Annotated in this window: 55 protein-coding genes, 3 pseudogenes and 1 riboswitch (1 of these 59 running past the window's edge); of the genes and pseudogenes, 40 read left to right on the plus strand and 18 right to left on the minus strand. The window is 37.9% G+C overall.

Translation table 11 applies throughout. The features are described from left to right. Window positions 1-775 precede the first annotated feature (775 nt). Window positions 776-1,267 (plus strand): small multi-drug export protein, encoded by a 492-nt coding sequence (locus ABU914_RS06245; protein ID WP_379668875.1) that lies wholly within the window; start codon window positions 776-778, stop codon window positions 1,265-1,267. A 92-nt stretch (window positions 1,268-1,359) separates the two neighbouring features. On the opposite strand, the gene ABU914_RS06250 is transcribed toward ABU914_RS06245, so the two are convergent. From ABU914_RS06250 to ABU914_RS06280, 7 genes are all read right to left on the minus strand, one after another. Beyond that, window positions 1,360-1,734, minus strand: a complete 375-nt coding sequence (locus tag ABU914_RS06250; protein WP_379668876.1) for a Na+/H+ antiporter subunit G — start codon at window positions 1,732-1,734, stop codon at window positions 1,360-1,362. Continuing rightward, window positions 1,712-1,996 carry a Na(+)/H(+) antiporter subunit F1 gene (locus tag ABU914_RS06255; protein ID WP_379668877.1) on the minus strand — a complete coding sequence of 95 codons (285 nt, stop codon included), beginning with the start codon at window positions 1,994-1,996 and terminating at the stop codon, window positions 1,712-1,714. Before ABU914_RS06255 ends, ABU914_RS06250 begins: the two co-directional genes overlap by 23 nt. Then, a complete protein-coding gene (locus ABU914_RS06260) occupies window positions 1,996-2,478 on the minus strand; it encodes a Na+/H+ antiporter subunit E (RefSeq protein ID WP_379668878.1) in 483 nt (160 codons plus the stop codon). Before ABU914_RS06260 ends, ABU914_RS06255 begins: the two co-directional genes overlap by 1 nt. Window positions 2,479-2,757: 279 nt before the next feature. Further along, window positions 2,758-4,239: a Na+/H+ antiporter subunit D gene (locus ABU914_RS06265; RefSeq protein WP_379668879.1), complete on the minus strand. Its 1,482-nt coding sequence runs from the start codon at window positions 4,237-4,239 to the stop codon at window positions 2,758-2,760. Then, window positions 4,232-4,570 (minus strand): Na(+)/H(+) antiporter subunit C, encoded by a 339-nt coding sequence (locus tag ABU914_RS06270; RefSeq protein WP_379668880.1) that lies wholly within the window; start codon window positions 4,568-4,570, stop codon window positions 4,232-4,234. The genes ABU914_RS06265 and ABU914_RS06270 overlap by 8 nt, the downstream gene beginning before the upstream one ends. Window positions 4,571-4,574: 4 nt before the next feature. After that, on the minus strand, window positions 4,575-4,997 hold the full coding sequence (locus ABU914_RS06275; protein ID WP_379668881.1) for a Na(+)/H(+) antiporter subunit B: 423 nt from the start codon (window positions 4,995-4,997) through the stop codon (window positions 4,575-4,577). Beyond that, window positions 4,987-7,389 carry a Na+/H+ antiporter subunit A gene (locus ABU914_RS06280; RefSeq protein ID WP_379668882.1) on the minus strand — a complete coding sequence of 801 codons (2,403 nt, stop codon included), beginning with the start codon at window positions 7,387-7,389 and terminating at the stop codon, window positions 4,987-4,989. Before ABU914_RS06280 ends, ABU914_RS06275 begins: the two co-directional genes overlap by 11 nt. Before the next feature lie 203 nt (window positions 7,390-7,592). Between ABU914_RS06280 and ABU914_RS06285 the strand changes: the two genes are divergently transcribed. Beyond that, window positions 7,593-8,264, plus strand: coding sequence for an adenine nucleotide alpha hydrolase family protein (locus ABU914_RS06285; protein WP_379668883.1), 672 nt, complete (start codon window positions 7,593-7,595; stop codon window positions 8,262-8,264). A gap of 31 nt (window positions 8,265-8,295) precedes the next feature. After that, window positions 8,296-11,064 (plus strand): UPF0182 family membrane protein, encoded by a 2,769-nt coding sequence (locus ABU914_RS06290; RefSeq protein ID WP_379668884.1) that lies wholly within the window; start codon window positions 8,296-8,298, stop codon window positions 11,062-11,064. 40 nt (window positions 11,065-11,104) lie between these two features. On the opposite strand, the gene ABU914_RS06295 is transcribed toward ABU914_RS06290, so the two are convergent. Next, window positions 11,105-11,371, minus strand: coding sequence for a GlsB/YeaQ/YmgE family stress response membrane protein (locus tag ABU914_RS06295; RefSeq protein WP_379668885.1), 267 nt, complete (start codon window positions 11,369-11,371; stop codon window positions 11,105-11,107). A gap of 245 nt (window positions 11,372-11,616) precedes the next feature. Between ABU914_RS06295 and ABU914_RS06300 the strand changes: the two genes are divergently transcribed. Continuing rightward, window positions 11,617-11,949 carry a CHY zinc finger protein gene (locus tag ABU914_RS06300; RefSeq protein ID WP_379668886.1) on the plus strand — a complete coding sequence of 111 codons (333 nt, stop codon included), beginning with the start codon at window positions 11,617-11,619 and terminating at the stop codon, window positions 11,947-11,949. A gap of 36 nt (window positions 11,950-11,985) precedes the next feature. Continuing rightward, window positions 11,986-12,186: pseudogene (locus tag ABU914_RS06305) on the plus strand (IS4 family transposase); the annotation flags it as partial. Between the two features lie 790 nt (window positions 12,187-12,976). Here the strand turns inward: ABU914_RS06305 and ABU914_RS06310 are convergent. After that, window positions 12,977-15,982, minus strand: coding sequence for an efflux RND transporter permease subunit (locus ABU914_RS06310; RefSeq protein WP_379668887.1), 3,006 nt, complete (start codon window positions 15,980-15,982; stop codon window positions 12,977-12,979). A gap of 65 nt (window positions 15,983-16,047) precedes the next feature. Further along, on the minus strand, window positions 16,048-16,488 hold the full coding sequence (locus tag ABU914_RS06315; protein ID WP_379668888.1) for a hypothetical protein: 441 nt from the start codon (window positions 16,486-16,488) through the stop codon (window positions 16,048-16,050). A 245-nt stretch (window positions 16,489-16,733) separates the two neighbouring features. Here ABU914_RS06315 and ABU914_RS06320 point away from each other — a divergent pair, with 245 nt between their 5' ends. From ABU914_RS06320 to ABU914_RS06345, 6 genes and pseudogenes are all read left to right on the plus strand, one after another. Next, window positions 16,734-17,276 (plus strand): helix-turn-helix domain-containing protein, encoded by a 543-nt coding sequence (locus ABU914_RS06320; protein WP_379668889.1) that lies wholly within the window; start codon window positions 16,734-16,736, stop codon window positions 17,274-17,276. Window positions 17,277-17,287: 11 nt separating this feature from the next. After that, window positions 17,288-17,560, plus strand: a pseudogene (locus ABU914_RS06325) (ATP-binding cassette domain-containing protein); the annotation flags it as partial. Next, window positions 17,539-18,216, plus strand: a pseudogene (locus ABU914_RS06330) (ABC transporter substrate-binding protein); the annotation flags it as partial. The pseudogenes ABU914_RS06325 and ABU914_RS06330, both read left to right, overlap by 22 nt. A 68-nt stretch (window positions 18,217-18,284) precedes the next feature. After that, window positions 18,285-19,025, plus strand: coding sequence for an arylamine N-acetyltransferase family protein (locus ABU914_RS06335; protein ID WP_379668964.1), 741 nt, complete (start codon window positions 18,285-18,287; stop codon window positions 19,023-19,025). A 66-nt stretch (window positions 19,026-19,091) separates the two neighbouring features. After that, window positions 19,092-19,883, plus strand: coding sequence for an enoyl-CoA hydratase/isomerase family protein (locus ABU914_RS06340; protein ID WP_379668890.1), 792 nt, complete (start codon window positions 19,092-19,094; stop codon window positions 19,881-19,883). 112 nt (window positions 19,884-19,995) lie between these two features. After that, window positions 19,996-20,844 carry a VOC family protein gene (locus tag ABU914_RS06345; RefSeq protein ID WP_379668891.1) on the plus strand — a complete coding sequence of 283 codons (849 nt, stop codon included), beginning with the start codon at window positions 19,996-19,998 and terminating at the stop codon, window positions 20,842-20,844. A 439-nt stretch (window positions 20,845-21,283) separates the two neighbouring features. Here ABU914_RS06345 and ABU914_RS06350 read toward each other — a convergent pair whose 3' ends face one another. Then, on the minus strand, window positions 21,284-21,760 hold the full coding sequence (locus ABU914_RS06350; RefSeq protein WP_379668892.1) for a DUF1648 domain-containing protein: 477 nt from the start codon (window positions 21,758-21,760) through the stop codon (window positions 21,284-21,286). A 23-nt stretch (window positions 21,761-21,783) separates the two neighbouring features. After that, window positions 21,784-22,410, minus strand: coding sequence for a LysE family translocator (locus tag ABU914_RS06355; RefSeq protein ID WP_379668893.1), 627 nt, complete (start codon window positions 22,408-22,410; stop codon window positions 21,784-21,786). A gap of 60 nt (window positions 22,411-22,470) precedes the next feature. Here ABU914_RS06355 and ABU914_RS06360 point away from each other — a divergent pair, with 60 nt between their 5' ends. The 9 genes from ABU914_RS06360 to ABU914_RS15495 all read left to right on the plus strand — a co-directional run bounded on the left by ABU914_RS06360 (window position 22,471) and on the right by ABU914_RS15495 (window position 32,909). Next, window positions 22,471-23,145: a response regulator transcription factor gene (locus ABU914_RS06360; RefSeq protein ID WP_379668894.1), complete on the plus strand. Its 675-nt coding sequence runs from the start codon at window positions 22,471-22,473 to the stop codon at window positions 23,143-23,145. Then, complete coding sequence (locus ABU914_RS06365; RefSeq protein ID WP_379668895.1) at window positions 23,142-24,524, plus strand: sensor histidine kinase; 1,383 nt, start codon at window positions 23,142-23,144, stop codon at window positions 24,522-24,524. Before ABU914_RS06360 ends, ABU914_RS06365 begins: the two co-directional genes overlap by 4 nt. A gap of 142 nt (window positions 24,525-24,666) precedes the next feature. Further along, complete coding sequence (locus ABU914_RS06370; protein WP_379668896.1) at window positions 24,667-25,062, plus strand: hypothetical protein; 396 nt, start codon at window positions 24,667-24,669, stop codon at window positions 25,060-25,062. Between the two features lie 673 nt (window positions 25,063-25,735). Beyond that, window positions 25,736-26,344, plus strand: a complete 609-nt coding sequence (locus ABU914_RS06375; RefSeq protein WP_379668897.1) for a DUF1648 domain-containing protein — start codon at window positions 25,736-25,738, stop codon at window positions 26,342-26,344. Between the two features lie 140 nt (window positions 26,345-26,484). Next, window positions 26,485-28,575, plus strand: a complete 2,091-nt coding sequence (locus ABU914_RS06380) for an EAL domain-containing protein (RefSeq protein ID WP_379668898.1) — start codon at window positions 26,485-26,487, stop codon at window positions 28,573-28,575. Beyond that, on the plus strand, window positions 28,572-30,290 hold the full coding sequence (locus tag ABU914_RS06385; RefSeq protein ID WP_379668899.1) for a methyl-accepting chemotaxis protein: 1,719 nt from the start codon (window positions 28,572-28,574) through the stop codon (window positions 30,288-30,290). The genes ABU914_RS06380 and ABU914_RS06385 overlap by 4 nt, the downstream gene beginning before the upstream one ends. A gap of 395 nt (window positions 30,291-30,685) precedes the next feature. Continuing rightward, on the plus strand, window positions 30,686-32,434 hold the full coding sequence (locus ABU914_RS06390; RefSeq protein WP_379668900.1) for an ABC transporter ATP-binding protein: 1,749 nt from the start codon (window positions 30,686-30,688) through the stop codon (window positions 32,432-32,434). A gap of 21 nt (window positions 32,435-32,455) precedes the next feature. Beyond that, window positions 32,456-32,857, plus strand: coding sequence for a phosphatase PAP2 family protein (locus ABU914_RS15490; RefSeq protein WP_483880146.1), 402 nt, complete (start codon window positions 32,456-32,458; stop codon window positions 32,855-32,857). After that, window positions 32,829-32,909, plus strand: a complete 81-nt coding sequence (locus ABU914_RS15495; RefSeq protein WP_483880145.1) for a hypothetical protein — start codon at window positions 32,829-32,831, stop codon at window positions 32,907-32,909. The genes ABU914_RS15490 and ABU914_RS15495 overlap by 29 nt, the downstream gene beginning before the upstream one ends. Window positions 32,910-33,030: 121 nt before the next feature. Here the strand turns inward: ABU914_RS15495 and ABU914_RS06400 are convergent, their stop codons facing one another. Then, window positions 33,031-33,585 carry a nitroreductase family protein gene (locus tag ABU914_RS06400; RefSeq protein WP_379668902.1) on the minus strand — a complete coding sequence of 185 codons (555 nt, stop codon included), beginning with the start codon at window positions 33,583-33,585 and terminating at the stop codon, window positions 33,031-33,033. A 228-nt stretch (window positions 33,586-33,813) separates the two neighbouring features. On the opposite strand from ABU914_RS06400, the gene ABU914_RS06405 reads away from it, so the two are divergent. The 9 genes from ABU914_RS06405 (at window position 33,814) to ABU914_RS06445 (ending at window position 44,375) form a co-directional block, all read left to right on the plus strand. Further along, the gene (locus ABU914_RS06405) at window positions 33,814-34,767 is read left to right on the plus strand and encodes an ABC transporter permease (RefSeq protein WP_379668903.1); all 954 of its coding nucleotides are present in this window, start codon (window positions 33,814-33,816) and stop codon (window positions 34,765-34,767) included. Then, window positions 34,757-35,707 carry an iron chelate uptake ABC transporter family permease subunit gene (locus ABU914_RS06410; RefSeq protein WP_379668904.1) on the plus strand — a complete coding sequence of 317 codons (951 nt, stop codon included), beginning with the start codon at window positions 34,757-34,759 and terminating at the stop codon, window positions 35,705-35,707. Before ABU914_RS06405 ends, ABU914_RS06410 begins: the two co-directional genes overlap by 11 nt. Then, a complete protein-coding gene (locus tag ABU914_RS06415) occupies window positions 35,701-36,462 on the plus strand; it encodes an iron ABC transporter ATP-binding protein (protein WP_379668905.1) in 762 nt (253 codons plus the stop codon). The genes ABU914_RS06410 and ABU914_RS06415 overlap by 7 nt, the downstream gene beginning before the upstream one ends. A gap of 172 nt (window positions 36,463-36,634) precedes the next feature. Further along, complete coding sequence (locus ABU914_RS06420) at window positions 36,635-37,576, plus strand: siderophore ABC transporter substrate-binding protein (protein ID WP_379668906.1); 942 nt, start codon at window positions 36,635-36,637, stop codon at window positions 37,574-37,576. Window positions 37,577-38,018: 442 nt separating this feature from the next. Next, the gene (locus ABU914_RS06425) at window positions 38,019-39,770 is read left to right on the plus strand and encodes a DUF2339 domain-containing protein (RefSeq protein WP_379668907.1); all 1,752 of its coding nucleotides are present in this window, start codon (window positions 38,019-38,021) and stop codon (window positions 39,768-39,770) included. Between the two features lie 804 nt (window positions 39,771-40,574). Next, a complete protein-coding gene (locus ABU914_RS06430) occupies window positions 40,575-41,795 on the plus strand; it encodes an MFS transporter (RefSeq protein ID WP_379668908.1) in 1,221 nt (406 codons plus the stop codon). Between the two features lie 111 nt (window positions 41,796-41,906). Next, window positions 41,907-42,431 carry a sigma-70 family RNA polymerase sigma factor gene (locus ABU914_RS06435; protein ID WP_379668909.1) on the plus strand — a complete coding sequence of 175 codons (525 nt, stop codon included), beginning with the start codon at window positions 41,907-41,909 and terminating at the stop codon, window positions 42,429-42,431. Beyond that, on the plus strand, window positions 42,424-43,347 hold the full coding sequence (locus ABU914_RS06440) for an LCP family protein (protein ID WP_379668910.1): 924 nt from the start codon (window positions 42,424-42,426) through the stop codon (window positions 43,345-43,347). The genes ABU914_RS06435 and ABU914_RS06440 overlap by 8 nt, the downstream gene beginning before the upstream one ends. A gap of 377 nt (window positions 43,348-43,724) precedes the next feature. After that, window positions 43,725-44,375, plus strand: a complete 651-nt coding sequence (locus tag ABU914_RS06445; RefSeq protein ID WP_379668911.1) for a hypothetical protein — start codon at window positions 43,725-43,727, stop codon at window positions 44,373-44,375. Between the two features lie 29 nt (window positions 44,376-44,404). On the opposite strand, the gene ABU914_RS06450 is transcribed toward ABU914_RS06445, so the two are convergent. Continuing rightward, a complete protein-coding gene (locus ABU914_RS06450) occupies window positions 44,405-45,133 on the minus strand; it encodes an esterase/lipase family protein (RefSeq protein WP_379668912.1) in 729 nt (242 codons plus the stop codon). 808 nt (window positions 45,134-45,941) lie between these two features. Here ABU914_RS06450 and ABU914_RS06455 point away from each other — a divergent pair. Together ABU914_RS06455 and ABU914_RS06460 are read left to right on the plus strand one after the other, a co-directional pair. Continuing rightward, window positions 45,942-46,088 (plus strand): hypothetical protein, encoded by a 147-nt coding sequence (locus tag ABU914_RS06455; RefSeq protein WP_379668913.1) that lies wholly within the window; start codon window positions 45,942-45,944, stop codon window positions 46,086-46,088. Window positions 46,089-46,285: 197 nt separating this feature from the next. Further along, on the plus strand, window positions 46,286-46,534 hold the full coding sequence (locus tag ABU914_RS06460; RefSeq protein ID WP_379668914.1) for a hypothetical protein: 249 nt from the start codon (window positions 46,286-46,288) through the stop codon (window positions 46,532-46,534). 495 nt (window positions 46,535-47,029) lie between these two features. Here the strand turns inward: ABU914_RS06460 and msrA are convergent, their stop codons facing one another. Next, window positions 47,030-47,557, minus strand: a complete 528-nt coding sequence (gene msrA / locus ABU914_RS06465; RefSeq protein ID WP_379668915.1) for a peptide-methionine (S)-S-oxide reductase MsrA — start codon at window positions 47,555-47,557, stop codon at window positions 47,030-47,032. 2 nt (window positions 47,558-47,559) lie between these two features. Then, a complete protein-coding gene (nagB, locus tag ABU914_RS06470) occupies window positions 47,560-48,285 on the minus strand; it encodes a glucosamine-6-phosphate deaminase (protein ID WP_379668916.1) in 726 nt (241 codons plus the stop codon). A 484-nt stretch (window positions 48,286-48,769) separates the two neighbouring features. Here nagB and ABU914_RS06475 point away from each other — a divergent pair, with 484 nt between their 5' ends. The 3 genes from ABU914_RS06475 to ctaG all read left to right on the plus strand — a co-directional run bounded on the left by ABU914_RS06475 (window position 48,770) and on the right by ctaG (window position 50,900). After that, the gene (locus tag ABU914_RS06475; RefSeq protein ID WP_379668917.1) at window positions 48,770-49,390 is read left to right on the plus strand and encodes an SCO family protein; all 621 of its coding nucleotides are present in this window, start codon (window positions 48,770-48,772) and stop codon (window positions 49,388-49,390) included. A gap of 12 nt (window positions 49,391-49,402) precedes the next feature. Continuing rightward, window positions 49,403-49,858 (plus strand): FixH family protein, encoded by a 456-nt coding sequence (locus tag ABU914_RS06480; protein WP_379668918.1) that lies wholly within the window; start codon window positions 49,403-49,405, stop codon window positions 49,856-49,858. Between the two features lie 124 nt (window positions 49,859-49,982). Continuing rightward, window positions 49,983-50,900: a cytochrome c oxidase assembly factor CtaG gene (ctaG, locus tag ABU914_RS06485; RefSeq protein ID WP_379668919.1), complete on the plus strand. Its 918-nt coding sequence runs from the start codon at window positions 49,983-49,985 to the stop codon at window positions 50,898-50,900. A 984-nt stretch (window positions 50,901-51,884) separates the two neighbouring features. Here ctaG and ABU914_RS06490 read toward each other — a convergent pair. Continuing rightward, a complete protein-coding gene (locus ABU914_RS06490) occupies window positions 51,885-52,436 on the minus strand; it encodes a hypothetical protein (RefSeq protein ID WP_379668920.1) in 552 nt (183 codons plus the stop codon). Between the two features lie 128 nt (window positions 52,437-52,564). Between ABU914_RS06490 and ABU914_RS06495 the strand changes: the two genes are divergently transcribed. From ABU914_RS06495 to ABU914_RS06515, 5 genes are all read left to right on the plus strand, one after another. Continuing rightward, a complete protein-coding gene (locus ABU914_RS06495; protein ID WP_379668921.1) occupies window positions 52,565-53,356 on the plus strand; it encodes a hypothetical protein in 792 nt (263 codons plus the stop codon). Window positions 53,357-53,359: 3 nt separating this feature from the next. After that, window positions 53,360-53,746, plus strand: a complete 387-nt coding sequence (locus ABU914_RS06500; protein ID WP_379668922.1) for a GntR family transcriptional regulator — start codon at window positions 53,360-53,362, stop codon at window positions 53,744-53,746. Continuing rightward, window positions 53,743-54,441: an ABC transporter ATP-binding protein gene (locus ABU914_RS06505; protein WP_379668923.1), complete on the plus strand. Its 699-nt coding sequence runs from the start codon at window positions 53,743-53,745 to the stop codon at window positions 54,439-54,441. The genes ABU914_RS06500 and ABU914_RS06505 overlap by 4 nt, the downstream gene beginning before the upstream one ends. 105 nt (window positions 54,442-54,546) lie before the next feature. Then, a riboswitch (cyclic di-GMP riboswitch) is annotated at window positions 54,547-54,633 on the plus strand. Between the two features lie 121 nt (window positions 54,634-54,754). Further along, window positions 54,755-55,483, plus strand: a complete 729-nt coding sequence (locus tag ABU914_RS06510; RefSeq protein WP_379668924.1) for an EAL domain-containing protein — start codon at window positions 54,755-54,757, stop codon at window positions 55,481-55,483. A gap of 31 nt (window positions 55,484-55,514) precedes the next feature. Next, window positions 55,515-56,111, plus strand: a complete 597-nt coding sequence (locus ABU914_RS06515) for a helix-turn-helix domain-containing protein (RefSeq protein WP_379668925.1) — start codon at window positions 55,515-55,517, stop codon at window positions 56,109-56,111. Between the two features lie 48 nt (window positions 56,112-56,159). Here ABU914_RS06515 and ABU914_RS06520 read toward each other — a convergent pair whose 3' ends face one another. After that, window positions 56,160-57,197 carry a YeiH family protein gene (locus ABU914_RS06520; RefSeq protein ID WP_379668926.1) on the minus strand — a complete coding sequence of 346 codons (1,038 nt, stop codon included), beginning with the start codon at window positions 57,195-57,197 and terminating at the stop codon, window positions 56,160-56,162. 116 nt (window positions 57,198-57,313) lie between these two features. On the opposite strand from ABU914_RS06520, the gene ABU914_RS06525 reads away from it, so the two are divergent. After that, on the plus strand, window positions 57,314-57,671 hold the 5' end (the start) of the coding sequence (locus ABU914_RS06525) for a LysR substrate-binding domain-containing protein (RefSeq protein ID WP_379668927.1). Its footprint extends 539 nt past the window's final position; only the first 358 of its 897 coding nucleotides appear in the window; the start codon lies at window positions 57,314-57,316; the stop codon falls past the right edge of the window.

Consider the following 57,671-nt stretch of genomic DNA (forward strand, 5'->3'; position numbering starts at 1 on the left):
CCGATTCAAATTCGGTTTACCTAGTGGTTTTATTGTACCAAAGGATGTGATAGAAAAAAAGGGAAACTTGAGTTATCCACAATTTAAAAAGTCAAAAACAGAAATTCGGTTCGTTTCGACTCAAAAAAGAGGGAGACCAACTGGTAAAAATTAACAACTGTGGATAAGTGATTTTCCCATCATCAAAGAGTAAGAGATATAAATTTACTCTTCATGGCTGTACTTACTTGCAGGTGGTAGGTTTTTTCGTGTATTGATGAGTGTTAATTTTGCGAGAAACATAATGTGAACATCGTTATTTTGTTGAGAGAAGTGCCTCCGAATATTTTGAAGAACGATCTTCATTATTGGAAAAATTCCTTGTTAATGAAACAATTGAAAGTAGTTCTTTCAATGGAATTTAAAATGTCGTTATGCGATTGGAAAAGGTCATCTTTTTTATAAATATTTGGTGTTTGAAAGAGAGTGTATTGCTCGATGATATTTTCGTTCTATACTTTAACACCATATTTTTAGGTTTTATTCAGTTTTCAATTACAATTAAATTAGGTGTCTCTTTAAAGATTTGAGCATCCAATTAACTTTTTACAAATTAATGCTCATATTCGCTCCTTCTTAATTAGTAAAGAAAAAGTAACGTGAAAATTCCCCTTAACAAAACGTTCAATATCCTTTACATTTAATTGTGGGCAAATTGTATGATTACTGATGGGTGTCAATCAGTACGTCATTAGTAGGAAAAAAGACAACACTTTAAGCCTAAGGAGGAACTGGAATGACACTGTTTATCGCCTATCTCATCGTTTTTTTACTTGCAGCTATTCCGTTTTTTGAAATTGTCGGTGTGATTCCGATTGGTGTAATTGCTGGTTTACATGCAGTGCCAGTCACTATATTAGCGTTTATTGGTAATATGCTTACTATTTTACTTATCATATTATTAATGGATAAAATTATAGGTTGGTTTGAAAAGCGAAAAGAAAAAAATCCAGAAAAATCCAAAAAAAGGGAGCGACGGGCGGCCCGAGTTTGGAAGCGGTATGGCTTACCAGGGCTTGCAATTATTTCACCCATTTTAATCGGAAGCCATCTCGGCGTCATTTTAGCAATGGGATTTGGTGGAACGAGAAAACAAATCGCTGTATGGATGACGGCGAGTATTTTCTTTTGGGCGATCGTGACAGGAATTGTTTCTCATTATGGAGTTGATTTTATATTTAGCCAAACTGGCAGGTCAGGTTTCCTTGAAGACCTATTAAAACGTTAAGAACTTCGTTTACTTTTGAGCAGGTTCATTTGCCTATTGACGTAGTTGTGATATTTAACTAAAACAACGTAACTACGTCCATTTCTTTGCCTCTAAGGCTTGCTATCTGGCGTGTCTTCGTTATGAAGCACGTCTTTTAATTCATCTTCTTTCGTGACGTTTGCAAGTTTGACGTTGGAACGATAGGCTGCACGGCAAACGAGATGTCCCGATACAGGTGCAGTAATAAAGACAAACACAATCCCTAGTAAGAGACGAACACTAATGAATGATTCACTTACTAAAAAAAAGAGAAATACACCGCTTAACGTAAGTAGGACTGCTAACGTCGAGCTTTTTGTAGCAGCATGCGCCCGTGTATATACGTCTGGGAAACGAATCATTCCAAAAGCACTGACCATGCTCATCGTAGCCCCGATTAAAATGAGAAGGGCAGTTGAAAATTCACCGATTTCGTTTATATTCAATGATTACCCCCCTCTCGATAAATTTACAAAGAGCAATCGTACTAATAAATGCAAGAATTCCAATTAAGAGAATGACATCGAAAAATGCTTTCGTCCCAAGGAGAATCGAAAAAATCGCAATTCCTGAAACGAGGTTTACCCCGATTAAATCCATTGCAAGGACACGGTCTGGTAGTGATGGACCACGAATAATTCGGTAAACGGAAACGGCTATCGCTAATGCAAAAAAAACGAGTGATAGGATGAGCATCGTTTCAATCATTAGCGGGTCACCTCCATAATCGCTTTTTCAAATCGTTTTAATGAGTTAAATAAAAATTCTTTTGAATCTTCAACATCAATTGCATGAATGTAAAAAACGTCTCCTTCTGGTGATACTTCCATGACGACCGAGCCGGGTGTTAATGTTAAAAGCAAGGCGAGTGTCGTTACTTCCCCATCACTTTTTAGCTCAGTTTTATATGTTATAATCCCGGGGGTCAAATTTAGTTTCGGACTTAAAATTTGTTTAAGTACAAGAATACTTGACTGAAAGATTTCAGAGATAAAAATGAGAACGAGTTTTACCGCCATAATAAAACGGCGCAAATAAAACTGTTGACCAAAAAAGCGGTGCATGAAAAAAATGATAAAAGCTCCGATGACAAAGCCAGTTAAAAACGTACTGACACGTATTTCATCTTCATCAATGAGCAACATCCATAAGATCGCAATAAAGACATTGAGCAAAAATTGGGCTGGCACGGTCATTCACCTCTCTTAAAGTGTTTCAAAAAGGGGATGAATCAGACGCAGGTCAAGGCACGGAATGAAAAATCGACGTAATGTATATATGTGGTACATGAGTAAGATTTTTCATGACGTAACGAAGAGATGCGCTGCGGATTTTCGGCCCTTCTTTGAATAACCATTTAATCAAACGTTTGAAAACTGACAGGATGTAGGTCATACAGACGTTGCTTGCACGTCCATGGCGTTCTTCGTCTTTCGATAAGGTTTTTCTAGTGTCTATTATCTATCAATTTAATCACGTGTTAATACAGCATCAATATACACTTCAGGGTTCGCTAACGTATGTGCAGCATCTTGAACGTAAGGTGCGAGTAACTCTGGAGCGATCCCAATTCCTATAGATAACATTGCGAGGAGGACAGAAGGTACAAGCAAGCCTTTTTTTAATGGCATTTCATCTTCTTTACTTATAATGGTCTCTCCCCAAAAACTATTTAAGAAAATCCGTAAAAGTGAATAGAGGACGAATAAGCTTGAGATGAATCCGAGCGTAAGTAAAATGTAAGAACCGGCTTCAATCGCGCCTTGTCCGATTAGCACTTTTCCGATAAACCCGCTAAACGGAGGTATTCCGACGAGAGCTAACATCGTTATGAAAAACAACCAGCCTAGTAAAGGATAATTTCGTATTAAACCACTCATTCTTTCTATTTTAGCTGTTCCTGTTAAAGCGATCATCGTTCCCGCTAGTAAAAATAAAAGGGCTTTAACAACCATATCATGGACGAAATAGTACGTAGCTCCTTCAAATCCAATTGTCGTTGATGTAGCGAGACTAACAAGAATAAACCCGACCGTTATGATGACGTTATAGGAAACAATCGTGCGGATATTTTGATAAGCGATTGCTCCAAGACTGCCACCGATTAACGTAATCCCCGCCATGATGCCAATAAGCGTAAGGGTGATTTCAGGTTCATGGTAAAATAACAAGGTAAATACGCGAAATAGAGCATACATACCAACCTTTGTTAGCAGTGCCCCGAATAAAGCAGCGATCGCAGTTGGTGCGACACTATAAGACCCTGGCAGCCAATAGTAGAGGACGAGTCCTGCTTTTAAGCTAAAGACGATTAAAAATACGATACTAATTGTTGTTAGTAGGGGGCCTTGTCCAACTTCAGCAATCCGTTCGGATAAATGCGCAAGATTCAACGTGCCAACTGTACCGTACAAATATGCAATCGCGACAAGAAACAGCCACGATGAAACAACGTTTATTGCGACGTATTTAAACGATTCTCGCAGTTGAATTCTTTTTCCTCCAAGTGAAATGAGAACATATGAAGCGATGAGCATCACTTCAAAGCAAACGAATAAGTTGAATAAGTCCCCTGTTAAAAACGATCCGTTTACACCAGCGATTAAAAAAAGCACGAACGGATAAAAATACATTTGCTCACGCGCTTTCCCGATTGAAAAGAAAGCATAAAGCAAACATATGACAGTGACAACGCACGTCGTAAGCACGAGTAGCATAGCAAACGAATCAGCAACGAACATAATGCCGAACGGAGGTTCCCAACCACCGAAGTCAAGCCGAAGTATGCCGTTCTGTTGAATAAGATTCAATATGTAAAGACTAATGAAAGCTGTTAGTAACATTGCACATAAACTTATCAACCTTTGGGTCCGAATATAGGGACGGAGGAAGATGAGCACGATGCCACTAATCAGAGGGATGATCATCGGTAGTGAAATAATGTTATTCATCGTCGACTCCTCTTAACTTTTCTAAATCATCAGTTCCTGATTCTTTATATGTTCGATAAGCAAGTACAAGAATGAAGGCCGTGACAGCAAAGCTGATCACAATCGCAGTTAAAATGAGTGCTTGCGGTAATGCATCTGTATAGTTTTTTGCATCTTCACTTAATAATGGCACGTCCCCAGCCTTAAGTCGTCCCATTACCATTAACAACAAGTGAACAGCATGGGAAAGAATCGCAGTCCCAATAATGACGCGAATTATGTTTCGTGTAAGCAACAAGTACGTTGCGACCATCACTAAAATTCCAGCTAAAATAATGATTAACGTTTCCATATACTTAGATATCCTCACTGATGCTTAAAATAATTGTAATGACAACACCAACAACGGCAAGCGCAACACCTGCTTCAAAAATCGTTACCGTTGATATCCCGACTTGACCGATCATCGGCAAGTCGAAAGAAGCGACCGTCTGTGTTAGAAACGGGGCTCTAAAGAACAGCGAGCCAAGTCCAGTTGCAACGGTAATTAAGGCGCCGAGCGCTGCAATCAATTTAAAATCAAATGGAAGCCCTTTATGCACAGTTTCAATGTCAAAAGCGAGGTAAAGAAGGACGAGCGCGGAAGCAAGAACGAGCCCACCAACGAATCCACCGCCTGGATTGTTATGCCCAGCTAGAAAGATGTAGACACCGAGTGTCAAAATGATAAAAACGACAACTTTTGCAACGGTTTGCAAAATGACATCATTAATCCTCAACGTTCTGCTCCTCCCTTCCTTTCTTTAACTTAATTAATGTAAATACTCCAATACCAGCTAGAAAGAGGACTACGACTTCTAACATCGTATCAAACGCTCGGAAATCGCCTAAAATCGTGTTGACAATATTAAGTGAGCCAGTAAGTTCATACGCATTTTCAAAAAAATGGGCGATCGATTCAAACATTTGATTGCTGTTTACAGAAAGTGCAACGAGAATGAAGACGATTCCAACGGAAACAGAAATGAGCGCATTTGAAAGTCGAATGCTTCGCTTTGGTGTTTCTTGCTTAAACTCAGGCAAAAAGTAAAAACAAAGTAAAAACAGAGCAGTCGTTACAGATTCAACGACGAGTTGTGTTAAGGCCAAATCAGGTGCTCGGAACAAAACGAAAAGACCTGAAATTGAGAAACCGAGTACTCCGTTTAATAAAATAGCAGTTACTCGTGATTTTGCGAATAATATCGAAATTCCAGCTATGATCATGACGACGATCATAATCCACTCGTATACTGTAATCGGAGCGTCATTAGATATTGTAAATGAAAAAGCGTGAGTGAAAATTAAACTGCCACCGACTGTAATGACGAAAAACAAAAAAATGTACGAGAAGTAATGACGTATTGAGCCAGTCATGTATGATCTTGTGATTGTGTAAGCATGCTTTGCTCCTCGTTCTAATATGCGGTTGTATAACGCATCAAATGACCATTTTTCAGGAAATAATTGATAGATGCCGTTCCAATAGCGAAACGACTTGTATAAGATCGTTCCAACGATGACAATTCCTATTGTCATAAGCAATTCTGTATTTAACCCATGCCAAGCGGAAATATGAGGCGTTAAATTCATTGTACTCGCTAAAGGCTCGTAAATGCTTGTCATAATCGGATGCAGGATGTATGTACTGATGACATTTGGGAAAAAGAATATCCCCACAATCAAAATTGACAAGATCGTTGGTGCGATAATCATGCCAAATGATGCTTCTTCCGCAGGACGATCAAATTCATCGGGTTCATAGGTGCCAAAGAACGTCTGGAATACGATAATCATACAATAAACGAATGTTAAGACGCTTGCGATCCAAGCGATGATCGGGAATAACGTGCTAACAAAATCAAGAGAGAAAAAGTTAAGCTCATGTACAGATAACACTGCAGTAAAAAACATTTCTTTACTTAAGAATCCGTTAAAAGGCGGCAAACCAGCCATTGAAAAGCTGCCGATTAATGCAATAGTAAACGTAATGGGCATCATTGCCATTAATCCACCTAGTCTGCGAACATCACGCGTACCAACCGTATGGTCAATAATACCGATGACCATAAATAGGGCGCCTTTAAATGTTGAATGATTGATAAGGTGGAAAAATGCAGCAAACATTGCTTGTGTAAAAATAAGTGAAGATGGATTAAAATTAAAGGCATACACTGCAGAGCCAATTCCGATTAAAGACATAATAAGTCCAAGTTGGCTTATCGTTGAATAAGCAAGAAGTGCTTTTAAATCGGTTTGGCGTACAGCTGTAAAGGAGCCCCAAAACAGCGTAATGAGACCGCCAATACTTACAATCCAAAACCATAGCGGTTCGATGCCAAAGATCGGAGTAAAGCGGGCGATTAGATAGAGACCTGCTTTAACCATCGTCGCTGAATGCAAATACGCGCTAACAGGTGTTGGGGCTTCCATCGCGTCAGGAAGCCAAATATGGAATGGAAACTGAACTGATTTTGTAAATGCACCGAGCAGAATGAGCAGTAACGCCGGAATGAATAACTCGTGATCGGTGTATAAGTGAATCGTCGATGCAATTTCGCGAAGACTGAACGTGCCTGTCATATTGTAAATGCTTAGAAACCCTGCTAGCATCGCTATTCCGCCAGTCACTGTGATAAGCAATGATTTTTGTGCACCGTACCGTGATTTAGTTCGGTAAAACCAAAACGCGATGAGTAAAAATGAAGAAATGCTCGTTAATTCCCAAAATAAGTAGAGGACGATAATGTTATCTGAAAAGACGAGACCGAGCATCGCACCCATAAACAGTAACAAATAAACGTAAAAATGAGTAAGTGATTCTCGTTTTGACAAATAAAAAATTGAGTATAAGACGACTAAGCTACCAATACCTGTTATGAGTAAGCCAAATAACAAGCTAAGACCGTCAAGATATGTTGTAATCGTGATACTATATGTAGGGATCCATTCAATTGTTTGAATAAAATTGCTACCATTTGCAACGTTAGGGATGTAGCGAGCAAGCATAATAAATGCAAGGATCGGTATGAAAAGAATAAACCAGCCAATATGAATTTGGTGAAATAAGCGTTTATGTAAAATCGGTATAATTAATGCCGCTAAAAATGGTATGATAATTGTAATTAACACAAGGAACCTCCATAAAACTTGACTCAAATGCTGACAAGCGAGATAATTAGTAGCCAATAAAGTAAGTATTTAATGAGCCTATCACTCTATATGTAAAGAAAAGAATCCAAGAATTTCCGTAAATTTCATCATAAATTATACACTATATTAAATTGGACTGCATTTGGGCGGCTCAAAAAATGTTGAAAGGGTGAAATTGCGCTATGAAAAAAATGAGAACGCGCATGGATGAAAGTATTCTTGTCTGTGTTTATTATGGTCCAAACGGCGAACGGTTAATAAAACGGGGTCATAAAATGGCGAGCATGCTTGATTGCCCTTTATACATTTTAACAGTTGATCCTCTTCCGTACGATGAATTTGATGCTGAACGTTCAGGGTATATTGAACGCTGGAAGGAACTCGCTGAACAATGTGATGTCGATGCATTTCTGCTTTATGATAATGAAAGGCGTCCGATTGAAAAAGTGATTGCGGATGTCGCACACAAATATAACATTACCCAAATAATCATTGGTCAAACAGCTCAGAGCAGATGGGAAGAGATAACGAAAGGATCGTTTATTAACGTTCTATTAAGAGAAATGACATTTGTTGATCTGCATATTGTCTCTATTGATCGTTCGATTAAAGGAAAAGAAGATACACACTTTGAAAGAGGGGTTCGTGCCTATTTAGTGAAGGATGGTGACAGCTACCGCGTTAGCTTTACGCTTTCAAAAGACACTGCGTATACGGGCATTTTTTATAAAGAAATTGGAACAGATTTTAACAATGGGATTTTTAAATTTATAAAAAATAATAAAACGTGTGAAGTGCATATAGTGGAAGATAAAGTTGCCAACCCTGAAAAAATACACGCACTTTCAAATTGATGTTGTGTAAAGTTAGAGAGGGGTTTTTTTCGTGAAATTTGATGGGGAAACAGGAAATACAATTCAATTTCCAAGACCGCCACGGAAATTAATATCGCTTGGAAAATTAGCAGGGATTTTACTTGCTGTTCTCATAATTGGCAGTATTGCTATTAACATTTTAACGGATTACATTTGGACAGATCACCTTGGGTATGGATCTGTTTTTGTGACGATGTTCGTTACGCAAATTAGTCTTTGGATTATAGGTTTTCTTTTATTTTTTGTCAGTACGCTAGTTTTGTTTTTTAATATCCGCAACGTCTTTATAAAAGATTACCCGAATGACAGATTGCCTTCTGTTATATTGAATCGCAAATGGTTTACGTTGCTAAATGTACTTATTGCTTTTTTGATTGGTTTGCTTGGCGGAACTATTGTTCAAGGAGTTGGTTGGGAGCGTGTACTTGGATTCATTCACCAAGTACCGTTCGGAATTGAGGACCCATATTTTGGGAAAGATTTATCGTTTTTTATATATACGTTGCCACTATGGAATTTTATAATTGGCGTTTTACTCGTTATTTTTGGTGCCAATATTGTAGCTAAGCTGATCGCTTATTCGATTCATGAATTTATTAAACATTCGCGTCGAGCTCAACGCCATTTTATTGTAAGTACCGTTTTATTTGGAGTCGTTCTGGCGGGGAAGTTTTTTCTAGCACCTTATGAAAAAGCGTTAACGAGTAATGTGAACTTTTTCCAAAAGTCTGTTGTTGAAGGGGTTAGCTTTACAGATAAGCTTATCAACATTCCATTTGATTATGTGATGGTTGGGGTGACACTCCTTTCAACAGTCTTACTTACATTAGCCACGATCCAAAGAAAGCCTTTTTTCGTTAAGCTGGTCATTCCACTTTTTGTCGGAACATTTGTAATTGGAGTTGCCGCTTCTGCTATTGTGCAAAGTTTTATCGTATCTCCGAATGAACTTGCAAAAGAAGAGCCGTTCCTTGAAAACAATATTAATATGACGAGAAAAGCGTATGCGCTAGATGATGTGAAAATTGAAGATCGACAAGTAAACGATTCACTGACGGAAAAAATGGTTGAACAAAATCGCGAAACCGTTGATAATATCCGGATTAACGATACACGGCCATTGAATGAAGTGTATAATCAGTTGCAAACGTTTCGACCGTATTACAATTTCAAAGATGTTGATATTGATCGGTATGAAATCGATGGAGAATATCAGCAAGTGTTTATCTCTGCTCGTGAATTAACGCAAGAAAACTTGCCTGATCGGGCGCAAACTTGGGTGAATAAACATTTACGCTACACACATGGTTATGGAATTGCAGTAAGTAATGTGAACGAGATTACGTCTGAAGGACAACCGGAGTATATCGTCAAAGACTTGCCGCCAGATGGAAGTATCGAAGTGACGCGTCCACAAATTTACTTTGGGGAAAATGATTATCATTCTGTTATTGTGAATACAAGCGTAGATGAGTTTGACTTCCCAGATCAAGATGAGTCTGCGACACATCGTTTTGAAGAAAAAAGTGGTATTCCGTTAACTGGATTAAATCGCTTTTTATTTGCAATTGATGAAAAATCATTTCGCTATATGATTTCAAGACAGTTAACAAGTGAAAGTCAACTGTTGCAAACGAGAAACATTTTTGATCGGGTGACACGAATTGCTCCATTTTTGCAATTTGATTCGGATCCATACCTCGTCGTTCGTGATGACGGGACACTCGTCTGGATGATGGATGCATATACGAGAACGAGTCGTTATCCACATTCTGATTCAGATGGAAACCGATATAATTACATTCGAAATCCAATTAAAGTAACTGTCGATGCCTATTCAGGCGAAGTCAACTTTTATTTAATTGAGGAAGATGAGCCGCTTGCACAGACGTATGCGAAGATGTTCCCGAAATTGTTCACGACAGATGTACCGAAAGATATTCGGACGCATTTCCGCTATCCGGTAGAACTTTTTAATATACAATCGGAAATGTATCGTGCTTATCATATGACGAATATTGAACTGTTTTATAATCGTGAAGATTATTGGCAAATTCCAACTGAGAAATACTATGGAGAAGACATTCAAATGGAACCTTATTACGTCACGATGAAGTTGGATGATGCGGATAAGGAAGAATTTATTTTAATGACCCCATATTCACCGAATAAAAGGCAAAATATGTCGGCGTGGATGGGTGTTCGAAATGACGGTGAACATTACGGTGAAATGTTCGTTTATACGTTTTCAAGACAACGTAATATTTACGGTCCTCAACAAATAGAAAATCGAATTAACCAAGATGCCGCAATTTCGCAAGAATTAAACCTTTGGTCACAAGGCGGCTCAAAAGTGATTCGCGGTAATTTACTCGTCATTCCGATTGAAGATACGTTATTATACGTCGAACCGATGTACATTGAATCTAATAACGAAACGGCTCTTCCAGAAGTGAAAAGAATTATCGTTTCATACCAAGATTACATTGTAATGGAACCAACGTTGGACCAAGCGTTAGAACGCCTATTTGCGTTAATCGAAGATCGGGTGCCACCGGAAGAAGCGAATGTTCAAGAAGGTGAAGGTGCATCACCTGCACAAGAAAACAAAGTGAAAGCGCCGCAACAGTTACTTGAGGAAATTGACCGTATGTTCAACCAATACCAAGAAGCAAATCGAGCAGGCAACTTCGTTGAAGCAGGTCAAGCACTGCAAAAGCTAGAGCAATTGTTATCAGAGTGGCGTGCGAGTCAAGTCAACACGGACGCGAATGAATAATAAGTAAGGGATGTCCTGCACACGAGGACATCCCTTTTTGCTATTGAGATTGATTTTTGTTGCGACCCATCGCTCTCATAATGAGACCCGCGAGGAGTACGAGGACAATTGCTCCAATCAATGCTGGAACAATATAAAAGCCGCCGATTTCTGGACCCCATCGGCCTAAAATCGCAGAACCTAACCATGCTCCAATAAACCCTGCAATAATATTTCCGATAATGCCTCCGGGAATGTCACGGCCGAGAATAAGACCAGCTAACCAGCCGATAATTCCACCGACAATTAATGACCAGATGAATCCCATTGTTATATTCACTCCTTTGTAACGTTTCAGAATATGGAAATTAAAAATATCTTTTATTAATATTTGCCCAAAAGGAATATTTTTAATCAAAAATTGCTAAATATACATGATTTCCGACAACGTTAAAGACAGACTAGCGAGATGTCACTACTGGACATAGCATATTTAGTTATGTACTATAAATGCGATTCTATACTTTTGTATATGATCTGAATAAAAGAATGAGTGGTTGGAGAGAAAATGATATGAAAACATTGAAGGTTTACGGTCAAGTTATCGACAATGAATCGAGATGTATACATTACCATTCGACTCGAGATATCATTTCGCTTAAATTTCGCTGCTGCGATAAATATTATCCGTGCTACAAATGTCATGACGAATTTGAAGATCATCCGATTGCAGTGTGGGGGCGAGCAGAATTTGATGAGCATGCAATCTTGTGTGGGGCTTGTAAGTGTGAACTAACGATTCATGAATATATGAACGCTGAACGTTGTCCTTATTGTACAGCTGAATTTAATCCCGGATGCGCAACACATTATCATTTTTATTTTGACGTTAAGGCACAAGATTGAACTGACAGGAAGATGGTCATTTCATGAAGTTCTTTACGTTGGACTATACAGCTATTCTTCAAATGGCTGAAACAACATGTAGAAATCAAACATTTTTATGGGATGAGTGAAACAGCGATACAAAATCAAATTTACTTAGCGCTCATTACTTACTGCTTGCATGTACTCATCCAGTTGGAGACAAAAAGCAAGAAAACACTGCTTCGAATTAGTCGTTGGCTCAAAGCGACCATCTGAAAGGATAGCAAAACATCTACACCTGTCGTTTGATTTGTTTGAGGTTCCTTTAGATTTCACCGATTTCTTCTGCATCCAAATCAAATCGGTTCGTGGGTAATCGAAGGATATTTCCTTTGGTATCCGCTACTTCAATGAGGCGAAACAGGTTTTCTGCCCGCTTTTGAGTCGTCCCGATGTAATATTTATGGGGGAAACCCGTTTACCAAATGATGAAAGTAGTGTATTCTTGTCCATACGGCTATCCTTTACTTCTGGATTTGGACAGGAACCACCTGGCATCTCCATTGTAATGGATTTTTTGTTGCCTAAACCGTTAAATATTGAATATTTTTAGTATTTTGAATTACTGTTTTTAATTTGTGCAACGCTAGTGATACGCAATCTTAATTATAATGATAATTATTGCTGTTCCTTTTATTTTAAAAAATATAAATTCGGTAATCAATTGTCCTATGAATCAGATATTATGATGATTAAGTTGAACTTTTGTTTGGAAATAACTTTACCAGTCATGTTATAGAGGATGGGCAATCCATTTTGACTTGCTTCTAATCGTAATCTGGTATCTCTGGAAGATACTCTTGTACCAATTCTCGTAAACTATAACGATAATCATGACGGTAGCTTACCTTAACCCTCTCGCCATTTTGGAATTAACGCTTCCAGCATCTCGAAAAACACGGGTTGCATCAATTGCTCGACTATCAGCTCCGTATTTTTTAATGAATCATTCATAATCAAAAAAAGGATAGTGAAGCGGATTTTTCCCGCTCACTATCCTTTTTCTTTATAGCGATGTTGTTTCTGTTGACTCTGCGAGTTGCTGCTTTTTTGCTTTACGGAAGTGAAATAGTTCATAAACGACAGGGATAACGACTAATGTTAGAAGCGTTGACACAGATAAGCCACCGATAACGACGACGGCAAGTCCTTTTGATACGAGACTTCCCATTTCCTCTTTTCCGAATAAGAGTGGGATCATGGCGAAAATGGTTGCAAGAGCGGTCATAATAATTGGGCGAAGTCGTGTTGCACTGGCTTCAAGCAATGCGTCACGAATTGTCATCGTTTCTTCGTTTTGTCGGACGCGGTCAAGAAGGACAATCGCATTGGTCACGACGATACCGATTAATAGCAATGCTCCGATCATTGAACCGATATCGACAGGAATTTTGGAAACGACTAAGCCTAAAACTGAGCCGATAACAGCTAACGGTAATGTAAACAAGATGACGAGTGGGGCACGCAAAGTTTTAAACGTTAGCACCATGATGAGATAAACGAGCCCGATGGAAATGAGCATTAGTTGAAAAAGTTCTGTAAATTGTTCGTCTTGTGCTGTTGCTGCGCCACCTGCTTGAATTGAATAGCCATCAGGAAGCTTCAGTTTACTCGTTTTATTGTTAACTTCTTGTGCAATCGAAGACAAATTCGTTGAATCAACTTCGATGCTTAAGCGAATGTATTCTTTGCCACTTTTTCGTAAAATGCTCGTTGGCTTTTCTGCTTTTTCAATTTTAGCTATGGAAGAAAGTGGAACAATATCATTTTCAAGTACAATCGACAAGTTTCGTAAATCTTTTTCAGTCGTCGGTTCAAGTGCACTATCGAGCATGACGACGGTATCTTTTTCATCAAGTTTAATCGTACCGATCGGAAAAGGATTCAAAAGCATGTTCACTTGGCTAGCCACTTGTTCTGTGTTCGCTTTGTCTTGATCAATGACGATGTCAAAGACCGATTTCAGACTATTTTGGTTGCTTTTCACACGCTTAACCCCGTCAATTTCTTCTACAGTTTTGCTGACAAGTTCAGAAACTTTTAGAAGTTGCTCTGACTCTTCTCCAACAATGTCTAGCGTAATCGTAGAGTTGTTAAACGAGACAAGTGACATTTGGATGATATCAAATTCGGATTCAGGATACTCTTCTTGTTGTTTTTCGATTTGCTTTATCAACTTCTCGGTATTTGCCCCTTTTTTCATTGCTAGATGAAATTGCGCTGTATTTTGTGACTGCACTTCGCTGTATTGGGCATCTTCTGGGTTTGAACCGAGAAATAAAATTACTTCTTTGATGTCGGTTTTGTCTTGTAAAAATGTTTCCATCTCGAATACTTCTTCTTTTACTTTAGAAAATGGTTCATCATCTGGGTACGTCATCGTGATAGAAATATCGTTATCCGTTGCATCAGTCGATCCTTTTGGCATAACGGCATATATGCTAATGGCACCGATAAAAATAACGAACGAAAGCAAGATTGGCACCCATTTATGATTTAAACACCAGTTTAAGATGCGAACATAATGATGCGGCTTGTTATATGCCGGTAAGTTGCCTTTTTTTAGTAAACGTGAACTCATAAGCGGTACGACGATTAAAGCGACGAGCAAAGAGGATAAAAGCGCGTACGTAATCGTTAATGCAAATGGTAAAAGTAATTCTTGCAATGATTTCACGAGCCCCATCGGCAAAAAGACGGCAACAGTCGTCAATGTTGAAGATGTAATCGCAGTGGCGACTTCTCTCGTAGCATCAACGATAACATTTTTAGATAAATCGCCATTTTGTGCTTTTCGGAAAATGTTTTCGATGACGACAATACTATCATCGACTAACCGTCCAACAGCTACAGCAACAGCGCCAATTGTTAAAATGTTCAATGTAACGCCCGAAAGAGATAAAAATAGTAATGTCATGCCGAGTGAAAGCGGAATGCTTATAATCGTAATCATCGTCATACGGATGTGGCGCAAAAATAAGAAAATAATCAGCGTTGCAAAAAGAGCGCCGAGCAATACTGCTTGCATGAGACTATCAACAGAATGAGTGATAAACTCTGAAAAAGAGACGAGCATAGACATTTCGAGAATTGGATTAAATTCGTTATTCACCGATTTGATCATATCTTCAACTTTATTTCCAATGGCAACGGCGTTTGCGTTCGATTCTTTCATTAACAGTAATGCGACGGCCTCTTTTCCGTTGACACGTGTAAAGAATGTTTCGTTAGAGTCAGACACTTCGATTGTCGCAATGTCTTTTAATCGGAGGTTTGGCGCAATTCGTAACCTTTCAAGTGCTTCCGTTCCTTCCATTTGGCCAACGACGTTAATGTTTGTTTCTTTATTGTCAATCGTTTCTTCACTGATACTAACTGCTAAGTTTTTCCCTTGTAACAACCCAATTAATGCTTGGAGCGGAATTTGGTAGTTTTCTAGCTTGTTTTGATCAAGTGTAATTTTTACTTGTGTCTGTTGTTGACCGTAAACAGAGACGTTTGCAATTCCAGATAAGCTTTGAAACTTTGGAACAACGTCTTGTTCAACCGTTTCCATCGCTTCTCGTGTGATTCCATTTGGGAACGAGATTCCGAGCTGCCATAATGGAATCATATCTAGATTAAGCTGTGAAACAATGGGACGAGAATAGCCTTCGGGCAGTGGAACAGCATCTACCGCTTCTTGTACTTCGGATTTTGCTTCTTTCATATCGACGGTTGATTCAAGCACAATATCGATTGTTGTGAAACCATCAGCTGTGGAAGAAAAGACATCGGTTTTTCCTTTCACTGCTCCAACTGCTTGTTCTAATGGTTCTGTCACTTGCTCTGAAATTGTACTTGCGTCCGTACCTTCTCCCATTACAATGACAGTGACCATCGGATTATCTGCTGCGGGCATAAACTCTTTCGGAAGTGTGAAATAGCTAAATGCCCCTAATCCTAACGATAATACGATAAGTAAAATAACAGCGGCTCGGTTTTTTAGAGCCCAATTTGTAAACCAAATCATCATTTTAGCTCCTTTTAAGTAGTTGTACATAATAAAAAAGAATGGAAGTGCTTTTAGATTTGTCTTTAATGAAATAGTGAAATTGCACTCACGAGTAACGTTGCCATTGTTATCAATTGAAGTACATTGTGCTGAGCGTCTGGGATGATGTTGTCTTTTATTGGAGGCAGTATTTTAAATGTTTTACGAAAGTGCAAATCGTAAAGGTTTTTCGGAAATTGTTTTAAGTGAATGCCTGTTAAGTAAGGAAGCCACCAAACGAGTAACTGCATAATGAAAAAAACAAAATAACAAACGACAGCAATAAACATTAAAATTTTTATGTGCGTGAGATATAAACAAAGGGACATGAAAATGACGAATCCATTTATCAACGCCTCCATCCATTTTTCTTTTTTCGTATAGTTAGAAAGATCATTCCAAGGATATAAATTTACGAGTGTAATCATTTCAAAGTAAAATAACAAAATGACTTGCAAATAAATTGAAAAATAAAATAGACTCACTTCCCCCACCTTCCTTTTCAATCTTTCATTTTCAGTTTAATCCGCACTTCATTACAAACAAACGAACGAGCGTATGAATTTCTCTCAGTCTTAAGACGGATTAACGAGTAAAACGGATGTTCGAACAAACAAAAAAGTAATTGTCATTTTAATACAAATCTGTATAATAAATTGTATTATTAATAAACATTAAGTTAAGTAAATGTAAACAACCATTTAAAAGAGAGTAAAGGTGACTGTATTCAATGCAAATCGGAAAAAAGATTAAACGTTTGAGGCTTAAAAAAGGATTGACTCAAGAAGAATTAGGTGAGCGTACAGATTTGACAAAAGGGTATATTTCTCAGCTTGAGCGTAATTTAAGTTCACCGTCGATAGATACGTTATTTTCCATATTAGAAGTGCTTGGATCTAAACCAAAAGATTTTTTTGATGATGAAGTTCAAGAACAAAAAGTGATTTATACGATGGATGATCGTACGACATTCATGGATGAAGAAAATGGCTACGAAGTTGAGTGGCTTGTCCCTGGGTCAAATGAAAATGAAATGGAGCCAATTTTACTGACGTTTCAAAAAGCTGGAGAGTTTAAATCATTTGAGCCGTCGCTTTCGGAAACGTACGCATACGTATTGAAAGGTCGTGTTGCGGTTAGGCTTGGAAAGCGTCATTACTTCACAAATAAAGGAGAATCGATTTATTTCCATGCTTTGGATGAGCATCAAATTGTGAACGATAATGATGGTGTATCACAACTGCTACTTATTGCCACAGAGTCATATTTATAGGAGAGTTTATCATGACAGAACAACCAATCATTCAGTTTAAAAATGTGACGAAACAATACAATCAAGATAGCCTAATTTTGAACAATGTGAGCTTTGAAATTGAAAATGGGAAATTTTATACGTTGCTCGGTCCTTCCGGTTGTGGAAAAACGACGATTTTACGTTTAATTGCAGGTTTTATCGAACCAACGAAAGGTATAATTTATTTTAATGGAAAAAAGATTAATTCTGTTCCTGCAAACGAGCGTCAAGTAAATACCGTCAATACTCCGTTCCTTACTTTTGGGGTACGTTAGGCATCGCATATAATCCAACGTTATTAAACGGACAGACATTTGAAAGTTGGAACGATTTATGGGATCCTTCACTTAAGAAACAGATTATACTCGTTGATAGTGCTCGTGAAACGATCGGAATGAGTTTAAATTCTTTAGGTTACTCTTTAAATTCAACAGATTTGGAGGAGCTAAGGAAAGCGAAAGAAAAACTTGAGACGTTAACACCGAATGTAAAGGCAATTATCGGTGATGAAGTGACGCAACTTATGATTCATAACGAAGCAACGATTGCGATTACATGGTCTGGTCAAGTTGCAGACATGATGTGGGAAAACGAAGATCTCGATTACGCCATACCGAAAGAAGGCTCAAACTTATGGTTTGATAACATGGTCATTCCAAAAACAGCGATGAATGTTGATGGGGCTCATAAATTTATTAACTTCATGCTTGATCCAGAAGTTTCTGCACAAAATGCAGATTATGTCGGGTATTCAACGCCAAATGTTGCTGCATTAGATATTATGGAGCCCGAAGTGACGAAGGATGAACGATTTTATCCAGACGAAGAAACACGCAGTCATCTTGAAGTGTATCAAAATCTTGGTCTCGAAATGATCGGTCATTATAATGATCTGTTTTTAGAATTTAAAATGCATTAAAGGAGAGAATTGACATCATACAAACTTACTTTTCCTCATTAAGCAATCAAATTGGCACAAGCCCTTTTATAAAAAATACAGATGAGCTTGAAAAGATTTTAAGTTATTTTGCGGATACGTTTCCGTTTGAAAATATCGATGTTCTGCAGAAAAGCACTGATAGCATTACACCTCAATTTTTAATCGACAAAATTTTAGAGCAACAGCGTGGAGGATTATGCTATGAAATAAATGCGTTGCTCTATTTATTTTTACAAGAGTTAGGCTACGATGTGACTCTTGTAAAAGGAACGGTTTATACTGATAATGGATGGGCGACTGAAGGGACGCACGTTCTTATCGTCGTTCACCTTAATGGCAATCGTTATATACTAGACAATGGCTTTGGCAGCAATATTACTCGACAACCGCTCGAAATCAACGGTAAATCCGTCGAAAGTGCAGCCGGAATGTTCCGAGTTGTTCGGCGCGTAAGTGAGAAAGGTTCACTCGCTTATGAAAAAAAGGAAGCGAATGAATGGGTTTTAAAGTATGCGTTTCACCTAGATGCACTTCCTTGGGAAGAACTTGACCAGATTAAAAGTGTTATAACAGAAAGTGAATCGTCTGCTTTCAACCGTCAATTGATTATTTCGCAATGCTTCAATGAACAAACGTATTCGATTAATGAAAGCCGGTTGCGTATAAAAAACGAAGACGGAGAATTTGATACCGCTTTTCAAGACATTCAAGATTTATCAAATACGATTCAAGAACGAACAAACGTATCTATATATAAACAGGCACAAAAGTACCTTTTGAAAAAATAGTTACACTTATCTGTGAAATTATGAGAGAATTAATGTAAACGATTAAATTTTCGAGGGGGAATTAATGTGAGTGTTCTTCAAGTTAAGACCGAAAATGGTGTAAGGGTTTTGACGTTAAATCGTCCTGAGCGACTGAATGCGTTTAATGATGAATTAAGCAGTGCGCTTGAACAAGCTGTAGAAGAAGCGAATCATGATGACGAAGTGAGAGTTGTTGTTTTAACTGGAGCGGGAAAAGGTTTTTCATCTGGGCTTGATTTAACTGAAGTTGCAAAAAGAGGACCCGCAGGATTAAAAGACCGCTCCATGCTCGTTGATGATTTAGGTTGGGTTGGACGACTTGCACTAGGGATTGCGAATAACGATAAACCGTTTATCGCTGCAATTAACGGAACTGCCGCTGGAGCTGGTTTTGCTTTAACACTCGCATGTGATTTTCGCTTCATGTCAGACCGTACGAAAGTTACGACGGGCTACATACGTAGAGGGTTAAATCCTGATGCAGGAATGACATACTTTTTACCAAAACTTGTCGGACATACGAGAGCGACTGAGCTTATTTTAACTGGAAGAGACATTTATCCTGAAGAGGCGGAGAGGATAGGACTTGTTACAGATGTATATCCGGAAGAGGAGTTTATGGAACGGGTGATGGCTTTTGCTACACAGATTGCTGAAGGACCACCGATTGCGATGACCTTCTCAAAACGGTTACTTGTAGCTAGTCACGAACAAGATCTTGCAGCGATTTTGAAAAAAGAACTAGCCTCAATTAAAGTTTGTTTTCAAACAGAAGATGTCATGGAAGGTGTTGCTGCATTTGCACAAAAGCGTAAACCTGTTTTTAAAGGAAAATAATCGTTTAACTGGGCTCAATGACGAGTCCAGTTTTATTTATATTAAAAACAGATGAATTGACACGACAGAAGGAAAAAAGCTATATTCATTTAGAAAAAGAGGAGGGAAAGAAATGAGCTTTCATCGTCAACCGAATACATTTGTAAATGTCGTCAGTTTAAACGTATCAAAGCTTGAACGTTCGCTTGATTATTATGAAAAAATAATTGGATTTCAAATCATGGAGAAAAATGCCCGAAAAGCTATTTTGACAGCTGATGGGGAAACCCCTCTCGTCATATTAGAACAGCCAGATGAACCACTTCCGAAAGCTGCGCATCAGCCAGGTTTATATCACTTTGCAATTTTATTGCCGACACGTGCTAATCTTGGAGCATTTTTACAGCATATCATTGAAAAAAAAGTGCAGCTTGGTGCTTCGGACCATATCGTAAGTGAAGCATTGTATTTGTCTGATCCAGATGGGAATGGCATTGAAGTTTATGCCGATCGCCCGCCGTTGGTTTGGCAATCGGAGTCTGGGAAGATTCGTATGTCAACAGACCCACTTCAGGTGGAGAGTTTACTCAAGGAAGCAAAAGGGTCATGGAATGGATTGCCTGTTGGCACGATAATGGGCCATATTCACCTCCACGTTACAAATTTGGACGAAGCTAAACGGTTTTACTGCGATGGGCTTGGGTTTGATGTTGTTTATTCTTATCCACAGGCTTTGTTTATGTCGACAGGCGGTTATCATCACCATATTGCGGTGAACACATGGAATCGAGCAACTGAAGCAAAGTTTTGTGAAAATCAAGTTGGGCTACAATCCTTTTCTATATTGTATCCGAGCGAAGAAGCAAGGAAGGAAGCGATTGTTAACTTGCAAAATTTTGGATATTCGGTTAAACAAGATGGCAATAATTACCGTACTGAAGATCCGTCAGGAAATCAGATTCAGCTAAACACACTTAACTGAGAATAATCATACAACAGTATGCTGCGGTTGTAGCAGGCGCTTTATTTATAGTATAAATGATGGATTCGTTATACGAGACGGTTAAGTATACACGTCGACATATGATTTTCAATGCGGTAGGTTCTTCTTTTGTTAAGACGTTACGGAATGTCGTTTCGTCAGACTAAGACTTTGCCCTAACTAAATTATTTTTCGACAAGATTACAAGAGAAGTTTCCATTCGACATTTATGCTTCATTATGTCGTTTGAACAACACTTGAAGTTGAAGGCTTTTGGAACATCACTTCGGTACTATGAGTTGCCCATTGATAATCAGGTGAAAACAGTATGGGGTTTTCCGGCACAATGGATGTTACATGCCTAATGCCATTTTACACTTATGAACGCGTAAACAATTTAAATCATAAAAGTAGCGTGCGATTATGCGCCCGCTGTTTTTTATTTTAGACGGGTTAATACTAATATAAAGATAAAAATCGTTACGAGTGGAAAAGCAAATACTGTGATGAGAAGCCATGTGCCAGAATATTGTCCAACAAAATCAATTGATAGATACGTAAAAATGAGAACACATTCGAAGTTAAGGATCGTCATAAATAAATTAGCTACAGAATAGATTCGAGGTGCGTTTTCTTCTGTTATTGTAAATGGATAATTAAAAAGATGTGGTTTTTTACTAAGAAAATATAATGATACAAAGACTAGTAATGCGAACCCATGCAAAAGAAAAATCGTTGCTTTACTTCCCCATCTATCCGCTTCTCCTTGAGCGTAATGAATCGGAATTGTATCAGGTAATGTAGGAAAAATACGAATGACAAACACAATTGAACTTAAAATAACTATGATAGACAGATTATTTAATACATGCACCCATTTGCTGATAGAAAAAGGAACGATTGGCTGTTTGCTCATTTTATCTCCTCTGTAATCTTAAACTAAGACTGTTCACTAAACGCAATTTGCATCGCGATTAGCGTAAAGAGAACACTTTGAATGATGTTCAGCTTTTTCGAAAGAGTGGAATGCTTTGCAAGCAAGTGACCAATTTTTTCAGCTAAAAAGCTTACGATTGTAAAAACGAGCAACGCTTGTACGATAAAAACAATCCCGAGAAAGATCATTTGTAAGGAAACATTCGCACTCGCTTCGTTGACAAACTGCGGCAATAATGCCAAAAAAAAGAGGGACACTTTCGGATTTAAAACGTTCATAATAATTCCCTTTTTGTAAAGCGACCAATGTTCAAGCGGTTTTTGCTTTTGGATTGCATACGTTTCATGACGCGAACGGAATGATTGCCATGCTAAAAATAGTAAATAGATAGCCCCAGCGAGTTTTATAATCATAAAGGCTGTCGTTGATTGATAAATGATTGCAGAAACACCAAAAGCAGCTGCTGAAATATGCACGATAAGACCTGTGCAAAGTCCGAGTGCAGTAATGATTCCTGCTCGTCTATGCTGAGAGATGCTTTGGGCGGTTACAAATAAAATGTCAGGTCCAGGCATGAGTGTTAAAATTATTGCAGTCGTGAGAAAAGCTAGCAATGTTGAATTGTCCATAGGAAACTCCTTATTCAAATGACAGTTTTCTATTATTATACAGTGAAACGGTGAAAAAAAATGAAAAAAATTTTAATCGTTGATGATGATCAGAACATTCGGAATTTCATAAGTACATATTTAAAGGACGAAGGCTTTGTTACGTTTGTAGCTGCACACGGTAAAGAAGCGTTAGCGTTAATGGAAAAGCAATCGTGTCATTTAGCAATTGTTGACGTGATGATGCCTGTGATGGACGGGTTTGAGCTGACGGAAGAGCTCCGTCGTTATTACGATATTCCTGTCATTCTATTAACTGCAAAAGACCAAATTTCGGATAAGGGAAAAGGATTTCGTTCAGGTGCTGATGATTATATCGTTAAGCCATTTGAGCCGAAAGAGTTGCTTTTCCGTATTCAAGCATTGTTTCGGCGCTATGACAAACACTTAGATGATATTATTGAGTTCGGTTCGACAAAAATTAATCGGTTACGGTATGAAGTTGAAATTGATGACGGGGCGCTCTTACTGCCATTAAAAGAGTTCGAGTTACTCCATTTTCTCGCATCACATCACGGACAAGTGCTAACACGTGAGCAAATTATCGAAAACGTATGGGGAATCGATTACGAAGGAGATGAACGTACGGTTGACGTTCATATTAAGCGGCTGCGGGAGCGGTTTGTTGGAAAAACAGATGATTTCGAAATTAAAACGATACGTGGAGTAGGCTACTCTTTGGAGGAACAATTATGAAGTCACTCTATGTTAAATTTGTAGCGACGACTATTGCGATTATGCTCATTAGCGGGTTGCTCGCATTTTTGTTTTCTAACACGTATTACCAGTATAAGTTAAAGCCACAAAACGACGCTAAAAATACGAAAATTGCATTAGAAATTGCCGAATACATAAAAGAAAATGACGGAATCAATATTCAACGCTATTTGAACAACGTGGCGTCGTTAGGTTATCAGTTGTTACTCATCGATACATTTGAGAATGAGACCTATTTTGGGGCCCCTTTTCGGGAAACGTCGTTACGAAATGAAATGAAACAAAAAGTTCTAAATGGTGAAGTGTATCACGGAATGTTACAGTTTCCAAAAGAAACGTTTGTTACGGGCTTTTTTGCGAATGAATTGTCGAATACAGTCGGTGTTCCAGTAGAGGCAAACGGTAAACGATATGCACTTTTTTTGCGCCCAGATATAAAATTACTTTTTAACGAAATTCATGTATTACTCGCGTGGCTACTTGCGGGAACGATGTTATTAAGCATTGCCCTCGTTTTAGTTGGGACAAAGTTTTTAGTTCATCCGATTTCAAAATTAACAAAAGCGACAAACAAATTGTCGAAAGGGGATTTTGTAGTGCAACTCGACATTGAACGTAACGATGAAATTGGTGAACTAGCGACAAGTTTTACACGAATGGTGAAGCATTTAGAAAGCTTAGATGAAATGAAGACAGAATTTATTTCAAACATTACGCATGACATTCAATCTCCGTTAGCAAACTTAAAAGGGTATGTGAACTTGCTTGAAAAAAATAATTTAGCAAGTGAGGAAAAACAACATTATGTTTCAACGATGTACTCAGAAATTGATCGACTTTCACGTTTAACGAAACAGTTGCTGTTGCTCGCTTCGCTTGATCAGAACGAAGGACTTGTCAACAAAAAGTGTTTTAACGTTTCGGAGCAGTTGAAGGAAGTATTGCATCGCTACCAATGGATGTTAAATGAACGCGGAATTATGCTCAGTTATTCATTGCCTAATGTATTCATAAATGGTGATCCGTCTTTACTTACGAACGTCTGGGAGAACGTCTTAACGAATGCAATTAAATATAATAAAGAAAATGGAACGATTGAATTGTCCGTTCGTGAAATAGGAGACATGATCGAAGTGGAAATTCAAGATACAGGTATAGGGTTTAAGGAACATGAAATTGACCGAGCTTTCGAGCGCTTTTACCGTGTTGATGAGTCGAGAACAAGCTCCGTTGAGGGGACAGGCTTAGGGTTATCCATTGCACAATCAATCGTAAAATTACATGGAGGCAGTATACAAATTAAGAGTGTTGTTGACGAAGGCACAACAGTAAATATTCACTTACCGAAAACAATGTAATCGTTTATTCATCTTCTGTTCATAATCACTTCGTATGCTATAAGTGAGAATTGAATAAGCTTTATAACACGAGCTATAATTAGCGATCGTTTATGGACGCTTACGATGTAATGAAATAAATGATTCGTAGGGAGAGAGATGAATGAACAATTATAGTCAGACGTTACTTCGGTTTTCAGCCTTGTTTGCAGTCATCGGTGCATTTTTAGGAGCGCATATGGCAGGTGCTGGTTCGCTTGCTTTTCGCCCGATTCATGCTCATATTTTAGTCGTCGGGTGGCTAAGTTTATTTGCGTGGGCCGTTTACTACAAAGTGTTTTATCGTAAAGTAAGTACGCTCGCAAAGCTACATGTATGGTCAGCGATTATCGGTTCAATTGGTTTAACGATAGGGATGTGGATGCAATATTTTCAGCCATTTGGTTTGTCTGAAACGTTTAACTTAATTTTTTATATTGTTGGCGGAACGATTTTACTTGTCAGTTTCTTTCTCTTTTTATTTTTGACGTTAACGGATGGCGAACAAAAACAATCTTAATAAAATACGGACAATGTACATGCAACCAATGCATATGTACATTGTTTTTTTATGTTAATTAAACGTTTGATTAAATTTCTTTACCTAGCAAATAACCGATAATTCTTTATTGTTCACTTTCACCGACTAGCCTTGATTTGTATTTTTAAAGTGAATTTTTGCTATTATGTAAGATAGGTGTTTCAATACAAAATTTATAAACTGAAACGTAAGTGTTATGTTGATTTTCGCTTCAGGTAGTCGCTTTCCGTGGGCAACGTCTTGACTTCCGAAGCATAGAACGTGCAAGTGTAGGTGTTGTGACAGGATGTCACGTACTTAACTTGCATCGAAAGCAAAGAACGACTTCCAGCGGGATTTTTCGACGTACAGGATGTACTAACGCAAATCCTTACGGGTCACAGTCCCAAACGTTGCCACATCCTGCTGGAGTCGACTGCCCTGCGCTACAATCAACGATGTATATACAAGTAATCACACAAGAGAAAGTTAGTTAAAAACTAGTGAACGTTAGATAGCATCGGCTAGCGTAGGCAGAATGCGTAGACCCCAGCAGGAACAGCACGAGTCCGAAGACCTCGTAGCGAGGTATGAGCGAGGTCGGTGACAACTGTCACGTCCTGTGATGTCACGGATATTTGTACTTTCTGTACGGCGGAGGCTCATCCCGTGCATGCGTAAAGCGAAGCATTGTGCCGGAGCGGTAGCGATAGCACTTACCGTATCATTTGGTTCAAATTGCGAGAGTTACAATATCGGATCTAATGAAAGAGAGGGATTTATTTTTATGAGTAAACGTCCTGTTTTAGAAATTCCGAAAACACAATTAGAAAAAAGTTTACACATTTTTTCTTTTATTCTCGTTGGATTGATGCTGTTATTATCCATTCTTTCTTGGAACGATTTGCCTGATAAAATACCTATTCATTTTAATATTTTCGGTGACGCTGATCGGTGGGGTGGAAAAGCGAGTATTTTAATCCTTCCGATTGTCGGTTTTTTTGTTTTTAAACTGACCTTTTTATTAGGTAAAGCCCCACACATGTTGAATTACCCTGTAAAAATTACTAAAGAAAATGCAGCTAGGGTCTATTTAGAGGCGAGACGAATGCTCGTATTGATTAATTTTGAAATTTCGATGATGCTAACGTTTTTGCATGTTGATATTGTATTAAACGCTTATAAAAAAATGGGGTTTGGCAGTTGGATGATGCCAGTTTTTTTTATTCTGTTGTTTGGAACGATAGGTATTTCTATCTATCGAATCGTGAAATTGAAATAAATGGACAAGGACAATCGAAGCTAGTAGAATGATGTCAAGAACGATTAATTCTTTTGGCTTATAACTTTTAGTCTATTCAGAACAATGAGAATCAACCGATCTTATTGTAAGAACGGTTAATATAATGATTAGGAGAAAGTATGAAGAACCTTAATCAAGATTACAGATTACGTGGAGAAAACGATGACCAATTGGAAATAGTTGTAAAAGAATTAGCGGATATAAAATATGCGATAGATCAAGCGTCCATCGTTGCAGTTACGAATGAGAAAGGCTTGATTTTATATGCGAACGACAAGTTTTGTGAAATTTCGAAATATAATCGTTCTGAGCTGCTTGGGCAAGATCATCGAATTTTAAATTCGAACTATCATTCAAAACAGTTTTTTAAAACGATGTGGGCTACGATTGGGCGCGGTCAAGTTTGGCGCGGAGAGATTCGCAACAAAGCGAAAGATGGCTCGTTTTATTGGGTTGATACGACGATTATCCCGTTTTTGAATGAAAGGGGGAAACCGTATCAGTACATTTCGATTCGAAACGACATTACAGCTCGTAAACAAATGGAAGAGCAAGTGAATAAAAGTGAACGGATGTACCGGTTTATTGCGGAAAATTCTTCGGATTTAATCGCGATGGTTGATTTTGATGGAAATTATGTGTATGCGTCGCCTTCTCATGAAACGATCTTGCATTTTAGTCAATCGGATTTGGAGTCTAGTAATTTTCTAGATTATATACATGATGATGATCGCGCGGAAGTGTTTAACAAGATAAAGCGCGGACTGTCTTGTCAGCTTGAGTTTCGAATGCGGAAGTCTAATGATAGTTATATTTATGTGGAAGCGACAATAAGTGTAGCTCGAAATCAAGAATATGTTATCCTCGTCATGCGCAATATTACAGAACGCAAAAAGAAAGAAACGCACATTTATCATTTAGCGTTTCACGATGCATTAACGGACTTACCGAACCGAAGAATGTTTATGAAGCAGTTACGAGAAGAAGTAGCTATGGCGAGGCATTCGTCTGGGAAGTTAGCTGTTATGTTTTTAGATCTTGATCGGTTCAAATATGTAAATGATACGTGGGGACATGAAGCGGGTGATTACATTCTTACCGTTGCAGCTAATCGGATTAAAAGTATTTTACGTTCCGATGATTTAATCGGACGTTTAGGCGGTGACGAGTTTGCTGTCATGCTAAAAAATATTAATGGTGCTGACGATGTGGCAGCTTTCACTGAAAAGCTCCGCAACTGTTTTGATGACCCGGTTGAAGTAGGAAATAAGCAACAATATACGTTATCATGCAGTATTGGAATTGCTCTATTTCCTGATCACGGAACAGAAGCAGAAAAGTTGCTTTTAAATGCAGATACGGCTCTCTATGCAATTAAAGGGCAAGGAAAAAATGAGTATGCGATTTTTACACGGGAGATGGAAGATAAATCGTTAGAGCACGTTTTGCTAGAAAACGAGTTGCGCAAAGCGATAGACAGTGAACAATTTTATATTGATTATCAGCCGAAGTTTGATTTTGTTGAAGGTAAAATGATTGGTATGGAAGCGTTGTTGCGATGGCGACATCCTGATTTAGGTGTCATTCCACCGCTTAAATTCATTCCATTAGCAGAAGAAACGGGCTTAATTTCGCAAATTGGGGAATGGGTATTGCGGAATGCGTGTGAACAAAACAAAATGTGGCAAGAGGAAGGATTCCCACCGTTACGAATTTCTGTCAATCTATCTGTAAAGCAATTAGAAGATCCGAATATTGTTGAGAAAATTAAACGAATATTAACCGATACAAAATTAGATCCAAAATGGCTTGAACTTGAAGTGACAGAAAGTGTGTTTGCTGATATTGAAGATGCTCCGAGTATTCTTCAAGATATTCGCGACTTAGGTGTACATATTTCGATCGATGATTTTGGTACGGGGTATAGTTCATTTAGTTATATTAAACATTTACCTGTGGATACGTTAAAAATCGATGCTTCGTTTATTCGTGATATCCATGAAAATGAGGAAAGTAAAGCGATTGTTAAAGCTGTTTTAACTCTTGCTGATACGTTAGGAATGGAAGTATTAGCTGAAGGAATCGAGTTAAATGAGCAGCTGAAAGTTTTAAATGAAGATGGTTGTAAGCTTGGACAAGGTTATTTATTTAGCAAGCCACTTTCAAAAGAAAACTTTGAACGTTTTATTGAAATGGGAGGAAACGAATGAGTATTTTTACAAAAAAACCGAATCATTGGGTCGAGTATATTAATAAGCAAGGAAGAAAAGTGACGAATGTAGACGAGCAAATAACGAATCGCTTAACATTTTTAGGGATCTATGACGAAACGCTGAAGTATATACGTGATGCGTACCCGATTATTTCACCTCATAAAGATGAGATTGTGAATCAATTTTATGAAAAAATTACTTCGGTTGAACTGTTAAATGAGATTATTGCTCAACATTCAACAGTAGAACGATTAAGGCAGACGATGGCGATTTATTTAGAGCAATTTCTCCAAGCGGATGTGAATGAAGATTATGTAAAGACGAGAATTATCGTTGGTGAAGTGCATAGTCGGATTCATTTAACCGCCGAGCATTTTATTTCAGCACACCATCTGTTAATTCAAGCGATGACTGCGATTGTGATGGAACATTTATATTCACAGCCGAATCGAATGCTTGAAACGGTGCTTGCGATTCAAAAGCTTGCCGCTTTCGATCAGCAACTCATTGTTGAAGTGTACATGGCAGATACGTTTAAATCATTTCTGTTTGGTATTTCAAATACATTAAATGAAGTTAGTCAGCTTGAGACCTCGAAGCAGCTTATGGACGCTATGGACAATATGAATGATGAGAGTCACAGTGTTTCAAGTGCAACAGAAGAGGTGAGTGCATCGATTTTAGAAGTGGCCACACATGCGTCCAAAGTGGCGGAAGGTACAGATGATGCGGTCAGTTCTGCGGAAGAAAGTAAGCAAGTTGTAAACGATACACTGCAAGATATTAAGCAAGTGGGTAATGTGTACAATCAAGTCGTCGCTCAAGTGGGCAAGTTGAACGATGAAATTGACAAGACGTATGAAGTTGTTGAAATGATACGGCAAATAACCGATCAAACGAATTTGCTAGCATTAAATGCGAGCATTGAAGCGGCACGGGCAGGAGAACATGGGAAAGGATTTGCCGTTGTTGCGAATGAAGTACGAAAACTTGCAGAGCATACGAAGGAACAAACGTTACATATTACGGATAATATGGAGTCACTTCAGCACGTGTCAAAACTAGTGACAGAGCAAATGCATGATACGGAAAAGTTGATTGAAAAAAGTGTGTCTGGGGCTGCTATTGCAGATGAGGCATTAGATAAGATTGTACACGCGATGCAAGAAATTAACGAATCGACGTCACAAATCGCGGCGATGTCAGAAGAACAAACGTCAGCAGTAGACGAGATTGCCCAGCGAAATGCGATTATCTCAGAGTTAAGCAATAGTTCACACGAGGTTGCAACAACAACAGCTGAAGTCATTTTTCATTTAAGTAAACAGCTTGAGCAATATCGGAATACATACTTTGAAACGAATATTCAGTTAAATGACAAAGATATTATTAAAATTGCAAAAACGGATCATCTTCTCTGGAAATGGAAAGTGTATAACGTTCTTTTAGGATTAGAAACACTTAATCATGAAGAAGTCGCTTCCTATAAGTTATGTCGTTTTGGTAAATGGTATTATAGTTCATTGCCTGAAAACATTACGAGTCAAGCGGCGTATGTACAACTTGAGCAACCGCATAAAGATGTTCATGAATATGCGAAAAAAGCGATAAAGCTTTATGAAAAAGGGGATATTACCCATGCTCAGCAAGCGTTTGAAGATTTACAAAAAGCGTCAGAAAAAGTGATTAGGCTACTAGCTGAGCTGGAATAAGTAATGGAGGAATGAACATCTTGTGACATCCGCCTGGCATTAAAGTGTCGAGCTTTCATAAGGTTTCCAAAGGAAAGCGAAGTTTAAGCGTAAGCTCATCGCACGGCCTTTAGCTGTTTAAGATGTTGACGCAAGGGTCCATATTTTCCGATGAAGGATCATATACGGCGATACCATGTCTAATTGATGCCTATCAAGTGACGAAGCAACTTCAACAGGAGTCGCCAAATATTATACCTTCCCTTTTCGGAGGAGTTATATTCTCGAACCCTTTTTTTCTGCGAAATACAGGAAGAAGGTTTTCGTAAACGGATCTTCGTGTACAAGATGAAGGTCGATTTCTTTTCAAGTAAGATGATAAATACTGTTGTTGCTTACGTCTAGGAGAGATATTGATGCGAGTAAATAAGCAAGGGGATTGGCAGAAGTTTATCGATTTGCTTAAGCAAACAAAACCATCCAAGTGGCGACTCGTTGTCGCATTGTTGCTCAGTGTTACCGCAACATTAGGCGGTTTAATTATCCCACTTTTTACGAAAAATTTAGTTGATAGTTTTTCGATGACGTCTTTTCATCAAATGACGATCGTTATCCTTGCTATTGCGTTCGTCGCACAAGCAGTTGCAAATGGCTTCTCAATTTACCTTTTAAACTATGTAGGACAAGGGATTGTGGCTGAGTTGCGCAAACGCCTGTGGACGAAATTTCTTCGTTTGCCTGTTCCATATTATGATCGAACGCGAACAGGAGATATGATTAGCCGCATGACAAATGATACCGGAGTTTTGAAAAATTTAATTACCGACCATGTGACGAATTTTTTTACCGGGATTATTTCCATTATCGGGTCAGTTGCCATTTTGTTATATCTTGATTGGAAAATGACCTTGATTATGCTAACGGCGGCCCCGCTTACGCTATTTATTCTTTTTCCGCTCGGCGGACAAATGTATAAAATTTCGAAAGGTTTACAAGACGAAACAGCCGCGTTCACGACGACAATTAGCCAAGTGCTCTCAGAAATACGTCTTGTGAAAGCATCAAATGCAGAAAGGATAGAAAAAGCGAACGGACAGGAAGGAATTCGTAATTTGTTTCGTTTCGGTTTAAGAGAAGGGAAAGTACAGGCCCTCATTTCTCCGTTAGTTTCGTTCGTATTAATGGCACTACTTGTAGTCATTATCGGATATGGTGGTGTGAGGGTGTCGTCTGGTGCTCTAACCCCTGGTGATCTTGTCGCATTTATTTTATATTTATTTCAAATTATGATGCCGATGGTACAGTTTTCTACGTTTTTCACGGAATTGCAAAAGGCAAAAGGAGCGACAGAACGAATTATTCGTACGCTAGAACATCCAGAGGAAGACTTTGTATCAGGTGTCGAGGTGACAGAGACCGATTTACCGATTGTCGCTGAAGGATTAACGTTCGGATATGAAAACGAGCAGTATGTTTTGCAAGATTTAAATTTTACAATTCAACAAGGGAAAGCAACCGCAATTGTTGGACCGAGTGGGAGTGGGAAAACGACGCTGTTTGCTTTGCTTGAACGGTACTATAAACCAAATGAAGGAACGATCTATTTTGGAACAACACCAATCCATCGGTTTTCCTTGCGTTCATGGCGCCGTCTGTTCGGGTATGTTTCACAAGAAAGCCCGATTATTGCTGGGACGATACGTGAAAATATTTGTTACGGCCTTGAGGAAGAAGTGAATGAAGAAGCTCTTCGTAACGCAGCAAAAATGGCATACGCTGATGAATTTATCGGCTCGTTTCCTGATGGATATGAAACAGAAGTCGGGGAACGAGGAATGAAGCTGTCAGGAGGACAAAGACAACGAATCGGAATTGCAAGAGCATTGTTGCGTAATCCAAAAATTTTAATGCTTGATGAGGCGACTTCAAGTTTAGACAGCCAGTCGGAAATTTACGTACAAAAAGCGTTGCAAAATTTGATGCGAGGGCGTACGACACTCGTCATCGCGCACCGCTTGTCAACAGTCGTTGATGCCGACCAGATTTTATTTTTAGATCAAGGGAAGTTAACGGGTGTCGGAACACACGAAGAACTCTATGCAACACACGAGAAATACCGTACGTTTGCGACACAGCAGTTAAGAATGAAAGAACATGGAGATTAGGGAGAGAAGTATTCATCGATTATGGATATAAAACTACTACAGTTCATTAATGGTTTAGCCGAAAAGTCAACCGTCCTAGACACTTTTTTTATTTATCTTACAAATTACGGATCGATTCTCTTTGTTTTCATTTTGTTTATCATTTGGTTTTCAAAGAAAAATAAGCTAGAAATGCGCCGATCCGTCATCAAAAATCTCATTGAGTTGGTCTATTTCCGTGAACGTCCATTTGTAAATGAGTCGGTTTCATTGCTCATTGATAAATCGGAAGAGAGTACGTCTTTTCTGAGCAATCATGCAGCGGGGCATTTGCAATTGCGTTTGCACTCTGGTGGAGAAGATAGAAGTATGGAGCTGCGGCGCTTTTTTAGCATTTTTACTCGCACTTTCAAGAGTGTATGTTGGGGTTCATTATCCATTTGACGTTGTCAGTGGTGTACTTGTTGCCCTTATTGCGTTCTTGCTTGTTAGATAGCAACAAGAGCGTCTCAGTCGTGTCTTTCAAATGGCACTTAACTGTTTTCGGAAAATCGAAGATAAAGTACTTGGTTGGAAATGAAAAAGGCAGCCCATGGGGCTGCTGTTTAATTTTGAAATTAAAAATATGTGAGTTTTTCTCTAATATCTGTTCGTTTTCTCTCTGGAATTCGAGCGTTTTTATCGAAGTATCCGATTTGCAACATCCCGATAATTTTTTCGTCTTTGTCGACATCAAGTTCTGCGTAAAATCTCGGATCATAAATAAAATTAGGCGTTTTCCAAACCATCCCGAGTTTTTTTTCCCAAGCAAGTAGTTGCAAGTTTTGAATGAAGCAACTCGTTGCAGCGAAGTTTTCATCAAATTGTTTTTGACGTGGGTCTGTTTTCATGATGACGATAAGAAATGCTGGAACGTCTTTAAATTTATTCAACATTTGTTCATGTTGGCTTTTTGGTAAACAAGTTAAAATTGAATCGAGAAATGCTTCTTTTCGATCGTTGGAGATAAATATAAAGCGCCAAGGCTCACGAAGTCCGTGGTTTGGAGCCCATGCGGCGTCGTTCAACAATGAGATCATCAATTCCTTGTCCACTTCTTTTTGAATGTAGCCTGATTTGACTGAACGTCTGTCGCGTATGAGTTCAGACACAGATTGGATCGTTTCCTTCACAGTTTGTTCACTCCATCAAAATATTTTTATTAAAAGTATTGACAGTGATAATGAGATTCATTATCATTTTAATTGAGAATAGTTTTCATTTATTGCGAGGCTGGAGAGTTGGTGCCCCCTTTTCTCTACCAGTCTCTTTTGACAAGGGCTTATTTATCTCTATTGTATCTCAATGGCTACAATTGTAAAATGAAGCTACTTGCAACTATGTAAAAAAGGAAACGTGCAATGAAAATTCGCTATTTAGTATTTGCACTGATTATTTTGTCAATCGGCTCTTTATTTATAGGGGTAACGTCAATTTCAATTTTTGACTTATTTCGTTTGGACGATAATCAAGTGCAAGTTTTACTTGTCAGTCGGCTTCCACGGCTCATTAGTATCATTATTGCAGGCGCAAGCATGAGCATTAGTGGATTAATTATGCAGCAGTTAAGCAGAAATAAGTTTGTATCACCAACAACGGCAGGTACGATGGATTCGGCTAGGCTCGGGATTCTCATCTCCATGTTGTTGTTTGCATCAGCAAGTTCTTTACAGAAAATGCTCGTTGCATTTGTGTTTGCATTACTCGGCACGTTCATATTTATGAAGATTTTAGAAAAAATTAAATTTAAAGATGCTATTTTCATCCCACTTGTCGGTCTAATGTTTGGTAATATTGTTAATTCGATTGCGACCTTTTTTGCGTATAAACATGATCTTATTCAAAATATGGCAACATGGTTACTCGGGGATTTCTCAATGATTATGAAAGGTCGTTTTGAATTAATGTACATTAGTATCCCACTTATGATTGTTGCGTACTTATTTGCAAATAAGTTTACGATCGCTGGGATGGGTGAAGACTTCTCAAAAAATTTAGGCTTGAACTACCGACAAGTTGTTAACATTGGCTTAACGATCGTTGCACTCGTTACCGCATCGGTTGTGCTAACAGTTGGAATGATTCCGTTTTTAGGCTTAATCATTCCGAATATCGTTACGATCTACCAAGGAGATCATTTGCGTAACAGCTTGATGCATACCGCGTTACTCGGTGCTGTCTTTGTATTGTTTTGTGATATTCTCGGCCGTGTTATCATTTATCCGTTTGAAATACCAATTAGTTTAACAGTTGGCGTCATAGGAAGCGGGATTTTTATTTATCTTCTGATGAGGAGAAGGGCATATGGGCTATAAATCGAAAACAGTTGTACTCGGTGTGTTATCCGTTCTGCTCATTCTCGCCTTTCTATTCTATGATGTCGGAACAAATTGGCAGTATATCTTGTCCAAAAGGACGGCGAAGGTTCTTGCTATTGTTTTGACTGGCGGTGCAATTGCGTTCTCGACTGTTATTTTTCAAACGATTACGAACAACCGCATTTTGACGCCTAATATTATGGGGTTTGATTCACTTTACTTGCTTATCCAAACCGTCATCGTCTTTTTACTTGGCTCAACGACCTTAACTATGATGAACAACAATGTTCATTTTTTAATGACAGTTGGGATTATGGTCGTATTCGCTCTATTGTTGTATAAAATTTTATTTAAGCGTAATGACCAAAATATCTATTTTCTTTTATTAATTGGAATTATTTTTGGCACGTTTTTTGAAAGTTTTTCTTCGTTTATGCAAGTGTTAATTGATCCGAATGAGTTCCAAATTGTGCAAGACCGCATGTTTGCTAGCTTTAATAACATAAAAACAGACTTACTTCTCGTTGCAAGTATTTTAATTGTTCTTGTCACGCTTTACTTTGTACCATTTATGAAATATCTGGATGTATTGGCATTAGGACGAGAGCACGCGGTTAACTTAGGCGTTGATTATGACTATGTTGTGAAAAGACTTCTTATCGTTGTTGCGATTTTAATTTCAATTGCGACAGCACTCGTCGGCCCGATTACTTTTTTAGGTCTTCTCGTCGTCAATGTGACATATGAGTTTTTAAAAACGTACCGTCATTCGTTTTTAATTATTAGCTCGATCTTTATTGCGATTATTGCTCTCGTTGGCGGTCAACTCGTTGTTGAGCGAATTTTTACGTTTTCAACGACATTAAGCGTTATTTTAAACTTCGTCGGCGGTGTTTATTTTATTTACTTATTGCTAAAGGAGAATAAATCATGGTAATGGTAAAAAGTGTTTCAAAAAAATATGGCGAGAAAAAAGTGATTGAAAATGTTTCTGTGAAGATCGCAAAAGGAAAAATTACTTCTTTTATCGGACCAAACGGTGCTGGTAAAAGTACACTACTGTCCATGATTAGCCGTCTAATTGAAAATGATGAAGGTGAGATTTACATTGATAGTCGAAATATAAGAAAATGTAAAAATAATACGCTTGCAAAAAAAATCTCGACTTTAAAGCAATCGAATCATATTAATTTAAAATTAACGATTCGTGAGCTCGTTTCTTTCGGTCGGTTCCCATATTCGCAAGGAAGATTAACAGAACAAGACTGGGAGCACGTTGACGAAGCGATTCATTATATGGAGCTAGAAGATATCCAACATAAATACCTTGATGAATTAAGTGGAGGCCAGAGACAGCGTGCTTATATCGCAATGGTCATCGCGCAAGATACAGAATATATTTTACTTGACGAGCCGTTGAATAACTTAGATATGAAACATTCTGTGCAAATTATGAAAACGTTGCGACGTTTAGTTGATGAGCTTGGAAAGACAGTCATCATCGTCATTCATGACATTAACTTTGCTTCGGTTTATTCTGACTATATCGTTGCACTTAAAGATGGAAAAATCGTCAAAGAAGGGTCAACGGCTGAAATGATTAATCGCGAAGTGCTACGTGAAATTTACGATATGGATATGCAAATCCAAGAAGATCGAAACTGCAACAAAATTTGCGTCTATTTCGCTTAGAAAGAAAGCTTTGCTTACAGATTATTTTGTGAGCAAAGCTTTTAAAAGAAAACCTATTGAGAACGATTATCGTTTTCATTTCATTGAAAGGGGGAATGTGGACATATACATAAAAGGGGAAAATTATTTGTTAAAAATAAAATAAAATAAACTGTTTCGAGGTGAAGAAAAAATGAAAAAAGTAAGTTTATACATTCTATTGGCTGTATTGGCATTATTTGTCGTGGCTTGTGGTAGTAACAATGATGGCGAAAATACAGAGGAGTCTGCAGGCGATACGACGGTTACGATCACTCATGAACTCGGAGAAACATCCGTTAAGAAAAATCCAGAAAAGATTGTCGTTTTTGATTTTGGAATTCTCGATTCACTTAATGAACTGGGTGTAGAGGTTTCTGGCTTGCCGAAAATGGTAATTCCTCCATACTTATCAAAATATGAAGATGAAACATATGAAAATCTTGGTAGTTTAAAAGAGCCTGATTTTGAGAAAATTGCAGAAATTCAACCAGAGTTAATCATTATTTCCGGACGCCAGGCAGACCTTTATGATCAATTTGCAGAAATTGCACCTACTATCTATATGCAACTTGATACAGCAAACTATATTGAATCATTTAAAGGGAATATGAAAACGTTAGGGGAAATTTTTGAAAAGGAAGCAGAAGTTGATGCACAGCTTGCCGAAATCGATGAGTCTATTCAAGCTCTAAATGAAAAAGCTTCTGCAAGCGAAGTCAATGCGCTAATTGTTCTTGCGAATGAAGGTAAAGTGAGTGCATACGGACCGAACTCTCGCTTTGGACTCATTCATGACGTCTTTGGAATGCAACCTGTAGATGAAAGTATCGAAGATTCAACACATGGCCAAAGCATTTCATTTGAATATATTGTTGAAAAGGATCCCGACTACTTATACGTTATCGATCGGGGCGCTGCGATTGGTGAAGAATCATCTGCAAAACAAGTTGTAGAAAACGAATTAGTGAAAAATACAAAAGCGTATAAAGAGGGAAATATCGTTTACCTTGATCCGAGTTATTGGTACCTTTCTGGCGGAGGATTCGTATCCGTAAAGGAAATGATTAAAGAAATTGATGAAAGTTTACAATAATTTAATTGATGGCGACATCTTATGGTGTCGTCTACTTTTTTATAAATCTGGCATAGTTATGTATTGATGTCGAAATCAAGCAAAACCTCGTCGTCAAGGGCTTTGACGTTTAATAAAGTCGCTTCTTATTAAGGGATAAAAATTTCATATTTACCTCTTCCTTCCTAGAATCTTTGAGCACTTCACCGAACGTAAGTCCCTTTTATTGTTGGTAAATTTATGGTAGTTTATTTCATAGAGATCCTCTCTCTTATGCAAACTTAATCAAATAAAAAGAGAGTCTTTTTTGTGCTTATAGCTCCTAGCGGGTTTTTGTTTGCTCGTATATTCTCTTCAAGCATGATTTGAAGGGAATATGTTTACGCATTTTACTCATACAAAATATTTAAAAAAACATGAATTTTTCATTAAGTTAAATATTACGGTATGAGTAGGAATGTACATGATAAGGATGAGTGAAGTGGAAAAACAAACGAGAATTTCTGATTTGGAAAAAAGGGTCGAATTACTCGAGAAAGAAGTTCGCTTGTTACGCTCTCAAATACGAACAACAACGCAACCTGTCCAGCAAATAGAAATGAGACAACAAAAACCGGAACAGATAAAGAAAAAAAGAGAATCAGTTTCGATACAGCCACAACCAAGTATACAACTTGGGAAGTCACAATTGGAAGCAAAAAATAAAAAAGAGCTTGATTTAGAACATCTCATTGGAAAAGTCTGGTTGCCACGAATTTTTATTTTTGTGCTTTTAATCGGTGTGATTTGGGGATTTAAGGCAGCGGTTGAAGGTGGCTATTTGAATGAACAAGTTCGTGTCATCATCGGGTTTGTTGCTTCGGGGGCATTTTTGTTTTTTGGAGAACGAGAAACGAAGAAAAGTCGCAATGCACTTGGACACGTATTGCTTGCAGGCTCTGTTGCGGTATTAATTTTGACGACGTTCGCAATGCATATGTTATACGGTTTTATCCCGACTACATTTGCGTTTATGTTAAATGTAATTTGGCTTGCACTTGGCATGTATTTGTCCCATCGACATCAGTCGCAGCCATTAGCTGTTTTATCTGCCATTGTCGGAGTACTCGTTCCGTTTTTAGTGAAGAGTGTTAGCCCGAATATCGTGTTTCTTGTCGGGTATGAAGTGATACTGTACAGTTTGTTTTTAATGTATGCGATTCGGAAACGCTATCTCGTTTTGTACTACACGTCCGCAGTTTTATTACAAATTATATTATTGATTACGTATTTATTAGTTGGTCATATAAGAGTGGCAAACGAAGAAAAAGTGTGGGTAATCGGTGCTCTCGTTCAACATTTGTTGCTGTTGGCTACATATCATTATTCGAATCACTTTATGAAGCATCAAATGGGTCTGTTGTTTGCCACGTTTATTGCTACAATATTTTGGTTTCAATCGATGATTTCGATTGATGGATACGGACTTATCTTACTTGGTTTCTTTCTTTTGTACGTCATATTATCTGCACTTTACTGGGAACGGAAAAAAGACAAGCAACCAGTTTTTCTCTCACTCGCGACGTTTTCACTTTTGTTGTTTTTTATGTCAACACTTGAGTATAGTGAATGGCTTCCACCTATCCTCATGCTGCAAGGAATTGTCGCGATTTATATCGGGCTAAAGACGTTGTCGCGATTGCAACTTTTATCGGGATTGCTTGTCTATATTATCGGAGCTTTTTCAGCTTTATATTTGCTCATTGAAGGCATTCAAAGTGTGTTTTCAATCGGGTCATTTACGTGGATAATCGGTTTAGGAACGCTGTACACATTAAATTGGCTAATCCGAGAACACAAACAGAAATTCAATAAATTGTTTGACTGGAATATTGATGAGCCGGTATTAAATGCTGTCTTCTATTTGCTCATTGCTCTCGGAAGCTTGATTTTTATTACGAATGTTTCATATGTAGCGACGGAGAATTGGACTTTACAAGCTCGGCATATTACAGCTTCTGTCGTTTGGATCGTTTATGCCGGAATCGGGCTCATTGTCGGGGTTATGCGTCAATATAAGCCGTTGCGAATTTCTGCAATTGTTTTAGTATTTATGACACTTATGAAAGTTGTCATTATCGATTTGCCGGACTTATCCATCCCCACTCGTGCAGCGCTTTTTATCGGATTAGGTGCTGTTGGACTTGTCATGTCACGAATTTTTTATAAAAAGTAGTAAGAAATCCCCTCTCTTATTTTCAAAGAATAGGAGAGGGGATTAAGTTCCTATAAGGCAAATATGTGATGAGGTAAACTTTGCTCCTAACTTGTCGTGCTATTAAGAAAAACACCAGAATTGTACATAAGAACTGTGGATAATAGCATTGGTTCTAGAATTACTGTATACATATTGACCATCTTCAGTAGCTTTATTTAGAAGGGTAGCCATAAGAAATGATGGGAATAAAAAGTATAGGAACTAGAACCTATTGATAGCGAATGTTGCTAAGATTTAGATACCCGGGTACATCGGGTTCTACTTATACTGATCCAACTGTTATGTAAGCCTAGTAGAAGCTTACTCACCATAAGGATTTTCTTATCCATTTATCCCAAGAAACAGCCGATATTCTAAAAATGGTTTGTGTAAGTATCATAGACACAGTGAACAGTTGTAAGAATTGTATGCTCATCTAAAATGTTCCAGAACATATATACCAAGCACACTTGCAGACCGATATACGATGTGTATGATTGCATTGAATACTGCAAGTGGGCTGACACATAAATCTTACATGAAAGGAATTACATAATACCGGTAATTCCTTTTCCTTGGGAACTGATAGTGACGAAAACTACATTTGTAACAGTAACACTAAGCCAGTCAGCTTGTTGAGAGCAGTGAGGATAAAGATATTCGAAAGCGTTTTTAGTCGTGTCATTTAGGTGTTAAACAAACGTTTGATTAAATAGGCAGCGCGAACCTCTCGCGGAAAAGTCCGTCCTAATGATATACTGAAAGAATTGAAGGAAGAAAAGGATGGGGTTTTACGTGGAAGCTGCAGTGAAACAGAAAAAACAAAAGAAGCAAGTCGCTGCTAAAAAAGAACTGTATAGTATTGGATCGACCCATTTTATTAATGATCTAATGACGACAGGGATTGTCCCAGCACTTTTACCATTATATAAAGAAGCGTTTCATTTATCGTATACGCAAGCGGGCGTCATTATGCTCGTTTCGACTCTTGCATCCTCGATTATGCAACCGTTATTCGGAATGTTTACCGATAAATATCCGAAATCATGGTATTTACCATTTAGTGTGTTGCTAACTGGGTTCGGTTTAGCTTTATCAGGGTTTGTTAACTCGTATGCGTTGTTGTTACTCATGATTGCGTTGTCTGGTTTAGGTTCAGGTATTTTTCACCCTGAAGCGTCTCGCGGGGCACATTTGGCAGCAGGAAATGCGAAAGGAGCTGCACAAGCCATTTTCCAAGTTGGCGGAAACTTCGGGCAAGCAGTAGGCCCGCTTATGATTCCTCTTTTTTTATTAGCAACTGGGATTAAAGGATTAGGTTGGTTTGCATTGCTTGGGTTTGTCGGCAGCTTGCTTATTTTGAACATTATGCCTTGGTATCGTGAGAGTTTGGAAAAAGATCGCCAAAAGAAAAAGAGCCAATTTGCTGGTAAACGGCATATCGTTGGTTTAGTTGGATTAACGCTAGTTGTTATGCTTCGCTCATGGACACAAATTGGCGTTGCTGCATTTTTGCCTTTTTATTATATTCAACAAAACATATCGCTCGCAGTTGCAGATGTGTATACGTTTTTATTTTTAGGAGCTGGAGCAGTTGGAACGTATATCGGAGGTAGGTATTCTGACTACTTTAGCCATAAATGGATCTTATTCGGCTCGATGTTTTTAACAATTCCATTTGCATGGCTTCTCCCGCATGTCAGTGGTATTTGGGTGATTATCATTCTAGTATTGTTCGGATTTTTTGTGCTTTCGTCATTTGTTGTTACTGTCGTTTATGGGCAAATGATGCTTCCGAATAATATCGGACTTGCATCTGGCCTTATGATTGGTTTTGCTGTCGGAGCAGGTGGAGTAGGTGCGACGTTTATGGGGTGGATTTCAGATCATTATGGTGTTGAATTCATATTTGATTTGTTTGTTATTATACCGGTTGTCGCAGCAATGATTACGTTATTTCTTCCGAGTGAAAAGACACTTCTTGAGCGAAATGGAGCGGCATAACCTTCGGGTGCATCAGGTTACACTGGTGCACCTTTTTATGTTTGAAATAAGTGAAACATAACAGTGACCTGCCTCGTCAAACGAGTAGAGTGGTGCAGGAGGGGGGATAGGATGGATAAGCATGACAAAGATAGATTACTTGAAACGTTCATGATCGAGTACGGAGATGAACTTGTTCGACTCGCTTACACGTATGTTCGAGATAAAGAAACTGCAAAAGATTTAATTCAAAATACATTCATTAAATGCTATGAACATGTCGAGCGTTTTCGTTACTACGCTTCAGTCAAAACATGGCTTTATCGAATAGCCATCAATGAATGTAAAGATTATTTGAAAAGCTGGCATTATCGAAAAATAAAAGCAGTGCAAACGGTGGAAGAAATGTCAAAGTCATTAGTTTTAACTACTGAAAAAGCTGTCGTTGAAAAAACAAATAATGAACAGCTAAAAATGCTTGTCGACGCTCTCCCTCGTTCATATCGTGAAGTCATTTTGCTTTATTATTATCATTCTCTATCAATTAAGGAAATTGTAGAGGCGACGGGTTTGAAAGAAAATACGGTAAAAACACGCTTAAGGCGGGCAAGGCAACGATTAAAACTAAAAGTGAAGGAGGCGGAAATATATGGATGATAAGGAAATAAGTTCAATGTTTGCTAGTTTTGACGATGAGGAACTTGAATTTACGAAACAAGATCGTGAAAAGGTCTTTTCAAAACTAAAAAAGCAAAAACACGATAAGCCCTCATTTTTCCGGCTACATATTGGAAAAGTGTTAACTGCAAGCGTACTGTTCATCATGTTCATCAGTTTTTTAACACCGCTGCTTTCCTTTGATCAAGAAAATGAATTAGCTTCAAAAAATAGGGATGGATTTTCAATTTTGCTAATGGGAAAAGACCCGGGAAATCGAACAGAGGTGAATATTCTAGCATCGTACAATCAAAATAGTGAGAGTATAAAATTAGTATCGATTCCACGAGATAGCTACGTATCGATCGTTGATGCAGAGGGAGACATGATTATAAAGGACAAATTGGCGCACGCCTATGCTTATGGAGGAGGCCCGGAAGCTGTCATGACAACGGTATCAAAATTGTTGCGCGTCCCGATTGATTATTATGCAGTTGTCGAAACGCAAGGCTTCGTTGAAATTATCGATTCCTTAGGCGGAATTGATTATGAACATGAAGGCAACAATCATTTAGATGGAGAGAAAGTTTTTGATTTGTTACGAGAAAGGGAATCGATATCTGATGGCGAAATCGGAAGAGAGAAACGACAAGTGAATGTGTTACAAGCTGTAATTAGGAAACTAAAGGAGCATGAAACCACTTCAGAAATAAACGCCGCTTCTGAACACATTACATCGAATCTTTCTTTTAAAAAAATGAAAGTGCTCGTAGAAGATGGGAATGAAAAGAAATTCGAAACGTTTCACTTATCTGAAGGAATGACAGAGGAATTTATTGATGGCGTGTATTATGGCAAGTTGGATAATACGGTGCTCAAACAAGTATCAAAGGAGTTGAATGACCATCTTAGATAAAGACTTTAATGCACATATCGGAATAAGACTTATAAGAATGATGATATAATTTTAACACGTTTTATTGATTGAAGTTATATTGTCATTAGTGCGATTGTTATCAGAAATTTAGTATGGATAAGCGTCAACTTTAATGAAGCTTGTCGAGTGCCGATTTTGGCTTTGCTCGTTGTGAATCCTATTCTAATGGATTTTGTTCCGTTTATTGAATAGACACATTGAATCATAGCTTTTTTATGCTTCTATGTGATTGAGTCGTTACCTCTTTTCGAAGTCTTATAGGACTTAGTACTTCAGTGCTGAGAGGATATCACAGAGCTAGAAAAAGTTCAAATGTACGTTTGATTAATCGTTTATTGCTAGGGGGAATCGAAAATATGGTTGAGTTTGTGCATCAACATTTGTGGGAATTGTTTATCGCGATTGAAATCGTTTTCTGGCTCTGTATCGTTTTATTTGTATTTCTTCGTTATGTACTTGGCTTGCGAAAAATGAGTATTTGGATCTTGCCATTTTTTGTTGCAAGTGTGCTTGCAGACGCTTACTTGGGATGGATAGATTACAAATCAACAGGAGAATTTTCGATTTTTCAATTCATTATTGTGATTACCGTTATTTATGCAATTACTGCTGGGGTTTCTGACTTTAGACGACTTGATGCTTACATTCAAAGAAAAGTCGTAAAATGGAAAGGTGAGGCGGAACTAGAAATTTCTGTCAAGTCACCGCCAAAGTATGGATGTGAACATGCACGACATGAACGATACGGTTGGTATATGCATGTCGTGATGTTTGTAGTAGCACAAATTGCTTTTTTCTATCTATTCGGGACCCGTGATCAATTTTCTGTAGATGAATGGTTTGCGTTTGAATTTTATCGAACATGGTTGGAGGACGAAGCGCTTGGCGCTTATGAGGATGTAAAGTTAAATCAAGTAGTGAGAGCATGGTTCATCGTTCTCATTATTGATGGAATTATTTCGCTCTCCTATACATTTTTTCCGCGGAAAGAAAAAAACGAGGAATGATCATTCAGTTCCTCGCTTTTTTGTTTGTATTAGTTGTCGTTAAGACCTCCACCATTAAGAGCGTCAAGAACATGTCTTTCTACAGTGCTGCTCGTTAACAAGCCGATATGACTTACTCCGATGACGCGAACTCGGCGAGCTCCATCAAGTGTTGTCCGGTAAGTAGGAACGAGTGTATCGCCAGTGCTGTATATTGTCGTATATAAGATAGGGTTATTTGGATCTGTACCATCTGGAGTTTCATCGCCTGCATTTAGTCTGAGCAGAAATAAGCTGCCAGGAATCATCTCACGTGCGCCAGCAGTTGCTGAGCCCCAAACTGCGTTATACGTTCCTTGATGAGGTGAACCGATTGTAACGAGATTCGCAACCTTGCTGCCACCATCTAAATTTTTGATATAGTATCGTGTACTAAGTCCGCCCATGCTGTGTGCAACAAGGTCCACTTTATCTGCCCCAGTTCTTGCTAGCACATTGTCAACAAAAGCAGAAAGTTCATGTGCATTATTTACATTACTTCCGAGATTATTGGAGTATTGAATCGCCGATACGTGACTGTCTGGCCACCCTTGCCTTTTTAAGTAGTTCATAAGGGAGATGAAGTTCCAATCATTCCCTGTATAACCGTGGACGAAAACGACAGGATTGCGCTCTTCTGCAGAGGCATGTTTGGGTATTGAAGCGAAAAATAGAAGCAAACAGACAGTCACGACCATGAATACAACAACCGACCATCTTAAGTTTAAAGTCCTAATCAAAGTAAGCCCTCCTTAAAGTATTATTAGGATATATAATCCTTATCTATAAAACTATAATATTTATCCAAAATTGTCAATATATTTAGAACATTAATACTGTTAATTAATGGAGCTTGATATTTTTATATATTTTACATATAGGTATTAACCGCAATATTTGATGTTTGATAGTTTTTTATAAATATGTAATATAAACTTACGATAATAGGATATTTTTAAAATGAATATAGTTAAATCAAATATTTTATTTGCGGGCAATAATTATATTATAGTAATAAATTTTTAATATAATCTCGAATTTTCTTTTCATCGTATATATGGTTTTTTGGATTCATTACTTAGTTTAATTTGTTAATATTGAAGGTCTCGTTTTTTTGGAAGAGTAAGCTGTTTTAAAAAAAAGTGCGGATCGACTTTGACTGCATCGTTAATAGTGTAAGGGTGTACGCGGTTTTAAAATTAGCCCAATACATTGTACAAAAGAACATCGATGCACTTGCATAAAGTTCACAATTAGAAAGCCCAGTCGTATCGAGTGTTTTGCAAGCTTCGCGAATTGCTTCAATTTCAGCGTGAGCCGTCGGATCGTTCGTTTACTGTACTCGATTAACTCCTCAGTTGATAATTTTTCCGTTTCTCACGATAACTTCCCCAAAAAGCTTACCGCTGTTGATTTCAACAGCACGATCTATATACAATTGTTCACTTATCAAATCAATCCGGAAAAAGACAGTTTTCAGACAAGTTTGAATTATGTTACAATTATCGAACGATTGACACATCATTGTGATAAAAGGGGTTGAACAGAATGATTAGTGTGAAAAGGGCTGTAAAGTTTGTACTTGTTGGAAATGCAACGGTTTTACTCACTTTGTTGTTCTTGCCCATTTTTCTTATTACCGATCAAATTAATGTCTTCAATCACGCAATTGATTATTTGTGGCAAGAAACGTAAGGCTGGTGAATGGAACTCACCAGCTTTTTTAAAAATAAATTACTTTTATGTAATATATTATAACTTTCAGTATATTCACAATATAATTAGAGATGGACTGACATGAAAGCTTGTCGATTGATAAGTCGATAGGTGATAGTTGCTCCTGTATTAGAATGCTAAATTTTAAATATCGTTCAAAAAAGGTGGTGTGCATAATGGAATCAAAGTTTGTAAAGACAGAGAAACTTTGTGATTTCTTTATCGAAAATCGATTGCAATTTCAAGATCAGCTGTTAGAAGAAGTTGTCAACGTCACAGGAAAAATCGATGAAATCGATCGGGTGGGCGATATTGATTTACTTTCAAATGCTCAGAGACTAGTTTTGCTTGTTGTTGAAGATAAGTTAAATGAATTAGAAGAATTTGCGAAACAGGAGGGTGTTGCTTGGGCAAACATGATTTAGCCGTTTCTTTTAAACTAGATTGGCTTCAAGCGATTCACAGTGTTCTTTGGAGGTTTTTATACCAATTTGTTTGTTTTATTGGAAACGAAATAATGGATAGGGATACTTTTTTACATTAGAAAAGGAAATTAATCAATTGTTGGACGATTTTTTCAGTAGCTTCTTTACTAAGTTACTCTAGTTATAAAGAAGATCAATTAAAAACTCAGCAAGTTCTGATCGAGCATTTATCCGTTCCCGTTATTAGAGTTATATGGTATGAACATGATGGGGTGTAAGCCGATGATTACTGGTTTACGTCCTGATACAGTCCAAACGTTCATTCAACATGGTGCCTCGTTCGAAGATTTAGCTGAAACAAAAGGAACACTTCAAAAGGCGTTGCAAGAGTTTTTTTAAAATGAATACATATTGAAAAAAACAAAAAAGAGGATGCTTTCCTCTTTTTGTCATTTTATGATAAAAGCTTTTTCAATAAGCCTATCGATAAATCGTTTAACGTCCCCAATGCTTTTCAATAAATGCAGCACGACCAGAACCTATTCTGTATTGATTGTAATGAATACGATTTTTTTTGTGGTAATTTTGGTGATAGTCTTCTGCTGGGTAGAATGTAGATGCAGGAAGAATGAGTGTTGCAATGGGTTTATCAAACTTTCCACTTTCTGCAAGTTCTTTTTTTGATGCTTCCGCCGCTTTTCTTTGGTTTTCATTATGATAAAAAATTGCTGTTCGATAAGAGGAGCCACGATCGAAAAATTGACCATCTTCGTCGGTTGGATCGATTTGTTGCCAAAAAATATTCAACAGGTTTTCGTACGAAAAAACATCCGGTTCAAATGTAATTTGAACAGCTTCAAAATGCCCCGTTGTATTCGTGCATACTTCTTCGTATGTTGGATTTTCTGTATGTCCCCCTGTATAGCCAGAGACGACTTTAATAATTCCAGGTTGTTCTTCAAAAGGAGCGACCATGCACCAGAAACAACCGCCCGCAAAAGTAGCTAATTCATTCGAATTCACATTTACACCCCTTCCAAGGCTGCTTTATCATAAATGACTGTAAAATTTGGATGACTTTTAAGTGCGGATGCAGGAAATTGTTCACTTATTTCTTCGTGTAACAGACGGTGTAGCGCTTCAGCTTTTTGTTTTCCAGAGATGAGTAAAACAATTTCTTTACTTTTTAAAATTGAAGCAATTCCCATCGTTATTGCCCTCGTAGGGACTTCATCAATGTCTTTAAAAAAACGCCCATTCACTCTTCGCGTATTTTCTGTTAACTCAACGACGTGTGTAACCGAATCGAACGGGGTACCTGGTTCATTAAACCCGATATGCCCGTTTTGACCGATTCCGAGCAATTGCAGGTCTATTCCTCCAAGGTTGTCGATAAGTGCTTCATACCGTTTACACTCTTCGTCTAAATCTTCTGCTGTACCGTCTGGAACGTGAGCGTTTTCACGTTTAATATTAATATGGTTAAACAATTCTTCATTCATGTAATAACGATAGCTACTTGAATGGCTTTCTGCAAGTCCGACATATTCATCAAGGTTAACGGTAATAACATGTTCATATGATGTGCCATTTTTAGTATGATCAGCGATGAGTCGTTTATAAGCTCCGAGTGGTGTGCTACCAGTTGCTAGACCGAGTTTTGTATGTGGATCATTTTTTATTTTATTAATAATAAGTTCACTCGTTTTTTCGCTTAATTGTTCATACGTCTCTACTTCAATTAATTTCACTTACGGTCACTCCTTTTGCTTCGTGGTCAAAAAAGAAAGGGTCAAAAAAAGTAAATAAAATTTCTAGTTGGATCCTTTCTACTAATTTTTTTATTATATCATGCCTTGTCACGTTACAGTGGATTTTTTATCGATTTATCTTATGTCAACCGCTCACAAATCTTGGCAGTTTGCGTACATTAGAACTCTAGTAAGACTCGCTAATGAAAGTGGAAGTCTTACTATTATATATATGACAAAAATGTTAATGTTCGTCGTCCGTTCACATGAATGTCAAGTTGGAAAGCTGTGAGAAGTTAGCAAATGTGTTAGATTAAGTTTGAGATCGTATCACTTAATCAAAACTAGGCGATAGGAGATGGTATGCTCTCGATCGCATAATAAATTTATTAACTAAAGGGTTTCGTGGAGTGGTTTGTCTGTTTGAAAAAGTATTAGATGGTGTCAATGATATTGTTATGAAATGTGAAAGGTGTGAGTGCATATGTTTAACATAGGAAAAAGTAAATGGTTACTCGTGTTCGCTGTTTTAATGCTACTTACAGCTTGTGGTGGGGGTGGAAAAAACCTTTCGAAAGAAGGGTCATATGTTGCTGATCAAGACTGGATTATTAAAGATTTCACATATACGAATGAAAGCGAAGAAGAGTTTGGTTTATCGGATTTGGAAGATGAAGTGTGGTTAGCTGATTTTATTTTTACGAATTGCACTTCAGTATGTCCTCCGATGTCAGCTAATATGTCGAAAGTTCAACAGCAGTTAGAAGACGAAGGATTACAAGTGCCAATTGTGTCATTTACGGTTGACCCTGAATTGGATACCCCTGAAGTGCTTAAGGAATATGCGGACCAATATGCAGCAAACTTAGATACGTGGCATTTCTTAACAGGATATTCATTTGATGAAATTAAAAAACTTTCAGAAGAGACGTTTAAGTCACCGCTTGCAGCACCAGTCGAAGGTGATGATCAATTTACCCATGGAGTCTTCTTCTATTTAGTTGAAGGCAATAAAATTATTAAAACGTACAACGGTGTGTCCGATGTTCCGACTGATGCGATTGTAGAAGATATAAAAACGTTAAAAGGGGCAAAAGAGGCTTAGGAGGAGAAAGTAATGAAAAAAGTGTTTGTTTCTGTTGCAACGTTACTTTTGCTCGTTGCTTGTGGAACAACGAACGAGAATGAATTATCTAGTCTAGATGAAGAACAAGCATTAAAAGAACTATATGTTGAAATAATAACGCCTGAAGATGCATTTGAGCCAGGGATAGAAGGAAAGATAGAAATTGAAGTCACCGAAGGAGAAGACCCTGTTTCTGATGCTGATGAAGTTTTATTTGAAATTTGGGAGCATGGTCAACAAGAAGATTCTGAAAAAATTGAAGGGGAACTTGAAGGTGATGGGAAATATTTTTTGACGTATACGTTTGAGAAAGCTGGGATTTACTATGTTGTCCCGCATGTAACTGCAAGAGGTAAGCATACGATGCCGAAACAGAAGTTTAATGTTGGGGGTGTTGAAGAACCTGCCGATGGAGATGATTATGAAGGCGAGCATATGGGTCATTAAAAATTCGATCTGCAGTAAATAGTTTGATAAACTTTATACAAGCATGTGTTAGCGGCAAAATATTTTTTGTCGCCTATATTCGTTAGTTTGCTACTAACGTAATCCTTAGAGGGGTGTAGCTACGATGTGGCAACAACTAAATGTACACTTTGGTTTTCAAGCGTTATGGAGCCCTGGTTTTATCATTGCAACGATCGGCTTAACTGGCTTATATTTTTGGGCGATCGGAAAAGGTAGATATCGTTTTGCAGAATCAGAACCAGTTCCTCTCTATAAACAAATATTGTTTGTGCTCGGGATGTTTCTTTTTTATCTTGGGTATGGCGGACCGCTATATATTATCGGTCACTTGATGTTCAGCATTCATATGATTCAAATGATTGTCTCACTCTTATTCGTTCCGCCGCTTCTGTTGCTCGGGATTCCGAAATGGCTTTTAAAAGCGATTGTTATGAAAATTCCATTTAAACGGGTTTTAAAGGTTTTTGCTCACCCAATCACAGCGATCGTGCTTTTTAACGTCATGTTTTCGTTTTATCATATTCCCGTCATTTTTGATTTTTTAATGGCACATAAAATGGGGCATGACGCATTTCAAACCGTATTATTTATTGCGGCCATTTTAATGTGGTGGACGATTATTGCTCCTGTTCCTGAATGGAATCGAGTTTCAGAATTACAACGAGTCGGTCTTATCTTTTTAGATGGGCTATTGCTTACACCTGCTTGTGCATTGATTATTTTTGCTGGATCTCCGGTTTACGAAACATTTACAAACCCAGTTGCATGGGCGACTGCGTTAAGTTTATGCTTACCAGGAACACAGACGGTTTCACCTGATTTGATCGAACAGTTTATGTTGCTTCCGCTTTTGGAAGATCAACGACTCGGTGGTGTCGTTATGAAAGTTGTTCAAGAAGTTCTTTATGGCTCATTTCTTGTCTACGTCTTTATCCAATGGGTTCGCAGAGAAAAAGCAGAAGAGAAGCAAAAGCAAATGGAACTTGAAAAAAGCATTCTTGAAAAATTTGCACATGAATAAATTAGGTGCATGAGTAGAGATACCCAAACATTAAATATTCGCACGGCATTCAAAATAGTTATTAGCTGAGTAGTTTGAACATATCGAACGCTCGTGAAGGTACGAATAAAGTGAATTTGTCTATAACACAAAATAAGCAAAGCAAGTTTGGTAAATGTAAAAGAAATACAAGGAATAGTCGGAAGAACGACTTTTAGATGAAAGGATTCTGGAGAAGTATGAATCAAGTGAAAGAGCGTTAGAAATTCTAATATTGCTCATAAGTAGTACAACTTGTTCAATCCATCATACGGCGCCAATGAAGAAGAGCTCGGGGGATTCCCCGAGCTCTTCTTGCATGTGTGCCCAACATGAACGTAGTCAATAAGGTGCAAGTCCCGAACTGTGTAGGCAGATGTAACAGTTAGCTTAACGAAAGGGTGTCCATGGTGACGTGGGAACTGTGAAGGAAGCGAGCGGTAAACCTCCAGTTTGAGGAACACGAACTTCATATAAGGCGATGTGTAACTAGGTGAGTTTGCGTGACAAATACAAAGTCCTTTCTGCCGAAGGTCGTATATTGCGTTCTAACTAGGAGAGGTTTGGTTGATAAGTACACTTAGTCACACCTATATAATGATTAACTAATGCTTGATGAGTTGGTGCGGATATTCGTTTTGACAGACACGCCAAGCATATTTAAGAAGGTCGACTCTGGGTTAGAAGGACTTGGAATGTGTCTGTGGAAGAATAAGAAGAAATCAAGCACGTTCGGGTTAGGCGTTCCAAAAGGAAATGCATATGAATGGGTAAATCATGAAAAGTTATCGGAAAATTTTTGAAAGTATCATCTTACACAGAACCTCCGGAATCTCCTATAGGAGTTTCTAAGGATTAAAAGTCTAATATCACGTTAAGAAACTTTACGTCATCAATCTTATTTGAACTGCCGTATACCGACGGTATGTACAGTCGTGTGAAAAGTCGGGAGTTGAACATTCCCTCCTATTCGATTACATTATTCCGATTACAATTAAAAGTAGTACGGTTTTCTTGTTTTTTTACTTTAAGCAGTTGCGTCACTTTTTCTGAGTGTTTTTTGTCAATGATCAATTCGTATTGTTTACCTTCCGTTGTGTTTATCAATAGTTTTTCGTTTGGGTAATGAAAATCTGATATTTTTGACGTTGTAAGTTGAAGGTTATCTATATGTTGCCACGAAATGAAATGATCAGCAATTGCAATTCCTTTTTCCCCGATCTTTCCTTCACGAAATAGTGGATAAAACGAGTGCATCCCTAAGATTGCAGCTAAATAAAGAATGGATAATTGAACTGTTGCATAATAGAGCAATCCAATAATCCAGCAGGCAAACATAAGCAGAGTAAAAATAATCGTCATTCGATCTTTCCACGACCCTTTTTTGACTTTGACTTGAAACGGTTGCTTGTGGAACGATTGACATTGCTTTCGAGCACGACGAGTTAAGAAAGCACGAACGATTAAATATAAAATAAACAAGCTTCCAATGACATTTAAAAATATAATTCCATTCATTTTTCATTCACCTCAAACTTTTTTAAGTATAGCACTAGGTTTGAATTGAAAAAACCGATTGACACAACTTGGAATATTAGTGTATTGTATTACTAGTACACTAATATAATGATATTGGAGGGAATAAAATGAATGCATGGTCTGGGCTAGTGAAGAAAGAGTTTCGCCTAGGATTAACAGGAATTTATTGGTCAATTACTGCAATGCTGCTTGTCTATGGGTTATTGACGTTTTTAACGTGGAAATTTGATGAAGGGACCATTTTATTTGCTGGTTCTTTCGTCATCGTTATTTTGCACACATTTTATATGCCTGCCTATTTAGTTGTTAGCATTTACATGGAAAAAGATCGGATGCACATGTGGCTGCACAGTCTTCAATCAGGGTATTCGCTACTGCTAGCTAAATTTTTAACCGGTTTAGCTTATATGTTTTTGTCATTGCTGTTGGCATCCCTCGTCGTCATTTATAGCGGGACTTCGTTAACGAACATCATTGCAGAGGCAGGTTTGTCGACGAAAGGTTTATTCGTGAATGGTATAAACGTTGTCATTCATGTTATTGGTTTATCGCTTTATTATGCAGTTTGGGGAGTGTTTTTTTGGACGATAAGTTTGTCTTTAAAAAAATATTTAGGGAAGCTTCAGTGGCTCGTGCTCATCCCGCTGATTATTATTGGCTTTGTATCCATGTTTAAATGGGAATCTTCTTCTCTATTTTCAAAGTTGACTAACTGGGGAGCGATTCCGTTAGACGAGTTTATTTACCCGATAGTTTTTGGAAAAGGAATAGGTGAAATTACTATTGAAGGTAGTATTGCAAATGCCGTCTATATCGGAACGTATGTGTATTATGCGTTTATTATGCTCATCTTGTTTTTTATTGCTGGCTGGATTATCGATCGGAAAGTTGAGGTTTAACGTATGGATACGTTTGATACAAACACACCGATTTATATGCAGATTATGGCAAGGATTAATCGAAAAATTGTCCGGAGTGAATGGCGAGCGGGGGATAAATTGCCTTCTGTTCGTGAAATGGCGATTCAGTCAAGTGTAAATCCCAATACGATTCAACGAGCGTATCGTGAGCTGGAAAGGATGAACATTGTGGAAACGAGAAGAGGGCAAGGAACATTTATTACTGAAGATGAAGAGACGTTACTTCAGTTAAGGAGAACGTTAAAAGCAGAACACATTTCTACGTTTGTAAAAGATATGCGGGAAATGGGGTTTTCAAATGAAGAAATGCTTAGTGGAATCGAGTATTACTTTAAACATGAACGTGAGAACGGAGGAGAGGAAACATGATCGAATTTACAAACGTCTCAAAACGGTATGTTATGAAAAAAGCGTTAGACAATGTATCATTTACGCTTTCAGCAGGAAAAATCATTGGTATCGTTGGCGAAAATGGAAGTGGGAAATCAACAATTTTAAAATTAATGGCAGGACTCCTTCAACCGACACAAGGAAACATTACGATCAATGGTGAGCAAGTCACACGACACATTTGCCAAAGTGTATCATATTTGTCCGAACTTGACGCCTATTATCCGTTTTATACAGTAAAAGAGCATGTATTATTTTATGAAAGTCAGTTTTATGATTTTAATAAAGAAAAAGCTGATGAAATTTTAGCGTTTATGAATGTCGATCAAAATGTTAAAGTAAAACATCTTTCTAAAGGAAATCGGGGACGTGTAAAAATCGCTTTAGCTCTTGCTAGGAAAGTCCCGCTTATTTTAATGGATGAACCTTTTTCGGGTCTCGATCCGATGGCGAGAGAGGCTATAGTTAAGGGATTGCTTTCTTTTGTTGATTTAGAAACACAAACGATCATTATGACGACACATGAAATTAAAGAAATTGAGTCGATTCTTGATGTTGTCGTCCTTATTAAAGACGGAAATATTTTAAAAATACAAGATGTTGAAGAGATTAAGTTTGAACATAATATGGGCATTGTTGAATGGATGAAAGAAATGTATGGAACATTTGCGTGAAACACCTATTTTTGCTGATTTTTGCCGAATTTTGTTGAATTCAGAAAACAGGTTTTATATAATGCTATATAGTTAAAGTAAAAACTTCAAGTTAACCCCAAACATTGAAGAAAAAGGCAAACTATTCCGAAAGGATAGGACGCAAAGCCATGGGTCTAACGTCTTATGAGCGATGATCGCCAGGCTACCAAGTAATGTTTGAAACAATTATTTGGCTATTCTATTTTAATAGAATAGCCGTTTTTTTTTAACAATTTGAAATGTGTATAGCGGTAGCCTCACTAACTTAACTTGCAGGGGGCAAAGGAAGTTTATGCTAACGAAAAAGGATATCCATCACGTATTTCAACCAGTGATTTGCTCTCAAACGAAAAAAACGATCGGTTATGAAGCGTTGCTTCGACATGCCCGAACCTCAAATCCTGTAGCGTTATTTCAAACGGCACGTGAACAAGGATGGCATTCGAAACTCGATATGTTATCGATCGAAAAAGTGATTGAGACCTTTCGCTTCCATCATGTTGAAACATTGTTTATTAACATCTTTCCAACAACGTTACTGACACAAGATTTCCCTACTTTTTTAGAGAAGGTCATATCGGAAAACTCGTTTAATTCAAATCAAATTGTTTTTGAATTAAACGAAACAGCAGAAGAAAAACATGTATGGGGTAATCCCAATTTAAAAGATATCGTCAGTCTAATACGTAAAAAAGGCTTTCATATTGCAATTGATGATGTCGGTGTCGGTGCAGCTTCACTTAAGCAAGTGATAGAATATAACCCGGATATTATTAAGCTTGATCGATATTTCTCAAATCAGTTAGCTGTTTCAGATGACAAGCAGGCTGTGTTAGCATTTTTTGTTGACTATTGCCGTAAGAAAAATAAAAAGCTTGTTTTAGAAGGTATTGAAAACTTGGAAGACTTTGAAAGCGCAAAATCATTAGATGTTCCATATTTACAAGGCTATTACATCGGAAAGCCTAGTCGATACGTACAAAATGGGCACAATCGGGAATATGCAACATTGTATATATAAAGAAAATTGTAGTGGGGGATTTGGTAGTCAAATGAAAACAGAAACAATGTGGGAAGAAGATGAGATTACAATTTTAGAAGAAAGTGCAGGTTTTCAATCGATTGAAAGTATCGCACGCAAATTAAATCGAACGCCCAATGCAGTTAGAAGCAAGTTAAACCGTCTTGGAATAACGAGCATTCGAGAATTAGACGGAAGTATGAGTTTAATGCAATTAGCACAAGCTCTTGGAGTCAGTCGTTCGGTTGTCGAGAGATGGATTGAAGAAAAAAACTTACCTGCAATGAAAAAGAATTATTACTATTACAAGAGAAATAAAGTAAAACATTATTCCATTTATCCGGATGAATTTTGGGAATGGGCGGAAAATCATAAAGATGAAATTAATTTTGCGAAAATTAAACGACATACCATTCTTCCAGAGCCTGATTGGTTTGAAGAAGAACGAATAAAAGATTTGTCGAAGCCGAAAAATGCAAATAAAAATTGGACACCGTCAGAAGATGAACAATTGCTCTTTTTGTATAAAGCGGGGAGAAGCTACTCCTATATTGCTAACCACTTTGGAAGAAGTGTCCGCTCTGTTCAAGCTCGCATCGGTCGGTTAAGAAAAAATAAAAGCTTGTAGAGAACGAGTCAACACCACCTCTACAAGCTTTTTGTAATTCAAAATTTTTCATACAAGTACATAAGCTATAACGGATACAAAAATGGACGTAATGCTAATGGCAAGAATTGGTTTCATCGCTTTCGTACGCAAATCCCTTAAATTAATATTAAGGCCTAGACCGACCATCGCTGCAGTTAAAAGCCAACTTGTTAACGATGAAACTCCATCCATAACTGATTCTTTAACAGGTATAATTGGACCAAGCACGTAACTGCCAAACAAGCTAAACGCAATAAATCCAATTAAGAAATATGGGAATTGGATTTTCTCGGTTTCTTCGTTTACATGCGGTTTTTTTCGTTTCATAAAAAATATAAATACGAAACAGAGAGGGATGAGCAGCAAGACACGTCCTAGCTTTGCAAGTAAGCCGATTGCTAAAGCTTCTTCGCCCCCTGGGGCGGTCGCTAGCACGACATGGGCTATTTCATGAAGGCTCATTCCGGCCCAAATTGCATACTCACTTATTTCAAATGGCAAGAACGGGATGAAGAACGTATACACAACGGCAAAAACAGTTCCGATTAAAGCGATAATTCCAACTCCTAACGCTGTATCTTCATCTTTTGCTTTAACGATCGGAGCTACTGCTGCAATCGCTGCTGCTCCACATACCCCCGTACCGACTCCTAATAAAAGTGAAAGCTTTCGTTCAGCTCTTAATATTTTCGCTAACCAAAGTGTACTTAGAATTGCAAACGTAATAATCAAAGCATCACGGACGACTAGGCCTAATCCATCTTGAATGATAATGGAAACATTTAACTTTAAACCGTACAGCATAATTGCAAATCGAAGCAAATTTTTTGAAGAAAAGGTAATGCCTGCTCTCAATGCTTCGGGGTAATTGAAAAAATGCCGGTAAACAACCGCAAGGAAAATGGCGCTCGCCATTTGCCCTATAAGATGAAAGACAGGAGTTTTTGCAAGCAAATAACCGAAGAGCGCGATGATAAATGTAAACAAAACGCCACCTATCCATAATCTGAAACGGTTTGGGTCGCGCTTTTCCCGCTTTTGAATGTTTTTTATGTCAACTTCCATATCCTACTCCTTACTATCGCCTCTTCTATAAGATTAAATGATTTTATATGATAAGGAAAATAAATGGTTATAATAATTATCATAAGTAAAAATTATAGCGGAAGAAGGTTTGATTTATGGATCAACAATTGCAAGTATTCGTTACGGTTGTAGAACGGGAAAACTTTTCACGAGCAGCGGAAGAGTTGCATATGACTCAACCGGCCGTCAGCCAATACATTCAATCACTAGAAAGACAAATGGGGACCCGTTTGCTTGAGCGAACAAATAAATATGTTCGTCTAAATAAAGCGGGTGCAATCGTTTACCACCATGCGAAAGAAATATTGAATGTATATAAAAAAATGCATTATTTAGTTGATGATTTAACGGCGAAAGCGACAGGTCTTTTACCAATCGGTGCAAGCTATACGTTCGGTGAGTACATGCTCCCACACATTATTGCAGTTATGCATGACAAGTATCCGCTTATTC

The sequence above is a fragment of the Pueribacillus sp. YX66 genome (genome assembly GCF_041725775.1).
Classification (GTDB): domain Bacteria; phylum Bacillota; class Bacilli; order Bacillales; family UBA6769; genus Pueribacillus.

Bases quoted from the DNA above. Each gene is read 5' to 3' on its own strand.
- ABU914_RS06500 (WP_379668922.1), top strand. From the start codon at position 53,360: ATGGATACGTTTGATACAAACACACCGATTTATATGCAGATTATGGCA.
- ABU914_RS06480 (WP_379668918.1), top strand. From the start codon at position 49,403: ATGAAAAAAGTGTTTGTTTCTGTTGCAACGTTACTTTTGCTCGTTGCT.
- ABU914_RS06475 (WP_379668917.1), top strand. From the start codon at position 48,770: ATGTTTAACATAGGAAAAAGTAAATGGTTACTCGTGTTCGCTGTTTTA.
- ABU914_RS06425 (WP_379668907.1), top strand. From the start codon at position 38,019: ATGATAAGGATGAGTGAAGTGGAAAAACAAACGAGAATTTCTGATTTG.
- ABU914_RS15490 (WP_483880146.1), top strand. From the start codon at position 32,456: ATGGATATAAAACTACTACAGTTCATTAATGGTTTAGCCGAAAAGTCA.
- ABU914_RS06490 (WP_379668920.1), bottom strand. From the start codon at position 52,436: ATGAATGGAATTATATTTTTAAATGTCATTGGAAGCTTGTTTATTTTA.
- ABU914_RS06265 (WP_379668879.1), bottom strand. From the start codon at position 4,239: ATGAATAACATTATTTCACTACCGATGATCATCCCTCTGATTAGTGGC.
- ABU914_RS06510 (WP_379668924.1), top strand. From the start codon at position 54,755: ATGCTAACGAAAAAGGATATCCATCACGTATTTCAACCAGTGATTTGC.
- ABU914_RS06440 (WP_379668910.1), top strand. From the start codon at position 42,424: ATGGATGATAAGGAAATAAGTTCAATGTTTGCTAGTTTTGACGATGAG.
- ABU914_RS06515 (WP_379668925.1), top strand. From the start codon at position 55,515: ATGAAAACAGAAACAATGTGGGAAGAAGATGAGATTACAATTTTAGAA.
- ABU914_RS06350 (WP_379668892.1), bottom strand. From the start codon at position 21,760: ATGAGCAAACAGCCAATCGTTCCTTTTTCTATCAGCAAATGGGTGCAT.
- ABU914_RS06430 (WP_379668908.1), top strand. From the start codon at position 40,575: ATGGGGTTTTACGTGGAAGCTGCAGTGAAACAGAAAAAACAAAAGAAG.
- ABU914_RS06345 (WP_379668891.1), top strand. From the start codon at position 19,996: ATGAGCTTTCATCGTCAACCGAATACATTTGTAAATGTCGTCAGTTTA.
- ABU914_RS06380 (WP_379668898.1), top strand. From the start codon at position 26,485: ATGAAGAACCTTAATCAAGATTACAGATTACGTGGAGAAAACGATGAC.
- ABU914_RS06375 (WP_379668897.1), top strand. From the start codon at position 25,736: ATGCGTAAAGCGAAGCATTGTGCCGGAGCGGTAGCGATAGCACTTACC.
- ABU914_RS06405 (WP_379668903.1), top strand. From the start codon at position 33,814: ATGAAAATTCGCTATTTAGTATTTGCACTGATTATTTTGTCAATCGGC.
- ABU914_RS06415 (WP_379668905.1), top strand. From the start codon at position 35,701: ATGGTAATGGTAAAAAGTGTTTCAAAAAAATATGGCGAGAAAAAAGTG.
- ABU914_RS06255 (WP_379668877.1), bottom strand. From the start codon at position 1,996: ATGATTGAAACGATGCTCATCCTATCACTCGTTTTTTTTGCATTAGCG.
- ABU914_RS06295 (WP_379668885.1), bottom strand. From the start codon at position 11,371: ATGGGATTCATCTGGTCATTAATTGTCGGTGGAATTATCGGCTGGTTA.
- ABU914_RS06320 (WP_379668889.1), top strand. From the start codon at position 16,734: ATGCAAATCGGAAAAAAGATTAAACGTTTGAGGCTTAAAAAAGGATTG.
- ABU914_RS06455 (WP_379668913.1), top strand. From the start codon at position 45,942: ATGATTAGTGTGAAAAGGGCTGTAAAGTTTGTACTTGTTGGAAATGCA.
- ABU914_RS06505 (WP_379668923.1), top strand. From the start codon at position 53,743: ATGATCGAATTTACAAACGTCTCAAAACGGTATGTTATGAAAAAAGCG.
- ABU914_RS06355 (WP_379668893.1), bottom strand. From the start codon at position 22,410: ATGGACAATTCAACATTGCTAGCTTTTCTCACGACTGCAATAATTTTA.
- ABU914_RS06445 (WP_379668911.1), top strand. From the start codon at position 43,725: ATGGTTGAGTTTGTGCATCAACATTTGTGGGAATTGTTTATCGCGATT.
- ABU914_RS06285 (WP_379668883.1), top strand. From the start codon at position 7,593: ATGAAAAAAATGAGAACGCGCATGGATGAAAGTATTCTTGTCTGTGTT.
- ABU914_RS06365 (WP_379668895.1), top strand. From the start codon at position 23,142: ATGAAGTCACTCTATGTTAAATTTGTAGCGACGACTATTGCGATTATG.
- ABU914_RS06435 (WP_379668909.1), top strand. From the start codon at position 41,907: ATGGATAAGCATGACAAAGATAGATTACTTGAAACGTTCATGATCGAG.
- ABU914_RS06420 (WP_379668906.1), top strand. From the start codon at position 36,635: ATGAAAAAAGTAAGTTTATACATTCTATTGGCTGTATTGGCATTATTT.
- ABU914_RS06310 (WP_379668887.1), bottom strand. From the start codon at position 15,982: ATGATTTGGTTTACAAATTGGGCTCTAAAAAACCGAGCCGCTGTTATT.
- ABU914_RS06520 (WP_379668926.1), bottom strand. From the start codon at position 57,197: ATGGAAGTTGACATAAAAAACATTCAAAAGCGGGAAAAGCGCGACCCA.
- ABU914_RS06410 (WP_379668904.1), top strand. From the start codon at position 34,757: ATGGGCTATAAATCGAAAACAGTTGTACTCGGTGTGTTATCCGTTCTG.
- ABU914_RS06385 (WP_379668899.1), top strand. From the start codon at position 28,572: ATGAGTATTTTTACAAAAAAACCGAATCATTGGGTCGAGTATATTAAT.
- ABU914_RS06360 (WP_379668894.1), top strand. From the start codon at position 22,471: ATGAAAAAAATTTTAATCGTTGATGATGATCAGAACATTCGGAATTTC.
- ABU914_RS06245 (WP_379668875.1), top strand. From the start codon at position 776: ATGACACTGTTTATCGCCTATCTCATCGTTTTTTTACTTGCAGCTATT.
- ABU914_RS06390 (WP_379668900.1), top strand. From the start codon at position 30,686: ATGCGAGTAAATAAGCAAGGGGATTGGCAGAAGTTTATCGATTTGCTT.
- ABU914_RS06495 (WP_379668921.1), top strand. From the start codon at position 52,565: ATGAATGCATGGTCTGGGCTAGTGAAGAAAGAGTTTCGCCTAGGATTA.
- ABU914_RS06270 (WP_379668880.1), bottom strand. From the start codon at position 4,570: ATGGAAACGTTAATCATTATTTTAGCTGGAATTTTAGTGATGGTCGCA.
- ABU914_RS06460 (WP_379668914.1), top strand. From the start codon at position 46,286: ATGGAATCAAAGTTTGTAAAGACAGAGAAACTTTGTGATTTCTTTATC.
- ABU914_RS06300 (WP_379668886.1), top strand. From the start codon at position 11,617: ATGAAAACATTGAAGGTTTACGGTCAAGTTATCGACAATGAATCGAGA.
- ctaG (WP_379668919.1), top strand. From the start codon at position 49,983: ATGTGGCAACAACTAAATGTACACTTTGGTTTTCAAGCGTTATGGAGC.
- ABU914_RS06370 (WP_379668896.1), top strand. From the start codon at position 24,667: ATGAACAATTATAGTCAGACGTTACTTCGGTTTTCAGCCTTGTTTGCA.